General features: G+C 63.3%; 50 protein-coding genes and 2 pseudogenes. 15 read left to right on the top strand and 37 right to left on the bottom strand.

Translation table 11 applies throughout. From position 1 onward, the window contains the following. The 6 genes from AB4Z38_RS20590 to AB4Z38_RS20565 all read right to left on the bottom strand — a co-directional run. Positions 1-149, bottom strand: a 149-nt coding sequence (locus AB4Z38_RS20590; RefSeq protein ID WP_441430168.1) for a hypothetical protein, incomplete at its 3' end; no start/stop codon positions are given. Between the two features lie 47 nt (positions 150-196). Further along, complete coding sequence (locus tag AB4Z38_RS20585; protein WP_441431426.1) at positions 197-1,114, bottom strand: ABC transporter substrate-binding protein; 918 nt, start codon at positions 1,112-1,114, stop codon at positions 197-199. 109 nt (positions 1,115-1,223) lie between these two features. Further along, positions 1,224-1,943 (bottom strand): ABC transporter permease, encoded by a 720-nt coding sequence (locus tag AB4Z38_RS20580; RefSeq protein WP_441431425.1) that lies wholly within the window; start codon positions 1,941-1,943, stop codon positions 1,224-1,226. Beyond that, complete coding sequence (locus tag AB4Z38_RS20575) at positions 1,940-2,590, bottom strand: ABC transporter permease (protein ID WP_441431424.1); 651 nt, start codon at positions 2,588-2,590, stop codon at positions 1,940-1,942. The genes AB4Z38_RS20580 and AB4Z38_RS20575 overlap by 4 nt, the downstream gene beginning before the upstream one ends. Further along, a complete protein-coding gene (locus AB4Z38_RS20570; RefSeq protein ID WP_441431423.1) occupies positions 2,587-3,693 on the bottom strand; it encodes an ABC transporter ATP-binding protein in 1,107 nt (368 codons plus the stop codon). The genes AB4Z38_RS20575 and AB4Z38_RS20570 overlap by 4 nt, the downstream gene beginning before the upstream one ends. After that, entirely contained in the window at positions 3,690-4,421 is a 732-nt protein-coding gene (locus AB4Z38_RS20565; protein ID WP_441431422.1) for an IclR family transcriptional regulator, read from the bottom strand. The genes AB4Z38_RS20570 and AB4Z38_RS20565 overlap by 4 nt, the downstream gene beginning before the upstream one ends. 201 nt (positions 4,422-4,622) lie before the next feature. On the opposite strand from AB4Z38_RS20565, the gene AB4Z38_RS20560 reads away from it, so the two are divergent. Then, positions 4,623-5,822: an allantoate amidohydrolase gene (locus tag AB4Z38_RS20560; protein WP_441431421.1), complete on the top strand. Its 1,200-nt coding sequence runs from the start codon at positions 4,623-4,625 to the stop codon at positions 5,820-5,822. After that, a complete protein-coding gene (locus AB4Z38_RS20555; RefSeq protein ID WP_441431420.1) occupies positions 5,819-7,177 on the top strand; it encodes a formimidoylglutamate deiminase in 1,359 nt (452 codons plus the stop codon). The genes AB4Z38_RS20560 and AB4Z38_RS20555 overlap by 4 nt, the downstream gene beginning before the upstream one ends. A 226-nt stretch (positions 7,178-7,403) precedes the next feature. Here AB4Z38_RS20555 and AB4Z38_RS20550 read toward each other — a convergent pair whose 3' ends face one another. From AB4Z38_RS20550 to AB4Z38_RS20510, 9 genes are all read right to left on the bottom strand, one after another. Beyond that, positions 7,404-8,363: a carbohydrate ABC transporter permease gene (locus tag AB4Z38_RS20550; protein WP_441431419.1), complete on the bottom strand. Its 960-nt coding sequence runs from the start codon at positions 8,361-8,363 to the stop codon at positions 7,404-7,406. 11 nt (positions 8,364-8,374) lie between these two features. Then, positions 8,375-9,331 carry a carbohydrate ABC transporter permease gene (locus AB4Z38_RS20545; protein WP_441431418.1) on the bottom strand — a complete coding sequence of 319 codons (957 nt, stop codon included), beginning with the start codon at positions 9,329-9,331 and terminating at the stop codon, positions 8,375-8,377. A gap of 31 nt (positions 9,332-9,362) precedes the next feature. Continuing rightward, positions 9,363-10,325, bottom strand: coding sequence for a phosphodiesterase (locus AB4Z38_RS20540; protein ID WP_441431417.1), 963 nt, complete (start codon positions 10,323-10,325; stop codon positions 9,363-9,365). 44 nt (positions 10,326-10,369) lie between these two features. Beyond that, complete coding sequence (locus AB4Z38_RS20535) at positions 10,370-11,167, bottom strand: tyrosine-protein phosphatase (RefSeq protein ID WP_441431416.1); 798 nt, start codon at positions 11,165-11,167, stop codon at positions 10,370-10,372. Positions 11,168-11,198: 31 nt separating this feature from the next. After that, a complete protein-coding gene (locus AB4Z38_RS20530; RefSeq protein WP_441431415.1) occupies positions 11,199-12,554 on the bottom strand; it encodes an ABC transporter substrate-binding protein in 1,356 nt (451 codons plus the stop codon). Between the two features lie 66 nt (positions 12,555-12,620). Beyond that, positions 12,621-13,772, bottom strand: a complete 1,152-nt coding sequence (locus tag AB4Z38_RS20525) for an ABC transporter ATP-binding protein (protein ID WP_441431414.1) — start codon at positions 13,770-13,772, stop codon at positions 12,621-12,623. Positions 13,773-13,931: 159 nt separating this feature from the next. Continuing rightward, the gene (locus AB4Z38_RS20520) at positions 13,932-14,822 is read right to left on the bottom strand and encodes a MurR/RpiR family transcriptional regulator (protein WP_441431413.1); all 891 of its coding nucleotides are present in this window, start codon (positions 14,820-14,822) and stop codon (positions 13,932-13,934) included. 92 nt (positions 14,823-14,914) lie between these two features. Continuing rightward, positions 14,915-15,388: a sensor histidine kinase gene (locus AB4Z38_RS20515; protein WP_441431412.1), complete on the bottom strand. Its 474-nt coding sequence runs from the start codon at positions 15,386-15,388 to the stop codon at positions 14,915-14,917. A 119-nt stretch (positions 15,389-15,507) separates the two neighbouring features. Continuing rightward, the gene (locus AB4Z38_RS20510; RefSeq protein ID WP_441431411.1) at positions 15,508-16,347 is read right to left on the bottom strand and encodes an alpha/beta fold hydrolase; all 840 of its coding nucleotides are present in this window, start codon (positions 16,345-16,347) and stop codon (positions 15,508-15,510) included. A gap of 164 nt (positions 16,348-16,511) precedes the next feature. Between AB4Z38_RS20510 and AB4Z38_RS20505 the strand changes: the two genes are divergently transcribed. Both AB4Z38_RS20505 and AB4Z38_RS20500 read left to right on the top strand, forming a co-directional pair. Beyond that, positions 16,512-18,245, top strand: coding sequence for an ABC transporter ATP-binding protein (locus AB4Z38_RS20505; RefSeq protein ID WP_441431410.1), 1,734 nt, complete (start codon positions 16,512-16,514; stop codon positions 18,243-18,245). Beyond that, positions 18,242-20,212, top strand: coding sequence for an ABC transporter ATP-binding protein (locus AB4Z38_RS20500; protein WP_441431409.1), 1,971 nt, complete (start codon positions 18,242-18,244; stop codon positions 20,210-20,212). Before AB4Z38_RS20505 ends, AB4Z38_RS20500 begins: the two co-directional genes overlap by 4 nt. A 325-nt stretch (positions 20,213-20,537) precedes the next feature. Here the strand turns inward: AB4Z38_RS20500 and AB4Z38_RS20495 are convergent, their stop codons facing one another. The 5 genes and pseudogenes from AB4Z38_RS20495 to AB4Z38_RS20475 all read right to left on the bottom strand — a co-directional run. Beyond that, positions 20,538-20,750, bottom strand: a complete 213-nt coding sequence (locus AB4Z38_RS20495; RefSeq protein ID WP_184741564.1) for a hypothetical protein — start codon at positions 20,748-20,750, stop codon at positions 20,538-20,540. A gap of 148 nt (positions 20,751-20,898) precedes the next feature. Beyond that, the gene (locus tag AB4Z38_RS20490) at positions 20,899-21,783 is read right to left on the bottom strand and encodes an N-acetylglucosamine kinase (RefSeq protein ID WP_441431408.1); all 885 of its coding nucleotides are present in this window, start codon (positions 21,781-21,783) and stop codon (positions 20,899-20,901) included. Beyond that, positions 21,783-22,316: a hypothetical protein gene (locus AB4Z38_RS20485; RefSeq protein WP_441431407.1), complete on the bottom strand. Its 534-nt coding sequence runs from the start codon at positions 22,314-22,316 to the stop codon at positions 21,783-21,785. The genes AB4Z38_RS20490 and AB4Z38_RS20485 overlap by 1 nt, the downstream gene beginning before the upstream one ends. Positions 22,317-22,405: 89 nt before the next feature. Beyond that, entirely contained in the window at positions 22,406-23,185 is a 780-nt protein-coding gene (locus tag AB4Z38_RS20480; protein WP_441431406.1) for a type 1 glutamine amidotransferase domain-containing protein, read from the bottom strand. A 152-nt stretch (positions 23,186-23,337) separates the two neighbouring features. Then, positions 23,338-23,562 (bottom strand): annotated as a pseudogene (locus AB4Z38_RS20475) (RpiB/LacA/LacB family sugar-phosphate isomerase); the annotation flags it as partial. Between the two features lie 179 nt (positions 23,563-23,741). On the opposite strand from AB4Z38_RS20475, the gene AB4Z38_RS20470 reads away from it, so the two are divergent. The 3 genes from AB4Z38_RS20470 to AB4Z38_RS20460 all read left to right on the top strand — a co-directional run bounded on the left by AB4Z38_RS20470 (position 23,742) and on the right by AB4Z38_RS20460 (position 25,796). After that, positions 23,742-23,948: an antitoxin MazE family protein gene (locus AB4Z38_RS20470; protein WP_234753327.1), complete on the top strand. Its 207-nt coding sequence runs from the start codon at positions 23,742-23,744 to the stop codon at positions 23,946-23,948. Beyond that, positions 23,945-24,271, top strand: coding sequence for a type II toxin-antitoxin system PemK/MazF family toxin (locus AB4Z38_RS20465; protein ID WP_441431405.1), 327 nt, complete (start codon positions 23,945-23,947; stop codon positions 24,269-24,271). The genes AB4Z38_RS20470 and AB4Z38_RS20465 overlap by 4 nt, the downstream gene beginning before the upstream one ends. Positions 24,272-24,380: 109 nt before the next feature. Beyond that, the gene (locus AB4Z38_RS20460; protein WP_441431404.1) at positions 24,381-25,796 is read left to right on the top strand and encodes an MFS transporter; all 1,416 of its coding nucleotides are present in this window, start codon (positions 24,381-24,383) and stop codon (positions 25,794-25,796) included. Here the strand turns inward: AB4Z38_RS20460 and AB4Z38_RS20455 are convergent. From AB4Z38_RS20455 to AB4Z38_RS20440, 4 genes are all read right to left on the bottom strand, one after another. After that, positions 25,750-28,188 (bottom strand): ATP-binding cassette domain-containing protein, encoded by a 2,439-nt coding sequence (locus AB4Z38_RS20455; RefSeq protein WP_441431403.1) that lies wholly within the window; start codon positions 28,186-28,188, stop codon positions 25,750-25,752. The two genes, AB4Z38_RS20460 and AB4Z38_RS20455, sit on opposite strands and share 47 nt — an antisense overlap. A gap of 57 nt (positions 28,189-28,245) precedes the next feature. Further along, positions 28,246-28,605, bottom strand: coding sequence for a VOC family protein (locus AB4Z38_RS20450; protein WP_284984128.1), 360 nt, complete (start codon positions 28,603-28,605; stop codon positions 28,246-28,248). Positions 28,606-28,723: 118 nt separating this feature from the next. Beyond that, a complete protein-coding gene (locus AB4Z38_RS20445) occupies positions 28,724-29,197 on the bottom strand; it encodes an NUDIX domain-containing protein (protein WP_441431402.1) in 474 nt (157 codons plus the stop codon). Between the two features lie 19 nt (positions 29,198-29,216). Further along, the gene (locus tag AB4Z38_RS20440; protein ID WP_441431401.1) at positions 29,217-29,849 is read right to left on the bottom strand and encodes a TetR family transcriptional regulator; all 633 of its coding nucleotides are present in this window, start codon (positions 29,847-29,849) and stop codon (positions 29,217-29,219) included. Between the two features lie 82 nt (positions 29,850-29,931). On the opposite strand from AB4Z38_RS20440, the gene AB4Z38_RS20435 reads away from it, so the two are divergent. Beyond that, complete coding sequence (locus AB4Z38_RS20435; RefSeq protein ID WP_441431400.1) at positions 29,932-30,411, top strand: SDR family NAD(P)-dependent oxidoreductase; 480 nt, start codon at positions 29,932-29,934, stop codon at positions 30,409-30,411. Between the two features lie 13 nt (positions 30,412-30,424). Here the strand turns inward: AB4Z38_RS20435 and AB4Z38_RS20430 are convergent, their stop codons facing one another. The 3 genes from AB4Z38_RS20430 to AB4Z38_RS20420 form a co-directional block, all read right to left on the bottom strand. Next, entirely contained in the window at positions 30,425-31,114 is a 690-nt protein-coding gene (locus tag AB4Z38_RS20430; protein ID WP_441431399.1) for an ABC transporter ATP-binding protein, read from the bottom strand. A gap of 30 nt (positions 31,115-31,144) precedes the next feature. Then, positions 31,145-33,145 (bottom strand): hypothetical protein, encoded by a 2,001-nt coding sequence (locus AB4Z38_RS20425; RefSeq protein WP_441431398.1) that lies wholly within the window; start codon positions 33,143-33,145, stop codon positions 31,145-31,147. A 97-nt stretch (positions 33,146-33,242) separates the two neighbouring features. Further along, positions 33,243-33,536, bottom strand: a complete 294-nt coding sequence (locus AB4Z38_RS20420) for a lactococcin 972 family bacteriocin (RefSeq protein ID WP_441431397.1) — start codon at positions 33,534-33,536, stop codon at positions 33,243-33,245. A 216-nt stretch (positions 33,537-33,752) separates the two neighbouring features. Here AB4Z38_RS20420 and AB4Z38_RS20415 point away from each other — a divergent pair. Beyond that, positions 33,753-34,145: pseudogene (locus tag AB4Z38_RS20415) on the top strand (flagellar biosynthesis protein FlgA); the annotation flags it as partial. A 76-nt stretch (positions 34,146-34,221) separates the two neighbouring features. On the opposite strand, the gene AB4Z38_RS20410 reads toward AB4Z38_RS20415, so the two are convergent. Beyond that, positions 34,222-34,473 (bottom strand): DUF2630 family protein, encoded by a 252-nt coding sequence (locus AB4Z38_RS20410; RefSeq protein ID WP_441431427.1) that lies wholly within the window; start codon positions 34,471-34,473, stop codon positions 34,222-34,224. Between the two features lie 160 nt (positions 34,474-34,633). Between AB4Z38_RS20410 and AB4Z38_RS20405 the strand changes: the two genes are divergently transcribed. Next, positions 34,634-35,245 (top strand): J-domain-containing protein, encoded by a 612-nt coding sequence (locus AB4Z38_RS20405; RefSeq protein WP_441431396.1) that lies wholly within the window; start codon positions 34,634-34,636, stop codon positions 35,243-35,245. A gap of 95 nt (positions 35,246-35,340) precedes the next feature. Here AB4Z38_RS20405 and AB4Z38_RS20400 read toward each other — a convergent pair whose 3' ends face one another. The 5 genes from AB4Z38_RS20400 to AB4Z38_RS20380 all read right to left on the bottom strand — a co-directional run bounded on the left by AB4Z38_RS20400 (position 35,341) and on the right by AB4Z38_RS20380 (position 38,466). Then, a complete protein-coding gene (locus AB4Z38_RS20400) occupies positions 35,341-35,577 on the bottom strand; it encodes a hypothetical protein (RefSeq protein ID WP_441431395.1) in 237 nt (78 codons plus the stop codon). Beyond that, positions 35,574-36,338, bottom strand: coding sequence for a RelA/SpoT domain-containing protein (locus AB4Z38_RS20395; protein WP_441431394.1), 765 nt, complete (start codon positions 36,336-36,338; stop codon positions 35,574-35,576). The genes AB4Z38_RS20400 and AB4Z38_RS20395 overlap by 4 nt, the downstream gene beginning before the upstream one ends. Positions 36,339-36,488: 150 nt before the next feature. Then, entirely contained in the window at positions 36,489-36,881 is a 393-nt protein-coding gene (locus tag AB4Z38_RS20390; protein WP_441431393.1) for a nuclear transport factor 2 family protein, read from the bottom strand. Next, entirely contained in the window at positions 36,878-37,690 is an 813-nt protein-coding gene (locus AB4Z38_RS20385; protein WP_441431392.1) for an SDR family NAD(P)-dependent oxidoreductase, read from the bottom strand. Before AB4Z38_RS20385 ends, AB4Z38_RS20390 begins: the two co-directional genes overlap by 4 nt. Then, the gene (locus AB4Z38_RS20380) at positions 37,687-38,466 is read right to left on the bottom strand and encodes a hypothetical protein (protein WP_441431391.1); all 780 of its coding nucleotides are present in this window, start codon (positions 38,464-38,466) and stop codon (positions 37,687-37,689) included. Before AB4Z38_RS20380 ends, AB4Z38_RS20385 begins: the two co-directional genes overlap by 4 nt. 161 nt (positions 38,467-38,627) lie before the next feature. On the opposite strand from AB4Z38_RS20380, the gene AB4Z38_RS20375 reads away from it, so the two are divergent. Both AB4Z38_RS20375 and AB4Z38_RS20370 read left to right on the top strand, forming a co-directional pair. Next, positions 38,628-39,074 (top strand): MarR family winged helix-turn-helix transcriptional regulator, encoded by a 447-nt coding sequence (locus AB4Z38_RS20375; RefSeq protein ID WP_441431390.1) that lies wholly within the window; start codon positions 38,628-38,630, stop codon positions 39,072-39,074. 141 nt (positions 39,075-39,215) lie between these two features. Next, entirely contained in the window at positions 39,216-39,518 is a 303-nt protein-coding gene (locus tag AB4Z38_RS20370) for a DUF4193 domain-containing protein (RefSeq protein ID WP_059389433.1), read from the top strand. Positions 39,519-39,572: 54 nt separating this feature from the next. Here AB4Z38_RS20370 and AB4Z38_RS20365 read toward each other — a convergent pair whose 3' ends face one another. Further along, positions 39,573-41,078, bottom strand: a complete 1,506-nt coding sequence (locus AB4Z38_RS20365) for a CYTH and CHAD domain-containing protein (protein WP_441431389.1) — start codon at positions 41,076-41,078, stop codon at positions 39,573-39,575. Positions 41,079-41,269: 191 nt separating this feature from the next. Between AB4Z38_RS20365 and AB4Z38_RS20360 the strand changes: the two genes are divergently transcribed. Continuing rightward, positions 41,270-41,938, top strand: a complete 669-nt coding sequence (locus AB4Z38_RS20360) for an alpha/beta fold hydrolase (protein ID WP_441431388.1) — start codon at positions 41,270-41,272, stop codon at positions 41,936-41,938. Positions 41,939-42,437: 499 nt separating this feature from the next. Beyond that, positions 42,438-42,737: a hypothetical protein gene (locus tag AB4Z38_RS20355; protein WP_441431387.1), complete on the top strand. Its 300-nt coding sequence runs from the start codon at positions 42,438-42,440 to the stop codon at positions 42,735-42,737. 66 nt (positions 42,738-42,803) lie between these two features. Here the strand turns inward: AB4Z38_RS20355 and AB4Z38_RS20350 are convergent, their stop codons facing one another. The 3 genes from AB4Z38_RS20350 to AB4Z38_RS20340 form a co-directional block, all read right to left on the bottom strand. Then, entirely contained in the window at positions 42,804-43,145 is a 342-nt protein-coding gene (locus tag AB4Z38_RS20350; RefSeq protein WP_441431386.1) for a hypothetical protein, read from the bottom strand. Between the two features lie 173 nt (positions 43,146-43,318). Next, positions 43,319-45,031 (bottom strand): alkaline phosphatase family protein, encoded by a 1,713-nt coding sequence (locus AB4Z38_RS20345; RefSeq protein ID WP_441431385.1) that lies wholly within the window; start codon positions 45,029-45,031, stop codon positions 43,319-43,321. A 227-nt stretch (positions 45,032-45,258) separates the two neighbouring features. Continuing rightward, positions 45,259-47,433 (bottom strand): transglycosylase domain-containing protein, encoded by a 2,175-nt coding sequence (locus AB4Z38_RS20340; protein ID WP_441431384.1) that lies wholly within the window; start codon positions 47,431-47,433, stop codon positions 45,259-45,261. A gap of 205 nt (positions 47,434-47,638) precedes the next feature. Between AB4Z38_RS20340 and AB4Z38_RS20335 the strand changes: the two genes are divergently transcribed. After that, positions 47,639-47,911, top strand: a complete 273-nt coding sequence (locus AB4Z38_RS20335; protein WP_441431383.1) for a hypothetical protein — start codon at positions 47,639-47,641, stop codon at positions 47,909-47,911. Positions 47,912-48,056 lie beyond the last annotated feature (145 nt).

Here is a 48,056-nt window from a genome sequence, read left to right as displayed (position 1 = left end):
AGGTCATCCGGACGCTCGGCAACCTCCGGGTCCAGGTTATTCATCAACATGCGCAACGGCGCTTCGGTCTGCCAGCTCTTCGCGGTCAGCTCGGTACCGCGGGCGGCCCGGACAGGACGGGCTCCGGTAGTGAAATCGGCGGGTGCCATTCTTCGTACTCCTTAAGTCTTGCTGGACTAGTTGCTTCTTGCCCGAACTAGGCCAGGTTCTTGGACTTGAGCCAGTCCTTGGCGATTTGTCCCATGTCCTCGAATTTGGCGGTCCTGCCATTCATCTGGATCAGGTCATCGGTGGTCAACGCGGCGGAGACCTGGTTCAGCACGTTCTTGACGGTGTCCGTGGACTTCTTCTGGTTGATGATCGGAAAGACATTCTGGGCAGTGAACAGATTCTTGTTGTCCTCGAGGGGGACCAGATGGTTCTCGGCAATCGCCGGGTCCGTGCTGAAGAGGTCGGCTGCCTGTACCTGGCCGGAAAGGAGGGCGTTCAGCGTGAGTGGGCCGCCGGCGTCGAGCGCTGAGAATTCCTTGAAGTCAAGGTTGTAGACGGACTTCAGCCCGGCAACACCGTTGACGCGGGTCTTCCACTCCGGGGGGCCGCCGAGGACGAGATCCTTGGCAACCGGCTGGAGGTCGCTGATGGACTTCAGGTTGTACTTGTCGGCGATTTCCTTCTTTACGGTCAGGACATCGTTGTCCTGTGCCTTGGATGCCGTGAGCTGGGTGAGTCCGGACGGGATCTTGGTGCTCAGTTCCTTTGTCACGTCGTCCGGTGACGAGGCCTTCGTAGTGGGGTCCAGGTATTGGAGGAGTGATCCGCTGTATTCGGGCATGAGGTCGATGGAACCGTCCTTCAGCGCAGGGATGGTGACTTCGCGGCTGCCGATGCTGGGCTTCTCCGTGACCTGGACGCCTTTGGCCTTGAGGGCCTCGGCATAGATCTTGGCAATGAGCTGGCTCTCCGGGAAGTCCGCGGACCCGACGACGATGCTGTCGGTGGAGCCCGCGGCCTGGGAGTTGTTGTTGGAGGAGCTCATGGGATCTCCGCCGCCACAAGCGCTCAGGGCGATGGCGGTGGCTGCCGCCAGGGCGAAACCGCTCAGGTACTTTTTCATGTCAATTCTCTCTGGGGAGGGCCGGTGCAGGGCATGCGGTGGCCAAATGGGGGGTGGTTTTGCGGGCGCCGGACAAGACGCCCGGCGCCGGATGAAACGGGAGAGTTGCTTAGACCGTGACAGGGGTGTTCACGGTGTCGGCCACAGCGGCCGCCTTGACCGTGCGGCGGGTCAGTCCGGGTGAGACGACCCTGCGGGTAATGAAGGCGAGCAATTGGTCGAAGAACAGGGCCAGCAGGGCCACCAGCAGGGCGCCGGCAACCATCTGGCTGTAGTCGTTCTGGGCCTTGCCGTCGATCAGTAGCCGTCCGAGGCCGCCGAGGGATATGTACGCGGCGATGGTCGCCGTCGAGATGATCTGCAGCAGTGCGCTGCGGACGCCGGACAGCATGAGCGGGAGCGAGCAAGGGAGCTGGATATCCGTGAGGATCTTTATGGTCCGGAAGCCCATGCCCTTGGCGGCGTCGACGGCGGCGGCGTCCACCGCGCGGACGCCGGCGTAAGTGTTGGTCAGGATGGGTGGGACCGCGAGGAGCACCAGGACGATGAGGCTCGGCAGGATGTAGCCCATTTTGGACGGGAACGCGGGCGAGATGAGCAGGACCAAGAGGATCAGCAGGCCCACGCTGGGGAGGGCCCGGAGCGCGTTGGCCAAACCGGCGATCATGAAGACGCCCTTGCCTGTGACCCCGATGTAGATACCGAGGGGAATTGCGATGATGGCCGCGATGGCGAGGGCGATGAGGGAGTAGAGGAGGTGCTCCCCGATTAAGCTGGGGATGCCGTCAGCGCCGCTCCAGTGTGCGGGATTGAACAAGTAGTTGATCATGATGCCACCACCTTGGGAGTCCACGGTGTCAGCCACCGGTTGAGGAGGATGATCAGTCCGTCAAGGATCATTGCCAGGATCACGCAGAGGATGATGCCGGCGATGATCGGGGTGAAGAACCGCAACTGGAAGCCTTGGGTGAAGAGCGAGCCCAGCTGCGGGATACCTAGCAACGCTGCCACGGAAACGAGGCTCACGTTGGATACCGCTGCGACGCGGAGTCCGGCGCTGATCACGGGGACGCCTACAGGAAGCTCCACTTTCACCAGGCTCTGGTATCCCCGGTAGCCCATGGCCTTCGCGGCTTGGACGGTATCTTCCGGTACGGAATCGAGGGCATCGGCCACTACGCGTACCAGCAGCGCCACCGTGTAGATGGTCAGGGCCGCCACAATGTTGAGAGGGTCCAGGATCTTGGTGCCAAGGACCAACGGCAACAGGACGAACAGGGCGAGGGAAGGGACCGTGTACAACAGGCCAGCTACGCCCACCAGAAGGGGGTAGATCCGGCGGCTGCGGTGTGCCCACCAGCCAAGCGGCAGTGCGATCAGCAGGCCCAGGATGAGGGGAGTGACGGCGAGCAGTACGTGCCAGCCGAGGAGGAAGACGATGTTGTCGGACTGGCGGCCCAGCCATTCAAAGTTCATCGTGCCGTCTCCAAGTGCGGTTCGGCCTCGATCGCCTTGACGACGTCGGTGGCCGTCACTGTGCCGATGAGCTCGCCGTGTTCATTGACGACGACGCCGCGCCGGCTGGGGGAGGAAAGTGCGGCGTCGAGCAATTGGCGCATGGTCCCGGACGATGATGCTGAGGTGCCGCTGAGGTTGAGGTGCTCCCTCTTGAGCTCGCCGCGAATGAGATCCGCTTGCGCCCAGCCGAGCGGCTTCCGCAGCGGGTCGACCACCAGCACCCAGGCTCCTGTGGCCTTGCTTTGCGCCTCGGCGGCGGAGGCGCCGAGGGTGACCACAGCTTCTTCGGCAACAGCTACCGTGCCGGCCGCGTTGGTGAATCCGAGGGAACGGTAACCACGGTCGCGCCCCACGAAATCCGCCACGAATTCGTCAGCGGGGGAAGTCAGCAGCTCCGAGGGCGTCGCCATCTGGGCAAGCTTTCCACCGACGCGCATCACGGCAACCTGGTCGCCGAGCTTGAGGGCCTCGTCGATGTCGTGGGTGACCATGATGATGGTCTTTCCGATCTCGCGCTGCAGCCGGAGGAACTCCTCCTGGAGCTGCGCGCGGACCACGGGGTCAACCGCGCTGAAGGGTTCGTCCATGAGCATGAAGGCCGGATCCGAAGCCAGTGCACGGGCCACGCCCACGCGCTGCTGCTGTCCGCCCGAGAGCTGCCACGGGTAGCGCTTGGCGAAGCTCGCAGGGAGTCCGACGCGCTCCATGAGTTCGAGGGCTTTCATGCGGGCCTTCTGCCTGCTCTCCCCGAGAAGTACAGGCATCGTGGCCACGTTGTCGACGATGGTGCGGTGCGGGAAGAGGCCTGCGTGCTGGATGACGTAGCCGATCCGGCGGCGCAGCAAGGCTGCGTCCATGCCCGACGTCGGCTGGTCATCGAGGTAGATGGTTCCGCTGGTGGGTTCGATGAGGCGGTTGATCATCCTCAGCGAAGTGGTCTTGCCGCAGCCGGAGGGGCCAACCAGGATGGTCAGCTTGCCGGTCGGTGCCTCGAGGTTCAGGCCGTCGACGGCGACCGTTCCGTCCGGGTACGCCTTGGTGACATTTTCAAATTTGATCATTTCTTTTCCATGCTTTCCTGGGGCACTTCATGGTCTCCGGAGGGTTCCACGAGGATGCTGTCAGCCACCCTCGCCAGTTCCTCGCCAAATGTCTGGGCCTTCGCTTCGTCCAAGCGGTAGCTCGGTGCGACGATGCTGAGGGCTGCCACGGTGCGGCCGCCGATCACAATGGGTGCGGCGACGGCCGTGATGTCGTCTTCTACGCCGCTTCGCACGATGGCGAAGCCGCGGCCGTTCTGCCCGCCGGTGAGGACCTTGCCAGCGGCGGACCCTTCCAGCGGAATGCTCCTGCCGACCCAGCTGGTGTGCCGGACGGAGCGGGTACCTTCGACGATGGCAATGTAGATTCCGGTTTCCCCAGGACCAGGAATGCTCAAATAGCAGGACTCGCCCGTTTCAGCTACGAGCCGCTTCATGTGCGGCGTGCAGAGCGATACGAGGGACTCCTGTCCCAACGCGAGGGCTCCCAACTGGATCACGCTGGCACCAGGACGGAAGTTTCCGCCCGGATCCCGCTTCACGAATCCGCTGCCTTCCAAGGTGCGGAGGAGACGGAGTGCGGTGCTGGCCGACAAGTCAACAACCCGTGCTGCGTCGCTCAGGCTGATGGAGCCATCGGTGCAGACCGCGCTCAGGAGGGCCAAGGCCCTTTCGACCGTCCGTGTGGAGGAATCTGCTGCCACTGCTTGGCCTGCTTTCAAGTGGTCTGGATCACCATGTCTTGCCATCAAGTAAAAATGAACTTTCATCGAATGGCAAGAGATTTCGTGAAATTACCTGAGATTCCGGGATTTGAGACGCTCAGTGGGAACACGCTGTTTCGGCGGTGTTTCGGGACTGTTAATTGTCATGGTTCTGCGCTCAGGGTCTTGTCATTGGATGGTATGTGGTTTTTACTTGGTGGCAGTCTTCATTAATCGGAGGAACACGTGGAAACCGTCAATCAGCTCCTTGACTCAATCAAGGACGTGGGCCGCGATGCGGTGCGCGGAGGATACTCAAGGGCTGTCTACTCGACGCCCGAGCTCGACCTCAGGCAGTGGTTCATCGAGCAAGCCCAACAGCGCGGCCTCGGCGTCGAGACCGACCGCAACGGCATTATCTGGGCCTGGTGGGGAAAGCCCGAGGACGGTGCGCTTGTTACCGGGAGCCACCTTGACTCCGTCCCGGGAGGAGGGGCCTTTGACGGGCCGCTTGGCGTCGCGTCCGCGCTCGCCGCCGTCGACATCCTTATTTCCCGCGGTCTTGAGCCGGGGCGTTCCCTGGCCATCACGGTCTTCCCGGAAGAGGAAGGATCCCGCTTTGGCGTGGCCTGCCTGGGTTCGCGGCTCCTGGCCGGTGCCATCGACGTCGACAAGGCGCTGAACCTGCGCGACGTCGACGGCAACACTTTCGCCGACATCGCCCGGAGCAATGGTCTGGATCCCCGGCACGTCGGTCCCGATCCGGAAGCCATGGCGCGAATCGGCGACTTCGTCGAACTGCACGTGGAACAGGGGAAGGGGCTGGGCCAGGGCGGCCCGGCCATCGCCGTCGGAAGCTCTATCCTGGGCCACGGCCGCTGGAAGCTCAGCGTCAGCGGCCAAGGCAACCATGCCGGGACCACGCTCATGGCCGACCGTGCCGATCCGATGGTCGCGGCCGCGCAGATCGTCGTTGCCGTCCGTGACACCGCGGCGAAGCAGCCGGATGCGCGGGCCACGGTGGGGCGCTTGACCCCGGTTCCCGGCGGCACCAACGTGATTGCCTCGCGCGTGGATCTTTGGCTTGACGCCCGCCACCCCGACGACGCCGTGACGGCCCAACTGATCGAATCGATCTACCGCGCGGCCCGGGAGATCGCGGCAGGCGAGGGATGCACCGTTAGCCTCACCGAGGAGTCCTACAGTGACACCGTGCATTTCGACCCCGACCTGAGCCGACGCATCGGCGAGCTCCTGCCGGGCGCGCCGGTGTTGGCAACCGGCGCCGGGCACGACGCCGGAGTCTTGGCTGGACATGTCCCCTCGGCGATGCTTTTCGTCCGCAACCCGAGCGGAATCTCGCACTCGCCGGAAGAATACGTGGCCGACGAGGACGCCTCAGCCGGCGCCGTTGCCCTCGCCGACGTTCTGGAGGGACTCTTATGAGCGGGTTCTGGTGCGAGACCGCCTTGGTAAACGCCGACGGCGGTTCTGGCGCGGGCGGCGCGGTTGTCGCCACCGGTGTTCGGCTGGACGTGCACGAGGGCCGCATCTCCGGGATCTCTGCCGCGGTCCAGCCCGAAACCGGTGACCGGATATTGAACGGCGTCGTTTTCCCCGCCGCGGCCAACGCCCATTCGCACGCTTTTCACCGGATCCTGCGCGGGCGGACGCATGATGGACGCGGCGACTTCTGGGTCTGGCGGGAGCAAATGTATCGGAGCGCGGCGGAACTGACACCGGAGAAATACGAGAAGCTCGCTACGGCAGTCTTCACTGAAATGGTGGTGTCGGGCTTTACTAGCGTGGCCGAGTTCCACTACGTCCATCACCAGCCCGAAGGGACTCCGTACACGGAGCCGCACGCGATGGAACTGGCGTTGGCCAGGGCAGCCGTGGCGGCCGGGATCCGCCTGACCTTGCTGGACACTTTGTATCTTGCGGGAGGCATCGGGAAGCCGCTCAGCCCGGAACAGGCACGGTTTGGCGACGCCGATACCCAGGCCTGGTTGGACCGGCTCGCTTCACTGCGGGCAGAGGTAGCGCGGACCTTTCCGCCGGAAATGGTTGGCGTGGGAGCGGCCCTGCATTCCGTCCGCGGAGTGCCCGAGGAGGCACTCAAGACAGTCGCCCGGCAGTTGCCTACCGACATTCCGCTCCACATCCACCTCAGCGAACAACCGGCCGAGAACGAGGCCTGCCTGCAGGCCTACGGCGTCACCCCCGCCGGACTCCTTGCCCGGCATGGACTGCTGTCTCGGCGGCTCTCCGCCGTCCACGCGACCCACCTGACGCCGGACGACATCCGGCTCCTCGGGGACGCGGGAGCCACCGTGGTGATGTGTCCAAGCACTGAAGCTGATCTCGCCGACGGGATCGGACCAGCCCGGGTATTGTCTGACGCCGGAGCGACCATCGCGCTGGGCACCGACCAACACGCCGTGATCGATCCCTGGGTTGAAATGCGCGCCTTGGAACACGGAGAACGCCTCGGCTCCGGCCAGCGGGGCAGGTTCTCACCGCGGGAACTGCTCCGCGCGTCCACCATCGGAGCAACCGCATCGATGGCCACGCCCATTGCGTCGGCACTTGAGGTTGGCGCAATCTGTGACCTCATGGCCGTGGCTCCGGACTCGGTGCGGACCGCCGGTTCCATGCCGCAGCAGTTCGCGTTCAGCGCGACGGCGGGCGACGTCACCGCCGTCGTGATCGCTGGCGAATTGGTGGCCTCGAACGGCAGCCATGTGCGGCTGGGTTCTCCGGGGAGTCTCCTCATGGATGCGTTGAAGGAGTTCTCCTAGGGGGCTTTCCTTGGGTGATATGACGGGACTCCTTGGCTTAACTCGCTCACCCGAGACGCTCGCTCACTTATGTGGTTGTTTTCCGGATCCCTCGCTCACATCTAGTGAGCGAGGGATCCCGGAATTGGCCCTATATGTGAGCGGGCGTCGGCCGAAACGGCCCTATATGTGAGCCGGCGTCGGCCGAAACGGGCCTATAGGTGAGCGGGCGTCTCGGGGGGGCGGGCTACTTCAACCCCGAACGGACGAACGCATCCACCACGTATCGCTGCAGGAAGATGTAGATCAGGAAGATCGGCAGGCATGCGAGCGAGGACGCTGCCATGATGGCGCCCCAGTTGTTGCCTTCGGCGCCAAGGAAGCCGCGGATGCCAACCTGGATGAGCGCATCGGACTTCTGCATGATCAGTGAAGGCCACAAGTATTCGTTCCAGGCGCTGATGAACAGCATGATCCCAAGGGCCGCCAGCGCCGGGCGGAGGTTCGGAACCACCACTTCCCACAGCGTCCTCCACGACGACCGTCCGTCCATCTGGCTCGCATCCAAGAGGTCCTTGGGGAAGGCCTCGAGGTGCTGGCGCAGCATCATCACCGCGAAGGCCGAACACAACTGCGGGATGACGACGCCGGTGATGGTGTTGAGAAGGCCCATCTGGGACACCAGCAAGTAGTTGGGAATCATCGTGACCTGGAAAGGCACCAGCCAGGATCCCACAAACAACAGGTACAAGGCTTTCTTTCCGACAAAGTCCCAACGCGCAAAGCCATAAGAAGCCAGGATTGCCACGAGCAATTGGGACACCGCCAGAGTCAATGCCATGCCGAAGGTATTCGCCAGCATTCCCGCGATGGGGATGGTCTTCAGGACGTACTGGAAATTCTCCAGGCTCAGCGGCCCCGGCAACGGGTTGGTGGACAAGGCGTCCGACGACGGCCGGAAGGCCGTGACGAACATCCAGTAGATGGGGAAGATCGAGACGACCGCGAGGGCGATCAGGAGAACGTGGCTGGGTACTGTTCCCAATGACGCAAGCCGCAACCACGAGAACTGCAACGACGCAGACCGAATGCGCCCGCGCCCGGCGGCAGGCGCCGTCGTCGTCGGCCCTGAAACTTTCCTCGGCACCGAAGGCGGAACATTCGAGGAACCAGGCTGGGCCGGCGGGGCGATAGTGATGAAGGCCATGGTGGTTCTTTCTAGTTGTCGTAGAAGCTGAGTCGCTCCGAGAGTTCCACGAAGACCAGGGCGATCAGCCCGAATCCGAGGAAGAAGAGCGTGCCCGCCGCGGAGGACAGGCCGGCGTCGAAGTTCCTGAAGCCGAACTGGTACAGCAAGTAATAGATGTTCGTGGATGAATTGCCCGGGCCGCCCTGCGTCACGAGGTCGATGATGGGATAAGTCCACTGCGCGGAGAGCAGGATGGTCATGAGCGAGAGGAACACCAGGCTCGGCGAAAGCAACGGGATGATGATCCGCCACGTGATCTGCCTGCCGCTGGCGCCGTCGATCGATGCGGCGGCGGCATAGTCCGGGCTGATGCCCGCCAGTCCTGCAGACACCACGAGCACGCCGAAACCGAGCATCTGCCAGCCGACAATCACGATCACGGCGATCATCGAACTGTCGGGATCGCGGAACACGTTGCCCATCGGTGCGCCGAGGGCGGCCGCGATCGCGGGAATCGTCCCGCCTTCAGGAGCGAACAGCCACCGCCAAATCGCGCTGCTGGCCACGGGCGTGATGAGGAAAGGCACGAAGATCAGGGCCTGGTACGCGGTGCGGGCCTTGCCCTGGACCTTGCGCGAAAGCAGCGCGAACAAGAGCGGCAACGCAACGGAAATTCCCAGGAACGCCAGGATGTACAAGCCGGTGTTGATGAGCGCTTGGTGCAGTTCGGGCAGGCTCAGGACCTTCGCGTACTTCTGCACGTCAACGTATTGCTTGGGCTTCGTGGGGATCAGGTTCCAGTCGTTGAAGGACAGGTTGACGGTCTGTCCCAGCGGCCAGTACGTCCACACGAGAAGCAGGACGACGGCGGGCAGGATGTAGAGGTAGGGGCTCAGGGCGCGGCGCTTGGGACGCCGGTTAGCCGGGAGCCCCGCCGGGCCGGCAGGGGCAATGCCCGCTGCAGGCCCGGCGGTCTCGATGAACATTCTTTCGGCTTCCTTCCGGTGCTGTGGCTGGTTAGCGAACGCTTTCGGCGAGCTCGCCGTCGGCCGTTTCGGCAGTGCTGGAGGGCTCGACGTCGGACTTCTCACCGGGAGCGGTCATCGCGGCGGTGGCCTCTTCGAGGGTCATCCTCTGGAAGGCTGCCATCTGCTCAGCCGTAACCGAGTACACCGTGGAGAACTCGCCGATCGGCACAACGGAGCTGAGCATCTTGTCCTGGTAAAGGTGGATCAGGTTGAACGCCTGGGCACCGTTCTGGCCGCGCATTGACTTCGGCGCGACGTTCAAGTCCTGCGTGTAGCAGGTGGCCGAGGCAACCGTCACGGGAGCGCCGCCGAAGGTGCTGAAGGTGGAATAGTGGAGGTGGCCGGCCAGGATGCCCCGGACGTCGGTGCCTTCAATGACCTTCTCGAAGCGGCTCTGCTCACGCAGCTCGAACATGGCCATCATCTCCAGCGGGCTGGGAACCGGCGGGTGGTGCAGGGCGATGAGCGTGCCGTGCGGGGCCGGGGTGGCCAGGACATCGGACAACCAAGCGAGCTGCTCGTCCGAGATCTCGCCGTGGTGCTTGCCCGGAACCGTGGAGTCCAGGGCGATGATGCGCAGCCCGTTGACGTCGTGGACGATGTCCACTGATTCCTCACCCGCGTCCGAGTCGAGGAGGCCCGAACGGAAGGCCGTGCGCGCGTCGTGGTTGCCCATGACCCAGATGATCTTGGCGCCGAGTTCCTCGGCCACGGGCTCCACGATGTTGCGGAGGCGGACGTAGGCGTCCGGGCGGCCGGTGTCGGCGAGGTCGCCGGTGAACACCAGTGCTTCAGGCTTGACCTGGGCCTTGACGAAGTCGCGGAACAGCTGGCGGAGGTTCTCGTCGCTGTCCACACTGCCGTGCAGGAGGTCGTTGTCGGCAACGAAATGGGTGTCGCTGATGTGCAGGATGAAGTGCTCGGGGGCGGGGTGCTGGAGTTCGGGGCTCATGGTCTTGTCTCCTTGTAATTATCTGCGGTGGGTAGCGGTGGTTCTTAGCCGGTGGAGCTGATGGTCAGGACGTCCCTGAGCCGTTCGAGGTCGGAGTCGCTGAAACCGTGTGCCTGGAGGAGGCTGGTGGCGCTGCCGTACATTTCGTCGACGAGCGCCAGCGTGGCTTCAAGGACGGGGGCGGGGCTCGCGGAGATGATTTCTCGGAGCTCCTCCCCGATGCCCGCAAGGCCTGGGTGGCTCGACGCGGCGGCCATCATGACCTCGCTCCATTCGCCGCGCAGGTTTTCCTCGCTGGCTGTGTAGTCGAGGATCACCTGCTCGCGGTCCACTCCCGCGGCCAGGAGGGCCAAGGCAATCACGACGCCGGTGCGGTCCTTGCCCGCCGTGCAGTGCACCAGTACAGGGTCCGTTCCGGAGTCCGCAATGAGGCGGACGGCGTCGGCAAGGCGCTGTGCGTGGCTCTCGATCATGAGCCGGTAGATGTGCGCCAGGGTGATGATCTCTGCGGTACCCGGGACGTTGCCCTCTTCGAAAATCGGGTTGTGCCTCGTGTCGACGGCGAGTCCGTCAAGGTTGCTGGGCGACTTCGCCAGCTCTGTGCGGTCACGCAGGTCGATGACCAGACGGATGCCGAGCTCGGAGAATTGCCGGCGTCCGGCGTCGGTCAGTCCGTGCAGTGCGTCCGAGCGGTACAGCTTCCGTTCGCGGATGGTCCGCGCGGCGGCCGCATCGCTCCCCAGGGCGGCGTAGCCGGCGGTGCTCCGGAAGTTGTAGGTGCCCTCCACAGGGTAGGGGTGGTTGCGGGTTCCGAAGACGGCGTCCTCGGCAGTGGTTGTCACAGCTGGTGTCCTTTGGGATGGATGAGAGAGGTTAGGGGATCAGGTCCTGGGCGCGCTTCTGGGCGTCGGCCATGGTGGTTTTTGCGTCCTTGCCGTAGTAGACGACGTTCTCCACGGCCTTGCCAAGGATGTCGTCGATCTGCACGTAGCTGTTTCCGGGGTAGGAAACCCAGGGCTGGAGGCGGTCAAGCTGCGCGAGGTTCGGCGCCAGGAGCGGGTTCTTCTGGGCCCAGTCGTAGAGGGAACCACCGGGAGCGGTCAGCGAGGTGCGCAGTGGCAGGTAGCCGATCTTGGTGGAGATCTGCTCGTAGGCGTGGTCGCTGGTCATGAACTTGATCAACTCCCAGCCGGCGCGTTGCTTCGCGGGATCCTGCGAGAGGACGAACAGGGCCGAGCCCGAGTTGGTGGGGACGGCAGGCTTGCCTCCGAACGACGGCATCCCGGCGGCCTTGAGTTCCCAGCCGCCCTTGGTGGCGGCTGACATGAACGAGCCCTGGAGCGCTGAGGTAGTAAGGATGAAGGCGGTGTCGCCCTTCGGGAGGCCTTCGTATTGTGCGTTGCTGTCCGCGTTGCGCAGCACGCCGTCCTTCGTCAGCTGTGCGAGCTTCGTGACGGTGTCAACCGCCGCGTCCGAGCCGAATCCGATGGTCTTGCGGTCATCGGAGAGGACCTGGGCGCCGTTCGACTTGAAAACGCCCTGCATGCACCAGTTGCCCCCGATACTCGTGCAGGAGATGTCCAGCGAAGGCTTCCCGGTCTTGGCGGAAACGGCCTTTGCGGCTGCCTCCACCTTGTCCCAGGTGGAGAGGTCCGGATTGGTGATCCCGGCGTCGGCGAGCTTGGTGGCGTTGTAGAAGAGGACGGGGGTGGAGAAGACGTACGGAATGCCGTAGGTCTTGCCGTTCCAGTCGGCGAGGTGCTTGGCGTTGGGGTGGAACGGGTGGGCGCCGCCGAGGGCGTCGTCGACCGCTTTCTGGCCGACGAGGTCGCTGATGGGCTGCGCGCCAAGCTGGGTGGCGGCGAAGTCGAGGGAATCGAACGTCAACTGCGCGACGTCGGGCGCGTGTCCGGCCAGGAGCTGGGTCTGGACGCTGCTGACGGTGTTGGATCCGACGGCGCCGCCGCCTTGCGGTGCCTGTGCGGTCACGTGGATGTTCGGGTGGGCCTTTTCGAAGTCGGCCACCAGGCCTTTGACGGTATCGGTCCAGACGCCGGCTTGGGCCAGGTTGTAGCTCTCGAAGGTGATGTTGACTTGCTGGTCAGCTTTGAGTTCCGGGATGACCTGGTTGCTCACGGTGCTGGCCTGCGAGGTGCCGGAACAGCCGGCGAGGGCCAATGCGGCCGTGCCAGCGGCGATGGTCAGTGCAATTGAACGGAGAGGGCGCACAATACTTCCTTGATTGCTGGGTTGGGTGGGTACTGCAGGTCCGGGTTGGGGCCGGAGTGTGGGGTGCTAGAGCGAGGCTGCGGGCTGAGCCGAGCTGGCAGTGGAAGCGTGCTTCGCGTCTGCGTGCCATTCGAGGCGCCGGCCGCTCGCGCGGTCAAAAAGGTGGAGGTTCTTGGCATCGGCGCTGAGTACGACGGCGTTGCCCGGCTCCCAGTGCCGACCTCGCGGGGTGCGGACGGCCACGCGGTTCCCGCCGACCCGGCAGTAGATGACTTGTTCGCTGCCGAGGTTTTCGGCCAAGTCAACGATGCCTCGAAGGGCGGCCCCGGAGCTCGGCGCGGCTGCTGAAGAACCGGGTGCGTGGATGCTTAAGTGTTCAGGGCGGATGCCCAGCACAACGTCCCGCTGCGGTGTTTGCCCGTCCCACAGCACGGCTTCCAAGGAGGGTGCCATGACAGTGATGGAGCCGTTGCTGGTGGACAGTTCGGCATCGATCAGGTTGGTGGCAGGGGATCCAAGGAAGCCTGCGGCAAACACGGATGCCGGCTTGTCATAGAGCTCTTCAGGTGTGCCGAGTTGTTCGAGCTGGCCTCCGTTGAGCAGGGCGATCTTGGTTGCCATGGTCATGGCTTCCACTTGGTCGTGCGTGACGTAGATGAACGTGGCACCGAGGCGCTTGTGCAGTCCGGCCAGCTCCTGCCGGGTTGCGGTGCGGAGCTTGGCATCCAGGTTGGACAGAGGTTCGTCCATGAGGAAGGCCTTGGGCTCGCGCACCAAAGCGCGGGCTACTGCAACGCGTTGGCGCTGCCCGCCGGACAGTTCCTTGGGCTTGCGGTCCAGGAGGTGGCCGATCTCCACCATTTCGGCCACGGCCTCCACGCGTTTCTTGACATCCTGCTTGTCGGTGCGCCGCACGTGGAGCGGGAAGGCTAGGTTTTTCGCCACGCTGAGGTGCGGGTATAGGGCGTAGCTCTGGAACACCATGGCCAAGTCGCGCTTCTTGGACGGAGCGGTAGTGATGTCCGTTCCGTCCAGTTCGAGCGAGCCCGACGTCGGTTCCAAAAGGCCCGCGATCATGCGGAGCAGGGTGGTCTTGCCGCAGCCGCTGGGGCCGAGCAGGACCAGGAAGTCACCGTCTTCGACGGTGAGCGATACGTTCTTTACCGCCGACACGTTCTTGAATGAACGCGACAACTGATTGAGCACTAGTCGGCCCACGAGCACCTCCGGGGAAACGATGTTTCCTAAATCGAATTATTTAGGAAACGTCTTACCCTTGAAGGGTGGGGCTCGATTATTAACAGTCGGTGCGGAGTTGATTAACTCCCCGTGCGCGGACAGGAAACAGTTGAAACCGCCCGCGTTCCGCGCCAAAAGCTATTCCGGGTTTTCCACCATGTGGAGGACTTCTTCGAACACGGCGGAGCGGGCGCGCTCAACGTCGGGAGAATCTGCAGTTACCGCGGCGTGCAGGGCGGACAGCACCAGCATCTGGACGATATTCCCAATGGGCAGCTGGTCGTTCCACGAATGGAATTCCGCCCCGGCCACGAGCGTGTGGGTCGAGAGATCGGCGAGTTCGGATTTCGCATAGCTGGTCACCCCGATCACGGTTGCCTTGCGTTCAGCCGCGATCCGCGCCGAGCCGATCGTGAAGGAGTTCATTCCGCTGTCACTCACGGCGATGCAGACATCCCCCGCTGAGAGGAGCTTGGCGGAGATGTGCTGCGAAACAATGTCGGATGGCGCCTCGCATTGCACCCCTGCCGACAGGAAACGCAGGGCAAGCGATTGTGCGGGAGCGAGGGATGCCCCGTTGGCCACCACTAGCAGGCGCCCGCCCTGGCGAATCGCTTCCACAGCGGCGTCGAAGGCCTCGAAGTCCAAAGACCCCAATGCTCCGCGGATGTCCTGGGAGGCCCGGGAAAAGATCCCTGAAACCAGGTGTTCGGAGGATCCGGGTTCGCCGGTTGCCCCGGATTCTTCCTGCTGGATGCTGTCCCGTGCCGCGGCGCCCAGATCGCGCAGCAGGACCTGGCGTAGGTGCTGGAATCCGTCAAAGCCCATGCTCTTGCACGCCCGCACGATCGTCGCGGGAGACGTCCCCGTCTGGGTGACCAGATCCGCCACCGACATCCTGGCCACGGTCTCCGGGGAATCAAGGCACAACTGCGCCACGCGCTGTTCGCTGGGAGCCAGCGAGGGGAAAATCGACTTGATGTGTGCGCGGGAACCGCCCAGGGGCGGTTCGGATTTGTACGGGGTCATTCGCCTTTCATACCAGATTCAGTTGAATAGCGATCCAGCAGCACCGAAACCGACGACGGCGGGTGCCTGCCGCCGTCGGGCATCGACAAGTATCAGTCGAGCGGCAAGGTGACGGTTACGCAGGTTCCGTTGCCTGGACTGGAGACGACGGAGACCTCGCCGCCCACTTCGCTGACGGCGATGGACATGAGGCGGAGACCGAATCCGTGGTGTGCGCCGGCGGGAGTTGCCTGGCTGTCGAAGCCGGTGCCGTTGTCCGTGACTGTCAGCCGGATCCCGTGGTAAATGGCGGCGAGCCGGACGGTGACGTCGTGGGCGTGCGCGTACTTGAACGCATTGCTGAGGACTTCCTTGGCGGCGTGGTAGAGCAAGGAAGCGGAGCCGGACGAGATTTCGACACCATGGTGCGGCGTCTCCCAGTGGATTTCGGTCCCTTGGCGGCGGAGTGGAGCCGCCAAGCGGTCGATGCAGCCCGCGAGCCCCAGAGCATGGAAGTCAACGGGTTGCTGATCGGTGATCACGCCATTGATGGCGGTAACCTCGTCAAGGGCTGTTGTTGTCTTCATGGCCGGTCCTGCTCCCCTTGCAGATTTGGTGCTTTCGCCGGCGGGTGGGTTCCGCCTGTGCTTGCATTAAGACTGGACCCGAGGAGTTAAGGTTCCCGCGATATTCAGTTAGTTTCGTCCTAATTTTTTGTCAGGAATCCCAGCAAAGCCTGGTTGACCTCAGCACCGTGCGTCCACAGCAAGCCGTGCGGCGCGCCGTCGATCTCGACATACTCGGCGCCGGGGAGAGCTTCGGCGAACCTCCGGCCCGTGACGTCGATGGGGAGGATGTTGTCCGCGGTGCCGTGCACGATCAAGGCGGGCACGTCGATCTTGGGGATGTCGGCGCGGAAATCGGTGAGCCACGTGGGCTGCGCGGCCACCGAGGCGTAGGCGCCTGATTGGGCTGCCAGGTTCCAGCTCGCGGTGACCGCTTCTTCGCTCAGGCGGTGGGTTCCGAGGAATGTGGGGGCGTTGTAGAAGTTGTTGAAGAACTCGGTGAAGAAAGCGTAGCGATCGGCGGTGACGGCTTCGGTGAGGCCGTCGAACACGGACTGCGGGACGCCTCCGGGGTTGTCCTCGGTCTGTAGGAGGAACGGCTCCAAGGATGAAAGGAACACGGCTTTCGCCACCCGGGCCGAGCCGTAAGTGCCAAGGTAGCGGGCCACTTCGCCGGTACCCATCGAGAAGCCCACCAGTACGGCGTCGTTGAGATTCAGTGCTTCCAGCAGGGTGTTCAGGTCCGCGGCGAAGGTGTCGTAGTCGTAGCCCGCGGTCGGTTTGCTGGACTTGCCGAAGCCGCGGCGGTCGTAGGTGATGACACGGTAGCCGGCGTTGAGCAGTGCGGCGGTCTGCTTCTCCCAGGACGAACCATCCAGGGGATAGCCGTGGATGAGGACCACTGCCTGGCCGGTCCCGTGGTCCTCGTAGTAGATCTCGATCTCGGTGCTGTTTTCATTTCCGACGGTGATGTAAGCCATGACTACGGTCCTTTCGTAGCGGATCTTGCCGAGCGTTTCCAGCCTACTGTCCGGGTACGACGTCGGCACCCCTTCCGCCACGCTTCGCCCAGAGGGAAAGCCCTAGTTGCCCCCAGCAACCAGTCGTAGACTGGCCTTCGAATCACTACGTGAGTTGGAGAACGATGCTCTGGAAACTTCTCGTTCAGTACCTGCGGCCACATCGGCGGCTGCTGATCGCCGTCGTCATCTTCCAGTTGGCGCAGTCCATAGCGTCGCTGTACTTGCCCACACTGAATGCCGACATTATTGACGAAGGCGTGGCCAAGGGGGATACCGGCTACATCCTGGGCACGGGCACGCTCATGTTGCTCATCACCCTCCTGCAGATCGCGTGTTCGATCACGGCCGTGTACTTCGGCGCGAAGGCCGCCATGGGCCTGGGGCGCGACCTGCGCGGCGCTATTTTCACCAGGGTGGGCGAGTTCTCCGAGCAGGAGGTCACCCGCTTCGGTGCGCCGTCCTTGATCACGCGTTCAACCAACGACGTGCAGCAGGTCCAGCAGCTCGTCCTGATGTCCTGCACGCTCATGGTTGCGGCGCCCATGCTCAGCATCGGCGGGGTCATCATGGCGGTCCGGCAGGATGCCCAGTTGTCCTGGCTGATTGCCGTGAGCGTCCCCGTGTTGCTGGTTGCGGTCGGTCTCATTGTGAGCCGGATGGTGCCGCTGTTCCGTAAGATGCAGGTCCGGATCGACACCGTGAACCGCGTGCTCCGCGAACAGTTGGCAGGCATCCGCGTGGTGCGGGCGTTCGTCCGCGAGGACATGGAGACGGAACGCTTCGCCTCCGCCAACCAGGACGTCACGGAGATGGCGCTGCGGGCTGGGCGGCTCATGGCCCTCATGTTCCCCGTCGTGATGCTGGTGCTCAACGTCTCCAGCGTCGCCGTGATCTGGTTTGGCTCGTTCCGGATCGACGACGGTTCCATGCAGGTAGGCACGTTGATCGCCTTCCTGAGCTACCTCATGCAGATCCTCATGTCCGTCATGATGGCGACGTTCATGGCAGTCATGATCCCGCGCGCTGCTGTTTCGGCGGACCGCATCGGGGAGGTGCTGCAGACCCAATCGAGTGTGCGGCCTCCCGAGAATCCGGTGACGGAGACCGCCGGCCGCGGCGAGCTGGAATTGCTCGACGTCGGATTCGCCTACCCGGGTGCCGAGCAGCCCGTCCTGAGCGGCATCAGCTTCCGGGCACGTGCAGGGCAGACGACGGCGATCATCGGCAGCACGGGCGCGGGCAAGACCACCTTGGTGAACTTGCTGCCACGGCTCTTCGACGCGAGCAGCGGCTCGGTGCGGATCGACGACGTCGACGTCCGAGAACTGCACCCGGACCTTTTGTGGGGGCACATCGGACTGGTCCCGCAAAAGCCCTACCTGTTCTCCGGCACGGTTCGCACCAACCTTCTTTACGGCAAGCCCGACGCCACCGAGGAAGAACTCTGGAGGGCGCTTTCTATCGCTCAGGCCCAGGACTTCGTCGAGGAGATGGAGGGCGGGCTTGACGCTCCGATATCGCAGGGCGGAACCAACGTTTCCGGCGGTCAGCGTCAGCGTATCGCCATTGCCCGGGCCCTCGTGAAGCAACCCGAGCTCTACATCTTCGACGACTCCTTCTCGTCGTTGGACACCGCCACCGACGCCAGGCTCCGCCAGGCGCTCAAGCGCCACACTTCGGGCGCCACCATGGTCATCATTGCGCAGCGGGTATCCAGCATCGCGGATGCTGAGCAGATTCTAGTGCTCGACGACGGGCGGCTGGTTGGGCGCGGAACCCACGAAGAGTTGTTGGAGACTTCAGAAACGTACCGTGAGATAGTTTCCTCGCAACTGGCAGCGGAGGAAGCGGCATGAGCAGCGCACCCAGCACCGCCAACCGCCCCCAGCGTCCCCCGATGGGGCCAGGCCGCGGCGGACCTTTCGCGGGAATGAGCATCCCGGCCGAAAAGGCCATGAACTTCCTGCCCTCGGCCAAGCGTCTCTTGGGCACGTTGCGGCCCGAGCGCTTGTGGCTGACCCTGGTCCTCTTCCTCGCCGTCGCAAGCGTGACCCTGTCCGTGATCGGCCCCCGGCTCCTTGGTGAGGGCACCAACCTGATCTTCGCCGGCGTTGTCTCCAAACAACTTCCGGCCGGGGTGAGCAAGGAACAGGTCATCGAGGGACTGCGCGCTTCCGGGCAGGGCTCCAAAGCGGACATGTTGAAGGGCATGGACTTGACTCCCGGCGTCGGAATCGACTTCGGGGCCCTGTCGTCGATCCTGCTGTGGGTGCTGGTCCTGTATGTCCTGGCCTCAGCGTTCGGCTGGATTCAGGCGTACGTGCTCAACGGCGTCGTGCAGCGGACCGTGTACCGGCTCCGCGAGCAGATCGAAGCGAAAATCAACCGGCTTCCGCTGCGCTACTTCGACTCCGTGCAGCGCGGCGAACTGCTCAGCCGCGTGACCAACGACGTCGACAACATTTCGCAAAGCCTCCAACAGTCCATCAGCCAAGCGGTCACGTCCCTGCTCACGGTGGCCGGCGTCATCTTCATGATGTTCCTGCTCTCGCCGATCCTGGCGTTTATCACCCTGGTCACGGTGCCCTTGACGCTGGTCACAACCGTGCTGATTGCCAAGCGCTCGCAGAAGCTGTTCGTGGCCCAGTGGAAGAACACTGGCGAGCTGAACGGGCAGATCGAAGAAACCTACACCGGCCACGCGCTCGTGAAGGTGTTCGGACGCCAGCGCGAAGTCGAGGAGCGGTTCCGCGAGAAGAACGCAGAGTTGTTCTCGGCCAGCTTCGGTGCCCAGTTCATCAGCGGCTTGATCATGCCGGCACTGACATTCATCGGCAACCTGGTCTATGTCGGGATCGCCGTGGTGGGCGGCCTTCAAGTAGCTTCGGGCGCCATGCAGTTGGGCGATGTCCAGGCCTTCATCCAGTACTCACGGCAGTTCACGCAGCCCCTGGCCCAGCTCGGCTCGATGGCCAATCTGCTTCAGTCGGGCGTGGCCTCCGCAGAACGCGTCTTCTCGCTGCTCGATACCGAGGAGCAAAGCGCTGATCCTGAGCCCTCGGCTGTCCCCGAAGTGACGCGCGGGCGCTTGGTGTTCGAGAATATCTCCTTCTCCTACTCGGAAGACAAGCCGCTGATCCAGGACCTGAGCCTGGTGGCCGAACCCGGCCAGTCTGTGGCGATCGTCGGGCCCACCGGAGCAGGCAAGACCACCCTTGTGAACCTCATGATGCGCTTCTATGAGCTCGACGCCGGACGGATAACGCTCGACGGCGTCGATGTCGCCTCGATGTCCCGGTACGAGCTGCGCTCGCGGATGGGCATGGTCCTCCAGGACACGTGGCTCTTCGGCGGGACCATCCGGGACAACATCGCCTACGGACGGCCCGACGCTACCGAGGCCGAGATTCTGGAGGCCGCTCAGGCAACGTACGTGGACCGTTTTGTGCACTCCCTCCCGGAAGGGTACGACACAGTGCTCGACGACGAAGGCAGCAACGTTTCCGCCGGTGAGAAGCAGCTGCTCACTATCGCCCGTGCGTTCCTGGCCCGTCCGTCAGTCTTGATTCTGGACGAGGCCACGAGCTCCGTGGACACCCGGACCGAGGTTCTGGTTCAGAAAGCCATGAGTGCCCTGCGTTCTGACCGGACGAGCTTTGTGATCGCGCACCGCCTCTCCACGATCCGCGACGCCAACCTCATCCTGGTCATGGAGTCCGGGCAAATCGTGGAGCAAGGAACCCATGCGGAGCTGCTGGCAGCCGGTGGCGCCTACTCGAGGCTGTACGAGGCCCAGTTTGCGGCGCCGGTGGCTGAGGTCTGAGGGGGCCCGTCACGCCGGGCAACTTTTTGGCGCCTTGGGTCAGGGAGAAGCCTGGGAATTCGGGAGTCCGGGTGCCGGCATCGGCCAAAAACCTGCCTCTCGTGACACGTCACCGTTGACACCCGAGTTTGAACCTGGCGGGAAGGCCAGCTATTACATGACCGGTCCCGACGGCGAGAAAGCCGGAGGCAGCCGGCCAGATCGACGCGCTCCTTTCCGAGCACTCCCGCACCTGACCCATCCCTTCGGACGGGCCGTCGGATACGCGAACGACGGCGGGAGGTGACTCCCGCCGTCGTCGTCGTGTTGCGCTAGAAAGGCCCTGTTACAGGGAGTGTGCGTCGAAGGCGGTCGCTTTGGCCGCGCTGCCGTTGAGGCTGACAGTGAAGGTGTTGGGCCCGCTGCAGGTAACCGCGATGCTGGCCTTGGAGGTGTTGTGGCGCACCGAGAAGTCGTGCACGAGCGCGTCCAGCGTGTGGTGGGTGGTTGAGCGGTCCCAAATCTTGAGGGTTACAGAGTCGGCAGTTTCAAACGTCATTGTTCAGTGCTTCCATTCATGAATCCGGATATCCGGCTATCGCGCCAGTGCGAAAGCCGCCGTACAGCTTTTCCATAGTGCACAGCGAGGCGCGGACTGCTCAAGCCAGAACGGCGTTTGTCGCTAGTGAGACTCATCACAGTGGTGTCTAGTGGGATGCAAGTCGCAGTGCGCCGAAGACCGGATCCTGGGTGAGGACCTGCAAGGTGTCGAGGCCTCGGGCGGCAAGGGCTATCCGCATGGCTGTCTGCAACGGGGGCTGGTTCATGCCCAAACCTCCGCCGAGGACAATGGGTCCCTCGATGTTCAGCTGCTCAGCGCATTTTGCCGCCAACGAGGCAAGATCGGCACCTGCCTGGAGGATCATGTCCAATGAGGCTGTATGCCCCGAGGCCGCGCACTCAAAGACAATCGGTGATTTGGAAGCCCGAAACTCGCGCCCCGCGTCGCGATGGAAAAGGGCAATCAAACCCTCCGGACCGAGGAGTCCACAAGATTTCAAGAGCGCTTTCGTCAACTCGTCGGCGCGCAGCCCGTTGTTCATGCGCTCGAGGCTGTACCTCACTGCTTCACGAGCAAACCAGTAACCGCTGCCTTCGTCGCCAAGCAAGTAGCCCCAGCCGCCCGCACGCGCTTGATCCTGGCCGTTAGTACCCCAGGCCGCGGATCCGGTGCCTGCGATCACGGCGATTCCAGTGCTGCAACCTGCGGCAGCCAGCAGAAGGCGCGTGTCATGGACAACGGAGACGACGGCGTCGGGAGCCAATGGCTGGATCAGTTCCCTCAGTGCATTCGCGTCTTCGGCCGTGTCGATCCCTCCGGAACCAACCACCACCCGCGCAACGGACCCGCCTTGGAGGGTGGCGAAGACACCCTCCAGGTTGCTGCGGGCTTGGGCGCGACTCACGTTCTGGACATTGGCGCTGCCGCCGGAAGTATCGGCAACGGCGGTGCCATCCAGCCATTTGATGCCGCGCGTCTTCGAACCTCCAATGTCCAAACCTACGACTGCGCCGATGGTGCCTCGTGCCACTAGCTCGGGTCCGCGCGGTACAAGTACATCTCCCGCGATCCCGAAGGGGCATCCCAGCCTTGGGCGAACATCCAGGTTCCGCCGAATTTGAGCAGGCCGCCCCAGGCCAGTGAGCCTCCTCTGTGCATCGCTTTCTGGGTGAACGGTTGGTTCACGTCATAGAGCGCCTGTGCGGCGGAGAATTGGCCGTCTGCGTCGCCGTAGAAGAAGTCCAGCACCAGCTTGCCGCTGTCGCCCCCGGTGCCTGCGCCATCGTCGACAATGGCGCAGGCCACTTCGTGCAGTGAGCCGCCCAGCGGCCCAAGGTCCAGGTACTCGTGCGGCTCAAACGTCCAGTTCACCATGTCGGCGGACCGTCCCACATGGGTGGTTCCGCCGCAGCCCTCGGACAGATACATCAGGTAATGGCCACCGATCTTGACGGCGTCGCCCTGGGCGTTTCGGGGGATGACGGCACCCTTGGCCCAGAACCGCGAAACCTCGTAAGGGACAGCCAGGCCGAGCTTTTCCCAATGGATCAAGTCGTCGGACACTGCAACATTGATGTCGCAGCCGACGTCGCCGAGGGGATGGAGGCCGCCCCGTTGTCGGGGCGGCCTCCAGTCTCAGTGCGCTACGGGTGTTAGTGCTCGGTGCCTGCCGTAGCAGCCTTCTTGGCGTCTTTCTTGGCGTCCTTCTCTGCGCGCAAGGCTTCCGCCTCGTGCTGTTCCTCGGCCTTTTCCTGGTGGATGACCTCCGCGAGGAGTTTCTCCATCTCTTTCGCCACGCCGGCGGCGGAGGCCGGGTTCTGCCCGGTGACCAACCGCTCGGAGACCACGACCTTCTCTGCGAAGGCGTCGGCGAAGAGGTGGATCGCCCCCTGTTCCTTGAGCCGGTCTGCCAGGAAGAACGGGATGATCTTGTCCATCCCTGCGACAACTTCTTCGTCGTTGGTGAAGGCGGCCACCTCCCGGCCCCCGACGAGCCGGAATCCGTCGGCCAGGTCCACGTTCACCAAACCCGCGGGTCCGTGGCAGACCGCGCCCACCACGCCGCCGGCGTCGTAGACGCTGGCAACCAGGTTCTGCAAGCCTTCGCTGTCCGGGAAGTCCCACATGGCGCCGTGGCCTCCCACGAGGAAGACTGCGTCGTACTGGCCTGGATCAACGACGTCCACGCGGGCAGTGTTGTAGAGACCGGCGCGTGTGGTCTCGTCCTCCGTGAAAGCAACCTGGATGGGATCTTGCGAGTCCACCTCATCGCGCGGGGGCTGGCCGCCCTGGATGGATGCGAAGTCAACGAAGTGCCCGGAATCCTTGAAGACCTTCCAAGGATGTGCAGCCTCGGCCACGTTGTAGCCGGTCTTCTTTCCCGTATCGCCGAGCTCGGACACGCTGGTCAATACCATGAGGATTTTCTTCATGAAGTGCTCCTATCGTCCGTATTCCACCCTACGCCTAGCCCAAAATTCGGGCCCACCCCCGGTGCTGAGGGACCCAAGTAGCTGGCAGTTGTTGTCGTTATGAGGCCTCTAAACGACAACAACTGTCAGCTAGTTGGGACTGGGACAGGGACTCAGCAGCCTTCGAAATCCGTGAGCACCTTGACCTTGTCGGCCGACGCCGAGGCGGGGTCGAAGGCATAGCCGAGCCATTCCCGTGCAAGCCTGCTGGCCAGTTCCACCCCGACTACGCGCTGGCCCATGGTGAGTACGTGGCAATCGTTGGACAGGATGGAACGCTCCACGGAGAAGGAATCGTGGGCCGTGGTGGCGCGGATGCTGTCCACTTTGTTCGCTGCGGGACCACCGGCGATAACGGCCGGCCCGGACGGGCAGGACTTGCAACCCTTCCTTCATATCTCTAATGGGCTGACGGAGAGTGCCCGACGGCGAAAGGCGGCCTTGCGCTCGCAGCGCTTTCGTTGGGGGGCATCTCCGTGCCTGTCGCCAGAATCACGTTACATGTAACATTGATGCCATGGCAGTCAGAGATCGGGTTAGTGAGTACCGTAAGCGGATGCGCGAACACGGCTTCCGCCCAATCCAGGTGTGGGTGCCAGACGTTCGAGCCGATGGATTCGACGCCGAAGCACATCGGCAAGCTGCCGCAGCCGCAGCTGCTGACCGTCACTCCGATGACCAGGAGTTCATCGAGGCTGTGTCAGCGCCCTGGGACGAAGTGTGAACCGCGGCGAACTCTGGACCGTGGCCGGTGGCGTCTACGCTTCCAAGCCACGGCCAGCGCTGGTCATCCAGGATGACCGATTCGACGTCACCGATTCCGTCACGGTTCTTCCCCTGACAACAACCCTGATCGATGCACCCCTCCTTCGGGTCAGTGTCTCAGCCTCGGAGTTGTCCGGCTTGCGGCAGGAAAGCCACGTGATGATCGACAAGTTGACGACGCTACGCCGTTCAAACGTGCAAAGCCGGGTCGGCCGCTTGACGGCCGCCCAGCTCGTTGAGATTGAAAGGGCTTTGCTAGTGTTCCTCGGACTTGCCGGCTAGCACATCGTCGGGGCCCCGACGGCGCTCGCCGCGCTTACGATGGGGTCACTGCCGGTACCCCTCAAGACAGAGTCTCCCTTGTTTTCTGTATGGGCTGTTTCCTTAAACCATGACTCGCCCCGAAACCACTTTTCCGGCTCCGGTTCCTCCCTCGGCCATGGACGATGCTCCCCGGGCACGGCTCACACTCATCATTGCGTCGCTGGGATTCTTCCTGATCACCCTCGACATCCTGATCGTCAACGTCGCGCTCACCAGCATCGGCAAGGAACTCGGGGGCGGAACGGCCGGCCTGCAGTGGGTGATCGACGGCTACACGCTGATGTTCGCCGCGTTGTTGCTGTTCGCCGGGAACCTGTCGGATCGGATCGGCGCGAAAAGGGCGCTGGGATGGGGTATCGCACTGTTCCTCGTCGCGTCCGTCGCGTGCGCAGTCGCGCCGACGTCGGGCGTTCTGATTGCCGCCCGCTTCCTCCAAGGAGGTGCGGCCTCGATCATGCTACCGGCGTCGATGGCGCTGATTCGGCAAGCTTTTCCGGATCTCCGCCGTCGCGCACATGCCCTCGGGATCTGGGCGGTCGGCGGGGCCGTGGCCGGAGCCGTGGGACCCCTTGTGGGTGGCCTCCTCACCACACTGGATTGGCGGCTCGTGTTCGGCATCAACCTTCCCGTGTGCGTCGCGATGCTGGTGCTCCTGGCTTCCGTTGCGACGTCCCCGCGACGGCCAACTCCGTTCGACTGGGCCGGTCAGGCCGCGGCGATCGTTGCCCTGACGGCGTTGATGTACGGCCTCATCACGGGCGGGACCGAGGGCTTCGGCACGGTGCCCGTCATCGGCGGCCTGGTCCTTGCAGCAATCAGCCTCGCGGCTTTCCTTTTGATCCAGGCGCGCGGCCGGCACCCGATGATGCCGCTGGAGTTGTTTCGATCCACCGGCATGAGAATCTCGCTCTCGGTGGGATTCGCGTTCATGGTTGGCCACTTCGGCACGGTCTTTGTTGTCAGTCTTTTCCTCCAACAGCACCTCGGGCTGACTCCGCTTCAGGCAGGTTTCACATTCCTTCCTTCGGCGGCGTTCAGCATCGTCGGCAACATCGTCAGCGGTACCCTCTCGAACCGGTTCGGGACTCGGGTGCCGGTGGTCGTCGGATTGACGTCAATGGTCGTGGGACTCACCGCGATGCGTCTCACGGCGCCGCTGGGATCGCCGCTACTCGTCGGTATCTTCCTGATTTTCACGGGTTCTGGTGGATCGATCGCGATGCCGCAGGTCACCGCCGTCGTACTCGCGAGCGTCCCGAGCGAAAAGGCAGGCACGGCAAGCGCAGTCTTCAATACCTTCCGCCAAGTGGGCGGCGCGGTCGCCATCGCCGTCTTCGGTGCGCTCATCGCCGACCGCAGCAACTTCGTCCACGGAATGCAGACCAGCTTCATCATCGCGGCGTCGCTTCTCCTCCTTACCGCGCTCGCCAGCCTTTTCATCCACTCGCCGAGCGCTGCCGAGGAGAGCCAGCCGTCCCGCTAGCTCTCCCGCCCACGTAGGTCGCCAAGTGCTCACCGGTGAGGGTGGAGCGGGCTGCGACGAGATCGGCGGGCGTGCCCTCGAAAACGATCCGGCCGCCGTCGTGACCCGCGCCCGGGCCGAGGTCGACGATCCAATCGGCATGCGCCATGACCGCCTGGTGGTGCTCGATGACGATGACAGACTTCCCGGAGTCCACCAGCCGGTCCAGCAAGCCGAGCAGCTGTTCGACGTCGGCGAGGTGCAGGCCCGAGGTGGGCTCGTCGAGAATGAGCACGCCGCCCTTTTCGCCCATGTGGGTTGCCAGTTTGATCCGCTGCCGCTCGCCCCCGGAAAGGGTGGTGAGCGGTTGGCCGAGGCTGAGGTATCCGAGTCCGACGTCGGCCAGCCGCTGCAGGATCGCGTGGGCTGCCGGGATCCTGGATTCGCCCGCGGAGAAGAACTCCTCGGCCTCTTTCACCGACATCGCCAACACCTCCGCGATGTTGCGGCCGCCGAGACGGTATTCGAGCACCGATGCCTGGAACCGTTTGCCTTCGCACTCTTCGCAGGGGGTGGACACGGTGTCCATGAACCCGAGGTCCGTATAGATGACGCCCGCGCCGTTGCAGGTGGGGCATGCGCCCTCGGAGTTCGCGCTGAACAGCGCCGGCTTCACGCCGTTGGCCTTCGCGAACGCCTTACGGATCGGCTCAAGCAGTCCGGTGTAGGTCGCAGGGTTGCTCCGCCGTGAGCCCTTGATCCCCGCCTGATCGATCGACACGACGCCGTCCTTCCCGGACAGCGAGCCGTGAATCAGGGAGCTCTTGCCGGAACCCGCGACGCCGGTGACAACGACGAGGACCCCGAGAGGAATGTCGATGTCGACGTCGCGCAGGTTGTTCTCGCTCGCGCCACGGATCTCGAGTGCGCCCGCGGGTTTCCGTGCGGTCTCCTTGAGGGCGGCGCGATCCTCAAGGTGACGCCCCGTCAGGGTTCCGCTGGAACGCAGCCCTTCGAGGGTGCCCTCAAAGACCACCTCGCCACCAGCGGCGCCCGCGCCGGGACCGAGGTCGACGACGTGGTCGGCGATCGCGATCGCCTCTGGTTTGTGCTCCACGACGAGCACGGTGTTGCCCTTGTCCCGCAGTTGCAGCAGCAGTTTGTTCATGCGCTCGATGTCGTGCGGGTGCAATCCGATCGTGGGTTCGTCGAAGACGTAGGTGACGTCCGTGAGTGATGAGCCCAGGTGTCGGATCATCTTGGTGCGCTGCGCCTCGCCGCCGGAGAGCGTACCTGCCGGCCTGTCGAGGGAGAGATAGCCGAGTCCGATCTCAGCGAACGAGTCGAGGAGGTGCCGCAGCCCTTTGAGGAGGGGTGCCACCGACGGTTCGTCGAGACCGCGCACCCATCCAGCGAGGTCGCTGATCTGCATCGAGCACGCGTCGGCGATGCTGATTCCCTTGATCTTGGACGAGCGGGCCGCCTCGGTGAGCCGGGTGCCATCGCATTCGGGACAAGTGGTGAAAGTGATGGCCCGCTCCACGAAGGCACGGATGTGCGGCTGCATTCCCTCCGGGTCCTTGGAAAGCATGGACTTCTGGATCTTCGGGATCAGGCCCTCGTACGTCAGGTTGATTCCCTCGACCTTGATCTTGGTGGGCTCCTTGTGGAGCAGGTCGTGGAGTTCCTTCTTGGTGTACTTGCTGATCGGCTTGTCCATGTCGAAGAATCCGGAGCCGCCGAAGATGCGTCCGTACCAGCCGTCCATGCTGTAGCCGGGGATGGTGAGTGCGCCCTCGGCAAGCGACTTGCTGCCGTCGTACAGTGCGGTGAGGTCGAAGTCGGTGACCGAGCCCCGCCCTTCGCAGCGCGGACACATGCCGCCGGTGATGCTGAAACTCCGCCGCTCCTTCGTCGTCGTGCCACCGCGCTCGAAAGTGACCGCTCCCGCGCCGGAAACCGAGGCGACGTTGAACGAGAACGCCTGGGGCGATCCGATGTGCGGTTGGCCAAGGCGGCTGAAGAGCATGCGCAGCATGGTGTTCGCATCGGTGGCGGTACCGACGGTGGAACGGGTGTTCGCGCCCATCCGCTCCTGGTCGACGATGATCGCCGTTGTGAGTCCTTCGAGCAGGTCCACATCCGGCCGCGCCATGGTCGGCATGAACCCTTGCACGAAGGTGCTGTACGTCTCGTTGATCATGCGCTGCGACTCCGCGGCGATCGTGGCGAACACGAGGGAACTCTTGCCCGAACCGGAGACGCCCGTGAACACCGTCAGCCGGCGCTTCGGCAGTTCGATGCTGATGTCCTTGAGGTTGTTCTCCCGTGCGCCCTGCACGCGAATCAGATCGTGGGTGTCGGCAGTGTGCAGCTCAGGCGACTGCGTGTCCGTGCTCGTTGCCGTGCTCATCGTGTCTCCATCTTTTACGCGGGGTCGTCTTCGCGGTCTTCGTCGGCTTTTGCTTGGCTATTGAGGATCCTGAAGCAGCCCGAGGACGTTGCCGTCGGGGTCGGTCACGGTGGCAACAAGACGGCCGCCCCCGACGTCGCGGGCTGCTTCCTTCAGGGTAGCGCCGGCGGCAGTCACCTCGGCCAGCTTCGCCTCGATGTCCGAAACGTGCCAGTAGGCGACAGGCGAGGTCATGGCCTGCGGTCCGCCTCCCGGAACGAGCCCGATGTGCTGGCCCGCGACGTCGAAGCCGACGTAATACGGCCCGTCGGCCTGTGGCGGTATGCCGAGCAAAGCCGTGTACACGGCCTTCGCCGCGGCGAGGTCCGAAACGGGATGCAGCACGGTCTTGATTCCCTCGTTGGAAGAGTCGCTCATGATCACTCCTGAAGTCATTAGGGGACGAAGCTGGCGTGGACGGTGTTGTCCATGACCGCCATTCTAGGCGCGGCCCGAAAGTGCCGCTTCTCCATTCCTGACCGGTCTGGGAGCAGGCTCAGGCCGCGATCCCGAGGTACCGGATCAACGCGTCGAGGATCGGCACCTGCCCGCTCACCAGTTTGGCGCGGGCAACTGACTCCGTGGCCCAGACCGCGTCGTCGATCTCAGGGTAGCTCCGGACAATGCCGGATCCTCGCGGCCACTCCAGCTCGAAGGTGTTGCTCACGATTCTCTCGGGATCGAAGTCCGACTCCGCCGAGAAAACCGCCACGAGTTTGCCCGAAGGCTGCCGGAAGATGCCCAGCTGGTGATATTCCACGGCGGGTGCTGCAACCCCCATCTCCTCGGCGAACTCACGCTTGGCGGCCACCAGGGGATCTTCGTCTTCGAGGTATTCGCCTTTGGGAATGGACCAGGCGCGTGCATCCTTATGGGCCCAGAACGGGCCGCCCATGTGGGCTATCCACACTTCCAATTCCGCAGTGGAGCTCCGACGGTACAACAGAATGCCCGCGCTTCGAACTGTCATTTGCCCTCCCAGGCATAGGTTATCCGCCGGGTCGGACGGTCGGAACCCGCAGCACTCCCAGGGCCTCTACCAAATACGGGACCGGATCCGCATCCGTCCCGGTTGCCCACTGCATCCACGCCTCGAACGTCGCTCCGAGATAGGCGGCGCACAGATAGCCTGCCGCGCTTTCGCCGATGCCCAGCTCAACGAGGTAAAGCCGCGCGCGTTCCCGCTGTGGGGCCAAGGCATCGTAGCTTCTGCTCGCCAGCTCAGGGTGCTCTGCAATCAGGCGCAGGCGCCCGCGCGTGACGGCAAGGTCAGGGATCGCCGAAGCCCCGGCGATGGCAGCCGCCCGCAGTCCGGCGAGGATGCCGCCGTGGGAAGTGTCGCCGTCGGACGGCTCTGCTGTGCGGGCGTTTTCCAGCACCTGTCCCGAGGCTTCCACCACCGGTTCCATGCCGCCCCAGACGAGGTCAGCCTTGCTGGGGAAGTAGCGGTACAGGCTCTTCCGCCCGATTCCCGCCTCGCGCGCGATGTCCTCCATCGACGTCCGCTCGTAGCCGTTCTCGGCAAAAAGCCGGAGCGCGATGCCGGCCACGGCGTCCGGATCAATTGTCGCCGGGCGTCCGGTGGAGCGCGCCACGGCCGGCTTCGTATGGTCTGAGGGCATCTTTCCAGTATCCACTCTTACATAATGACACGGAGTGTCATAAGGTGGATGGAAAGCCACCAGCACGTTCAGGAGGAACAACATGGGCAACGAAACTGCATGGCAGGAAGCCGCCATCAATGGCCGTTTTGCCGGGAAGACGGTCTTCGTCACAGGGGCGGGCTCGGGCATCGGCCAGGCCACGGCCCTGCGCGTCGCGAAGGAGGGCGGCCGGGTCATCGCCGCCGACATCAGCAAGGAGCGCCTGGACGCCTTGGTGGAGGCAAACAGCGGCCTGGACCTGGTGCCCGTGGCCAGAGACATCTCCACCGAGGAGACCGCTGCCGCAGTCGTCGTTGCCGCCGGCGGGCGTGTGGACGCCCTCGCCACGATTACGAACATCGAGGCGGTGTGGGGATCCCAGCTGGCGGCCGAACGCCTCGGTCCGCTCATGCAGGCCACTGTCCCCACCCCGGCGACGGCTTCCCAGTTGGCGGCGTCCATCACCTTCCTGCTCAGCGACGACGGCACCAACGTCAACGGGGCCATCCTCGCGTCCGACGGCGGTTGGTCGGCGCTGTAGTACGGCTCTTCGTTCAGTCGCTGTAGCCCTCCACCGGCTTGGCCGGCCGCGGATTCGCCTCGACCGCAGAGCCAAGTCGGAGCGACACGTCGCATGCCTTGATGAGCGCCTCGTCATGGGTGGCTATGATGACGGCGGCGCCGCGGGCGGCCTCTTCCTGCAGGAAGCGTGTCACGAGATTGCGGTTGTCGAGGTCGAGGGACGCGGTCGGCTCGTCCGCAAAGATGACGTCGGCGGAGCGGAACATTGCCCGGGCTAGGCCGACGCGTTGTTTCTCGCCGCCGCTCAGAGTTGAAACCTTCTCCCGGGCCCGGCCTACAAGTCCCACCCGGTCCAACGCACTTTCAATGCCCGCCCTGTGGCGCTTCGAAAGTCCGAAGATGGGCATCTGCGAGAGGGCAACGTTGTACTCGACGGATTCTTCATCGATGAGGCCGTAATCCTGGAAGACAAAGGCGGCGTGCTGCTGCCAGAACCGACGACGACGCCGGTCGTCCCAGCGCGTGGCGTCCCGGCCCCCGACGTGCACCTGCCCGCCGTCGACGCGGCGCAGGAGCCCCAGAACATTGAGGAGGGTTGTCTTCCCGCACCCGCTGGGCCCAACAAACGCTAGGGTTTCCCCGGGGGTCGCGTGGACGCTTTGTCCCTTGAGAACGTCCTTGCCGTCGATGGTCACTGTGATGTTCTCTGCTTTGATATCCATTGAGTTCCCTTCCCCGATACCTTCGTTGGCCTACACTCGGCGGGCAAGTAGTTGTGCGAAGACTCCGTTGGCAGACGTGATGTGAAGGAGGCCGCTTATGACCGCGTAGAGCGGGACTGCCGCCAGGGCCCACCAGGCATCGCCACCGCTTCCCGCTCCAAGAGCCAGGAACATCGCGATGGCGACGACGACAGCCAGCGTGCCTTCCCATGCGAGCCGTCGCGCGAGCGACTTGGCCCAGGGCCACCCGGCAGTGCGCTGTACGAAGTGGCGACGGCCCTTGGTAACGGCGTAGACGAGCGCCGAGACGGCAGTGCTCATGGTCAGGGCCAGCAGGACCAGCGTGAAGGAGAGGGTTTTCATGCCTGCAGACTGGTTCTGAAGCTGGCTGTTGTACAAGCCAGCGTCGGAGATACGATCCACCGAAAGGACGACGTTTCCCAAGGGGTGGCCAGCGAGGTAATCCCGTACCCAGCGAGCATCGCTGAATGTTAGGTTTCCGCTGGTGAGGAAGGCGCCAATTGTGCCGTCATCGAAGATTTCTGCCGGATCATCAACTAGAACAATGAGTGGGTTCTCGAAGTGGGCCATTTCTCCAAGTCTGGGAGGCAACCCAGGAAAGTTCTTGTGGCCGGTGTAGCGGTACGTCTTGAACGCGTTCGCGAATCCGTCAAGAGTGCCCACCCTGGTCCAGAGCGGGTACTGACCCTCCAGATGCTCCCTGAGTGCGGCTGGCAGCTGATCTGGGGAAATCCGCTCTGCACGAGTGCCTAACGGATTCCCGGGTAAGGGCGTTGAATCAATGAGGGTTGAAATCGCCCTCAAGTAGCTAGGGTTCACCAGGACTGTGCCGTCATATCCGCCAAGGTCGGTGGACGCTCCTTCGTTCAGCGAAATGATATTCGCGGGTTTGAAGGAATAGGAGAATGTCAACTTGCCGGCGCGGGATGCTGCGACGGCCAAATCGCGCATTTCCGCTAGCCGTCGTTCGAATTCAGTCTCTGAGCCAGTGCTGATCCGGACCGAGACATTGTTCTTCAGGACTTCCCACTGGGCGTTTTTGTTTGAAAGATTCGTCGCTTCGGCGATCGATGCCCCGACGATCGGCAGCGTGACTGTTACGAGGACGAGTGTTGCGCCCTTGAGTACCTCGCTAATCCACTGGAAGTGCTTCTCCGGGGGCTGGCGGGAGGCGATTCCGGAGACAGAAGGCCACGTCATGGCGCTGGCAATCAGGGCGCAGAGCAGCATCACACCCAAAGCCGAGGCTAGGAAGAACGCGCTCGCGAGGGCGAACGGCAGTAGGTAGGACGCCTTGCCTTGGACCGCAACCACCACGAGGGCCGTGAGAAGGCCCCCGCTTGCGGGGAGAACCACGACCTGGACGAGCGAAAGAAGGTCCTCACCAACTACTTTGGCCGCCGTTGCTCCGCACAAGAGCTTGAGGGACCGGGCCCGGGCCCGGAGGGCGTACCACGAGATGACGAGCGCGATGAGCAGGACGAGGCAGGTCAGAAACGTCAACCAAGCTCCGGTAGAAAATACCGCCTGCTGGAGCACCGCGGCGGGGACCTTGGCGATGACAGCGTTCTTGACACCACGAGCATCGAACCATTTGTTGAGCTGCGCCACCGCAGTCTCTGGCCCTGAATAGACGTAGGGGCCGTTGAGGTTGGCGCTGCCAAGTTCGTGGGCGGAGCGTAGCTCTCCGTGCATCCCGGCGTCGAACCACTCGAGCACCCGCGGCGTGTCGGTCGCGTCCTTACCGAATGCATACAGTGAGCGAGCGTTGTAGAAGTCTTCAGGATCGGCCACTATTTTGGCCAGATGAAGCCCTGAGGCATCCGCAAGCGCGTCCAGCTCCGAAATGATTTGGGCTTTGGGCAACCGAGTCTGGGAGAAATCGAGGCTTGCCCTGAACTCGGCGTCGCGCGGAAACGCCTCTTCAGTGGTCTGTATGTATATGCCCGCGAGCACGGACAGGAATATAGCAATTCCAAAGGATGTGACTCGTACCAGGATTTTCAGCATTTACGGCGGTTCCTCACAGAGCGTTGAGTTTCGCCCAGTGGGTCCTGGAACGAGGCCCCACTGGGCTGAACTCAACTGGATTGGCGGGGCTGACGCGCTAGCAAACCCGGTAGTAGTACTTGTTGTTTGTCCAAGGGGTTGCGCCGAGCCAAGAATTCGACCACTGCCCAGGAGAAACATCAATGCTGCGGTTGTTCCCCCAGTCGTTCCAGACTGACGAACCATGGCAGCGGGAGCCATGGAAGTAGTCGGAGTAAATGCCGACGCCATTGAAGCCGTAATTCCAATGGCCACCCTCGACCGGATATTGCGTGGCCGCGACTGCGGTTCCGGCGACGGAGGACAGTGCTCCGGTGAGCGCGAGTCCGGCCAATGCTTTCTTCATATTCATTGAAATCCCCTCAATTCGAATAAGAGATGTCTTTCCACATCTGCTCGGCGTCCATTGGGCCGGGCACCAGCGACCGGACAGGTCTCAAACCCGAGAGAGAGAGATAACCGGCGTGTGAGCAAGGCTACGGGCTGAATCGGCCATTAGGAGGTTGAAGTTCCCGAATTGAGTGGCCCGAAGGGGGAAATTGAGTGGCCCAGAGGAAAATACGCATCCATGTCGTGCATCGCCGATATCAACATGAAGCGTGCGGAAGGGGCCTTCGCCTTCATCATGGTGACCGTTGAAGCCGACGCGTTGGCGGGCCCGGCTCTGGCTAAGCGTGCAGAAGCTGCCGGCGTCGTATATTCGATGGCCTACGGCGACCAGCCCGCGGTCATCATGGAGTTGCTGGACTGGGCGCCTACCAGCGCATTCGACGTGGTCTGCGCGGGCAAGGGTGCCAACTACCTTGATCAGCTCAACCCGTACATGCACACCTCGTTCCGCGACGGTACGAAAGCGGCAATTGAGATGACTGCCGTCGCCAACGGTGCGGGCCTGGCGCCGTCTGACTCCCGGCTCAGCTTCACGTCGGGCAGCGTCGAAGAGATCGCCACGATCATGTCTAGCGTGAACCGCGACCGCAGCTGGATCAGCCACAGCACCCAGGAAGGCGCCGTCGTCGTCCTGTGTTCTCGCAGCTTCAGCCGGTGTAGCCTTCCACCTGTTTTGGGGACCGTGGCTTGGCTTCGTTCGGGTTCTCCCCGTACTGCCTCTTGGCCCGCCGCTGTCGCAGCAGGTCCCAGCACTGATCCAGGTCCTGTTCGATGCGTTCCAGTCTTACGCGGTCAGGGGCATGTGCAGGACCCGGCGGGGCCGCTTCTGCCTTCTCCCGGAGTTCCCGCTCCTCCTCCACCAGCGATTGGATGCGGTGCAGAATGCCCTGTTCGTCCATGGTGACCCTCTTCCTGAACTAGCCGTTACCAGTCAGGTTAGTGAGCTGCGCTGGGCGTGAACAGAGGCCGCGTTCCGTGAGAGCCATCCCGGCAGTGTCCCGTTTGCGGAATACTTGGACGCAGATCCAGGATTTCCGCAAGCGAAGGCGGTGATTGACCGTGAACGGCGAAAACAGTGCGTTCAAGCGCCGGCTGGAGCGAGCCATGGAGCTGCGGAATGTCCGCGCGACCGGCATGACGGCCGAGGAAGAAGCCGAACTTGAGGCCGCCGAGGAAGAGGAGCGGCAGAAGCGCAAGAAGGTGGACGACGCCGCCCGGGTGGAATACCTGATCCGCGACGCCATGGCGCAAGGGAAGTTCGACAACCTGAAGTACGCAGGCAAGCCGATCCCCGGGCTGGGGGAGCGCTACGATCCCGATTGGTGGGTCAAAGGCCTCATCCAGCGCGAGCATCTCAGCGGTCTCGGACCGAAGGCCATTCTGCTCCGCACCGAGGATGCCGAATTGGATGCGAAGCTTGACGCCCTCTACTCGGAAAAGCAGGTGCGCGAGCTGGTGGAGGACTTCAACGCCCGGGTCATTGACGCGCGGCGCCAGCTCCAGGGCGGCCCGCCGGTGATCACGAAAACCCGCGACGTCGGCGTCGAGCTGGAACGCTGGCGCGAGCGCCGGGCGGCGGCCGCCGAGGCAAACGCGGCCAAGGAAGCCGTGAACCAGGAACTTGCTGGCAAGCGACCGTGGTGGCGCCGCATCTGGAACGGATCGGGCTAGGCCGGGGGCTCCCTGATCCAACAACTGCGGTCTGGCACCGCACAAGTAGGGGGGGGCAGCCGGTGCGCAATGGCTGGCCCTATCTTGCTATTGACCTAGATGGCTACGAGGCGTTCCTTGCCCGTGAAGTATCGGGAGTGGGTTCGCTTGATGGTTTCGATGGAGTCGCTATTTAAGGAGGCGATTTCGATCTCTTGGTCGTGGCGTTCGCGTTCAAGGCGAAGTCGCTGCTTGAGCGCCTCGCGGGGCCCGTTGGCTCCCGGGAACTCAGTCACCTGGCGGTCGAAGGTCCGCCGGTTATACACAATCAGGAATCCTGAAATGGTTCTCACCCTCTCTCTTCTCGAATGCTATCAAAAAGACCCTTCCATTCATCAAGGCTGGCTCTGACTTCGGCTTCTTCCGCATCAATGCCTTTCTGGGCCGCTTCGGCGTCAAGATCGCTTTTTTCGAGTTGCCCAAGGACGTGCCGGAATTGTTCCGATGAAGAGTCCAAGCCCTCGGCCTCCAAGCTGCGGAGTATTGCAAGGTTGGCCGCCGTCTGGGCGCCAATCCGGATGACTTCATTCCGTGACACCTCCAGCAGAGCGATCTTGGTCACTGAAATGTCCTGCATCGTCGTGATGAGCGCGTGCAGGGCGGCATCCGCCGGCAGTTCTCCGTAACGGATTTCCCGCCCAAGAACGTCGGCCGCGGACTCATACATGTTGGCCCAAAGTCCCTGTATCCGAGTGCGGACTTGGACCTCCACCCTGACTGGGAGGCGGAGCCAGACGTGAACTGCGCGGTATCCACTGTGCGGTTCTGACCGAAGATCGTGGATGCATCCGGGATCCTGATTGAACATCCCCATGATTGCCCCTGCGACAGCGTCCTGTTCATCCAGCGTCATTTCCGCTTCGAATCGGACGCCTGCGATGTCCTGCACGGCGGGCAACGGATACCGACGGTCCCTGTTCAATTTCTGAGTCAGGGTATCGAGAGTTTTTAGGCGCGAAGTCACGGTGAACGGCCGGCCCGTAAGCAAGCTGTCCCAGTCAAGGGAATCGAGCTTTTCCTGCACGAAAACAGCAACGTCGTTGTAGTACTCCATCACATCTTCGTACTGAGGAAGGTGCGAGGGAACGGATAACCCGTCGCGCAGGCAGTAGCCAAGCTTCCGCAGTTGACCGGAGGTCCATGGATGGGAAGGCGGCCTCTGCGTCCAGTCATCCTAGTCTCGAAGCTGGCACCGAGCCTTCCTTTATCTGGCAGCCGCCTCGGGCTGTGCCATGGATGACAGGTGCAGGCCTGCGAGCTGCCACCGTTCGTCCCGCCGGATCAGGATCTGCGTGACGCGGAACTTCCCGTTGGAGGGATTGCCGCGGTAGGCGGCTCTCTGGTTCTGGATCCCAATCAGGACGGCCGAATCGCCGTAGGAGCGAACGCTGTTGATGTTCCACTCGAACTGTTCGTTGACGAAGGCTGCTTCGCGATAACGCTCGAGCCACTGGACTCGCGTAAGGACGAATCCCAGTGGGCCGACGGCGGTGAAGTCTTCCGCCAGCAGCTTGTCCAGTGCCTCGGCGTCATTGTTTCGTTCGGCTCTTGCCCAGAGAAAACTGAGCTCTTCGATGTGGGAACGGGGTTCACTCATGGCTGGGTTTCCTTCCTGCTGGTGTTGAACGCGGGCGTTCCTGCCAGCCGGCCGCCGTCGACGGCGAGAACGGTTCCGGTGACGAACGATGATTGGTCCGAGCAAAGCCAGAGGGCCGCCGCAGCAACATCGGCCGTGGAGCCGATCCGGCCCAGCGGGACGGCCGCCGCAACGCGGTCCTGGGCGGCCTGGCCCGCTCCTGCAAGCCGCTCCGTGAGGATGGGGCCGGGAGCGATCGCGTTGACCCGGATCCCCTGGGAAGCGTAGTCTAGCGCGGCCACCCGCGTCAGGCCGCCGACGCCGAATTTGCTCGCCACGTAGCCGCTCATGCCGGCGACGCCTTGTTCGCCGGCGGTGGAGGACATGTTCACTATCGCTCCGCCGTGTCCGCTTTCCAGCATGAGCTCTATTTCGTATTTCAGGCAGAGGAACACTCCGCGCAGGTTGACCGAGATTGCGCTGTCGAACTCCGCGCTCGCCCACTCGGCCAGCGGCGCCGGGGTCCGGCCGCCGCCTGCGGCGTTGTTGACTGCGACGTCGAGCCGGCCGGAGCGGTCCTGGATCCGGGTCATCAGGGCTTCCACCGAGTCCTCGTCGCCCACATCCACGGACATGGCCACGGCATTCCCGCCGCCCGAAGTGATGGCGGTGACCTGCCGGGACAAGCCGGCACTGTCACGCGAAGCAAGGACGACGTCGGCACCGGCGCCAGCCAGCGCAGTTGCGATCTCCGCACCGATTCCGCGGCTCGCTCCGGTGACGAGCGCGACCTTGCCGGACAGCGGCCGGGTGGGATCCGCCGTCGTCATGGCGTTGTCCGGCTTGGGCCGTGCGTTTGGCTTGTGCCGTTTATTCGGCTTGCGCCGGGCCCGTGCGCGCCGGGCTCTTGGTTCGCGGCAGCCCGGTTGCGTGGGAGCAGGAAGCCGGCAGCAACCAGCCAGAGAAGGCCGCCGAAGCGCCCGATAGGGAGCAGGAATTGAAGCGGCTCGACCGCCATGGACAGGAAACTCAACTCGGATAGCGCGGCAATGACCAGGCCGGTCCAAGCCAGCCACCAGGGCATGAAGCGCAAGATCAGGGCCGGGACGGCCATGCCCGCAATGAGGAGGCCGATTCCGATGACGAAGCCGACCCCTCCGCTGATGAATGCGAGGAAGGCGAGTGCGTGGGTGAGCATGACATCCGTGGTGATTTCGGGCCGGCTGAGCAGCCAGGTCAGGGAACCCGAGAACATCAGGAAGATCGCTGCGCTGATGCCGCCAAAGAAGCTAATGGCCGGTCCGGGAACGCGCACGCCGAGCCGGAGCTGCCGGGCGTAGACGGTGGCGGCGTAGATGCCCAATGGCACTGCGGAGCCGAATTGGAGCATGCCGCCGACCCGCGTGGCAGCGACGTTTTGCTGGAAGAACGCGGCCACTTGCCCCGGCGGGGCAAAGGGCGAGACGAACGTTTGGCCGCCCGTCAGGATTGCGGACGTGATGAGGCTGGCGAGGAAAATGCCCAGGCTGACGATGGCAAGGACTCCGGGGTGTGGGCCGCCTGAACGGGTTGGACGGCCTTCATCCGGAATCGAACGACTACTCATGGCTGAACCTTTCTCGTCGTGCTGAACCTTTCGTAATTGCATCACTACTGAAATAGTTCACCTCTAGAATTGTTCTGTCAAGCATGTATTCTGAATCCATGGACTTAGCCACACCGGGCCGGCCGAAACGGACCGCTTTTCTCTTGTCGCAGCTAGGCGCCGTGGCATCGTCGCGCTTTGCCGACCGCACGCGGGAGATCGGCCTCACGCCGAGCGACGCCGGTGTCATCCGCCTGCTCGGACGCACCCCCGGGTTGAGCCAGCGCTCCCTCGCGGACAGGCTCGGCGCCGTCCCCAGCCGGGTGGTCTCACTCATCGACTCGCTTCAGGAACGCGGCCTCGTGGAGAGGGTACGCAGCAGCACGGACCGGCGGAACTATGAACTCCTACTTACGGACGCCGGCAAGCGCGTACTGCGGGAACTACGCGGGATTGCCGAGCAGCATGAAGCGGAACTTCTGGCCCCGCTGACAGACGAGCAGATCACGCAACTTGGCGAGCTGCTCGCGCAGCTCGCCACCGGCCACGGGCTGGACCCGGACATCCACCGCGACCTCCACCGCGACCTCCACCGCGATGTCGGACGCGAAGGCGGACGTAAGGCCTGATCGGGCGCTCGAGCGGCGTGCCGCCGTCGGGAGCTGTCATGACGATCGGGACACGATTTTCGCCACATTGTGGGGAATAGCAGCTGCATGGTGTATGTTGCACATTCGCCAGCAAATACACAAGAGAAGAGATAACCCCAGGTGGCAACCGATTACGACGAACTCCGCTCCGACGTCGCGGAATCCCAAAGCACGTCACTTCAGGCCCTGCAGTCTGCCAATGCTCCGGACGCCCGCAGCGTTGTACGGGAGCTGGACGAGGCCGATGCTTTTGAAGGCAACGAGGTACCAGGCGGCGAATTCGTGGCCGAGGAACTGATCATTGCGGTCGTTCCCCAGAAGGAAGACGAGTTCACGTGCTACTCGTGTTTCCTCGTCCGTCACCGCTCCCAGATTGCCCGTGAAAAGAACGGCCACGCCTACTGCGTAGAGTGCGAAGGCTGAGCCTCTGACTCCCAGCGCCGTCCGTCACAATCCCATCACTCACAGTTGCGTTCCTCACAGGGGATTCAAGCGCTTCTTCCTGGCGAGCTTTTCATAGCGGGCCCCGGAGTCCGCCGCTCGCTGCTCTTCGGCAGCGAGCAGGGGGCCATAAGGCGAGTTGTCCTCCACCGATCCGCCAGTGTCGTTTGCGAGTCGGAGCAGCACCGAACGGCTTACGACGCTGTCCTGGTGCTCTCCTAGGATCTTCTGGATCTTTTGGGCGCGACGGGCCAACTTCGCAGCGGGTTTACCGTGGACGTCCTGCAGGGCCTCGGCTGCATGCCGCAGCCGCTTCGCATCTTTGCGGACTTGGTGCAATGCCATGTCGTGTTGTGCGCCAGCCTGCCGGGTCGCCGCCTTCTGGGACCGGCGCACCCGCTTGATCGCTTTCGCAGCGAGCTTTGCCGTGACGGGACGGGCCTTCTTCCCGGCGCGAGGTCTTGTAGGAGGCCCGTCGCGGAATTCCTCAAGCGCGTCCAGTAGCCGGAAATAGCGTTTCGTTCCCAAGGAGCGGAGCATCCCACGGTACCCGGAGTTGAAAGCTGCCTCGAGTTCGTCATTGATCTTGGTGGCAGCTGAAGCGGGCACGACGCCATCGGGTTGGTCATTCAGCAATTCCCCGATCCGGTCGCGCAGCACCTCTGCATCCCGGGCCTTGCCCAGTACCTTGGTCAGCCATTTCAGTTCGGCCTTGAGCTGGTCCCCGGCCTCGGCGTCGAAGAGCTTGCCGTAGGCGGACAAAGTCGAGCGGAGCCTGCGGGCGGCCGAGCGCATGCGGTGAACGGCGTCCTCGGCGCCTTGCCGGACTCCGGAGTCCAGTGCCGTGATTTCAGCGATCTGCGCGGCAATGTAGGCAACCACTGCGTCTCCCGCAGAACCCTTCGGGCGGGCTCTTGGTGGTGTGGGCACTGCGGATGGCCAGGCGGTCCCGAACGCACGGGCCAGTTTTGAAGCATGAGCGGAAGGGGTTGCGCCGGCCCCTGACACAACGCGCTCCGCGCTCTCAAACAGGGCTTCATCGCCGTGGACCAGTTCGATTTCCCATTCCCGCCATTGCCGCTCCAATTGCATCGGGTGCAAGGTCTCAGCCGTCACATGGTCATCCACGAAGTCGGCTAGGGTGACGTCCTCGCTTCCGTGCAGGCGATACAAAGTGCGGCGGGTATGGATCCGGGCCACCGGCTTGAGCTCTTCGCTGCGGGTGAATACGAGGAGCCTCTCCGCCAGCTCCTCGGGAACGGTCTCGGGCTGCCCTAGCGGCGCATGGATTTCCACACGGGTGTCCCGGTCTGGCGGCAGCTTCAGATGCCAGCCTGAATCCGTACCGCCGGTGCGGCGCCGCAAGGTGATGCGGTGCTTGGCAAGGTTGAGGCCGTCCGTGTCGAAGTAGACGGCCTCAAGTTGATGATCTGCGGGGTCAGCGACCTGTTCGACGCCGGTGATGTCCACGAACGCGGGAAGGGGCGTTTCCAAGTCAGCGTCGTACTTGCGTTCTGTTTCCACGGATTCCTGGGTCGACATGTCGTTTCCCGTCCTTCTCGTCTCTGGTCAGCACCTATAGGCATCCTCCCACTAGGCCTCCTGCAGGGAAAGGCCGGACCAAGGCATCTGCAGCGGGTCCCTTGCGGGCACCGCGATCTGGGGAAGAATGTGGGCATGACTTCGACGCCGAACCGTGGTCCGTATGTTGATGACTTCACCGGTGATGCCTCGTGACCGCGTTCGTGCTCGTGCCCGGAGCAGGAGGCTCAGCCTGGTATTGGAGCCGCGTCGTCCCCCTCTTGCGGCAGGCAGGTCACGATGCTGTCGCCGTCGATCTTCCGGGGGACGACGAAAATGCGGGCCTGCCCGAGTACGCGCGTTTGGTTGAGGAGGCAATCAGTGGCCGGAACGACGTCGTGCTTGTTGCGCAATCGCTCGGCGGTTTCACGGCGCCCATGGTGGGTGCCCGGACCGTCGTCGCAGAGATCGTCCTCGTCAACGCGATGATTCCCAACCCAGGCGAGACCCCAGGTGCATGGTGGGACAACACGGGCTGGGAGGACGCGCGCAAGCGTGCCGCCGCGGCCGGTGGTTACGGCGAAGAGTTCGATGTGAATGAGTACTTCCTGCATGACGTTCCACCAGAGGTTGCGTCCGAGGGGGAACCGTACCAGCGGCCCGAAGCAAACGCAGTCTTTGCGTCGAGCTGCGACTTCGTGGAGTGGCCGGCCGTGCCCATCAGGGTACTTAGCGGTGAGGGTGACCGGTTCTTCCCGCTCGAGTTCCAGCGCAGGGTAGCGCTCGATCGCCTTGGGCTTGAGCCGGATGTCCTGCGCGGCGGACATCTCCTTGGGCTTTCGAATCCGGCTGGGGTTGCCGATTACCTCTTGCGACGATGAGTTTTTGCAACGTCAGGGGTCCGATTCCCTAGACCGGAATCGGCCCAAGCCCTAAGATCACTCTGACGGCACCAGCCCTGCGCTGATCGATGTCCGTCGCGGTCTCACCCTCAGCGTGAGCGCCGGGTCCGTTCCGCGACTCCTGGGTCTTCGAACGGACCCGGTCGACCAGCGCTGGAACCACCTATCCGGAGGAGGCCTTCCTATGAATGAAGCCAACAAGGAGCTGGTGCGGCGGTGGCCGTCCGCGTCTTGTCGGAAGGCACCAACCTCGGGCGCCTTAACGACCTTACGGCGATGCTCCAGTTGGGCGTCGTCAAACGGCCCGGGCCGCCCAAAATCGTGGCCGTGTTCCAGCGCGTGGCGGGCCGCCGAAGGGGGAAATGACCGTGTGGCCGCGCCAAGATGTGGGATTGCAGCGATAGTTAGAGAGTAATTACTCGTAGATGGTGACTGCGACCCTCCAACGGAGGATGCTTGATTGTTGGGAGGGAAAATCATGACACGAGATGTGAGTCATTTCGAGCACCTATCGGCGTGGACCGAAAACGACATGAAGCCAGCCGTCGGCAAGTTGTTGCGAGGCGATGGTATGCCTTCCGAGCTGCAGGAAGACAGCCGTCCCTCGCCCTTGGATTTCCAGATCCCTGATGAGCTGGACCGCGCCCTGGAGTCGGCTTCACAATCGCTTAGCCTCACGCCCAGCGAGATCCTGCGCGAGGCCCTGTCCGAATGGCTGGGCAGCCACGGACAGCCGGCCACGGGCCACCATCCGTTCGGGAAGCACACCGCGCTGTAACCTGCGAAGGCCACCCGAGGGCTGGGCATCCACGGCCAGCCCTCGGGTATGGAATGCAAACTGCCTTTAGCCGCCGCAGTACTTGCCGTAATTGGTGCCCGCGTTCTGGTAATCGTTCTTCATGGCATTGAGCTTCGCGGTATCCGGGTTGTCCTTCGAGGACTCGTCCAGGTAGTCCACAAGCGTCTTCAGGGTGGGCTTCAGCTCATCCGAGGACACCGCTTCGATCGGGCGGAGCTGGTTGGCTACGCGGATGGTTCCCGTTTTGTCCGTGGTGTTCGTGGGGTTCGAGATGACGGTCTTGACCCGGCTGCAGGTGTCCGCGGTGCTTAGCTGCTGCGATGCGGAGCAGGCTGAAGCGGAGAGGAGGAGCCCGGCCGCGAGCAGGGTTGTGGTGATTTTCTTCATGGTTCCCTCAGTAGTTGCTGACGTTTGATTGTAAGCAGACGGGGCGTGGAGCCCAATGCGGGCTTAGCCGGCGGAACGGTCCATTTCGTACTGCCCGGGGTCGGATGGGTACAAGGGAGGGGCCCCTCGGCCTTCCGGCTGTGGAACCCCTCCAGTGTTTGAAGCGCGCTGGATCAGCGCTGGGGAAGGGTTTTGGTCCCCTCGATCTGCACTGCCTGCAGCATGTTCGGATCCAGGCCAAGGGTCTTCAGGATGGTCGGTGCAATCTGCGTCGTCTCGACCGCGGTGGTCACGGTCCGGGCGTGTTCGTCGTTGGCGCCGGAGATCACGAGCGGCACATCGCGGTCGTCCGCGCTGGCTCCGCCGTGTTCGGCGATCTTGGCCTTGCCGCCGGTGTAAACCACGCCGGTCTGAGCGATGCCCAGGATGTCCGGGTAGCGGGCATCGCTGGTTTGGGTGCCGAAGTAGTTTGCAACTTCGCTGCCCGCGTAGACCTTGCTCAACCCCGAGGTTGTCACGGTCTTGGCAGTTCCGTTGATGTCGTTACCGGCGGCAGAGTGCGCTGCCAGGTAGTCCTTGGCGAACTGGGCTGCGGCCTGCGAGTGGTCCGAAAGCCACAGCTGCATGATGTCGTCGTCGGTGGAGAACGCCACGAGGTCTGCGGAGCCGGGGTGTGCAGACTTCCACGCCGCGTTCAGGCCGTCGATGATTGCGCTGTCAGGCACCCTCGACAGGGTCGAAGAGTCCATCGGCGACTGACCGTGCTTGGCAGAAAGGATCACCGTGGTGTCCTTTGCGTGGCCCGAAGCCGCCAGTGCGGATTCGAACTTGCCCACGGAAGCGTTGACCAAGTCCAGGGCCTTGCTCAAGAGCGGCCCGGGAACGGTGCCGCCCTGAAGGTAGCCGCCGGTGAGGCCGTCCGACGTCGGGAGCTTTTGTGCCGTCGAGACGGCCTGGAAGTTCATCCCGAAGATCCCCGGTACTGCGGCTGTCTTGGTGCCGGAGTGGTCCTTGCCGTCGATTTCGTTCAGTACGGCCTGGACCTTGTAGCCGTCGTACTGCTGGGTCGCGGCGTTGTCCTGCGTCCAGTCGCCGGTGAACGGAGCGGTGGCCTTGCTGTTGATTTCCGGGGTGAACAGGTCGTCCAGGCCCTTGCCTGAAGGGCCGTTCAGGATTTCGTAGGCCGGGTGCTTGTCCGACCACGCCGTGGTCAGGCCAGCGCTCTTGGCGACTTCGAAGATCGTGTTCACCTTCAAATACTGGTGCGGGTAGACCGGCTTGCAAGTGGCCGGGTCAACCGGGAGGGCGGCCGGGTCAAGGAGCGTGCCGGGCTGTCCCGTCATGTTCAGGATGCTTGCCGGCAGACCAGGCAAGCCTTGGCCGGCGTCGAGCGCGTTCTGGTTCTTGTCCGCGGCTTCGGTGAATGCCACTTCGGCGCCGGGCGCCGTGTTCTTGCAGTCCGTTGTGCCCGCGGGTAGCAGTGCCCGGTTGAAGGTGTCGTCGTAGTAGACGCCTGTGGTCCCGGGATTGCCGCCGGTCAGCTGGCCGACCATGCCCGGGAAGGAATCCGAAGGCACGGGAGTCTGGGCGTGCGTGTAGCTGGTGCCGTGGTTCACCAGCGCCGCAAGGGCCGAGGCCGGGTGGTTCTTCACGTACAAGTCCAGATCCTGCTGGTGGAGGCCGTCCACCGAAAGCAACAAGACATGCTTCGATGTTTCGCCCTGGCGGCCCTGGTCCTTGCTGCTGTCTGATCCCTGCTGGCCTTGGACGTTCTGGCCGCCGCGTGAAGCGTCGTCGGCCATCGCCGGCGCCACCGCGGATCCGGCCATGAGCACGGCCCCCAGGACCGCTGCCGTGGCAAGCCCGTTCTTCTTGGCTGTCTTCATCAAAATAAGACCCTTCGCTATTGCGTTCTTATCGATCGAGAATGCGTCCCCGGATGATTCTTGTTGCGGGGAGGGTCTCCGTCTTGCCGATTGGGCCTCACCGCGGAAACGTTCACGACAGGTTCAATTGCGGGTAGCCGAACTCTTCCGAAACTCACAGGAAATCCGCGTACCCCCGAGGTGGCCGGGGGTACGCGGATTTCGCTACTGGACAGGAATTCTGAAGCTCAGCGCGAAGGAGTTGGCGAAGGTGTCCCCGCCATGGACGCGGGCGGCGCCGGGAACGCCGCGGCCGGATACAGTCCGGCGACCTGCGTCATGTAGTTGGCCCACTGTGGACCGGCCAGCATGTAGCCGTCAATGGCCGTGTAGAACTTGCCGTTGATGGTGACGTTCTGTCCGGCCCGGCTCTGTCCTGCCATGGTGTCGCCGAAGAAGGACGCCGTGGCGAGCCCGGTGGTGTATCCGACCACCCACGTGGAGCCGTTGCTGTTGTTCGTTCCCGTTTTTGCCGCCGTAGGGAACAAGGCCTGGACTTTCGGTTGGATGTAGATGCCCGATCCCCGTTTCAGGACGTCCTGGAGCACGGAGTTGACACCGCGGGCAACCTCGGGCTTGATGGCCGGGTGGCATGAACTGGCTTGGGCGGGCAGCTTCCCGCCGGATGGATCCGTGATGCCCACAACGGCGATCGGCGCGCAATACGTGCCGTCGTTGGCGAACGTAGCAAAGGCGTCGGCCATCACCAGCGGCGATACTTCAGTGCCGCCGAGGAGGTTGCCCAACTGGTGCATGTTCACGGGTGCGTTGTCCACGCCACTGTGGAGACCCACCGCATCGACCACTTTCTGGATGCCGCAGAAGTCCAGTTGGGCTGCCTCGGCAAAGGTTGCGGTGTTGATGGAGTTGTAGAGCCCGTAGTTGACGGGCATCGGGCGGTAGTAGCCCTCGTCGTTGTTGCGGAGGTCGTCAGCCGTACCAAGGCCGGCGATTTTCTGGGCCGTGCTGTAGCCGCCCAGTACCTTCCCGCAGCTGTCTCTCCAGGGGAATCCGAGTGGATAGACCCTCCGCGACGCGTCCACCTCTGTGGTCATGGACTTGCCCTCGTTGAGCCACTCAGTGAAAGTGAACGGCTTCATGGCGGAACCTGGCTGGAACCCTCCGGCTCCGTTGAGGTCATTACCGTTGGCGTCCTTTGAATCGACGTTGAAGTTCAGCTGGGTATCGAATTTTCCGGGTTCAGGAAGAAATACGGTGTTCTGCGCCATCGCCAGGATCTTGCCCGTGCCGGGCTGAACCGAGACCAAGGAGGCGCCCCATTTGTCCGGGTTCGCACCTGCCGTGGCATCGACCTGCTGCTGTGCCACTGCCTGCAGGCGGCTGTCCAAGGTGGTAGTGATCGTCAGGCCGCCGCGGTACAGAAGCTGTTCCCGGTCCGTGACGCTGGCACCGTATGCAGGGTCGTTGAGGATGAGGTGGGAGATGTAGTCGCAGAAGTACACGGCAATGTTCGCGGCGGCGCAGCCCTGCTTCCCCGGCGTGATGTTGAGTTTGAGGGGGGTGGCGACGGCGGCCGCATACGCTGCCTGCTGGATCTTGCCCTGAGCGAGCATGTCGGACAGCACCAGGTTGCGGCGTTGGATGGCGTTGTCTGGATGGACGGAGGGGTCGAAGTAGCTGGGACTGTTGACCAGGCCGGCGAGCAGGGCCGCCTGCGGAAGGCTCAGGTCCTTGGCGGAAACGCTGAAGAAGTGCTGCGCCGCAGCTTCGATGCCGTACGCGTCCCGGTTGAAGAACACGATATTGAGGTAGCCCTCCAGGATCTGGTCCTTCGTGAACTTCTTCTCGAGTTCGACGGCGAGTTTCATCTCCCGCACCTTGTCACCCAGCGTTTTCTGACCGCTGAGCACCACTTGGCCGGTCTGGCCTGCCGCCAAACGGGACTCGTTGAGTACGTTGGTCACGTACTGCTGGGTCAGGGTCGATGCACCCTCGTTGGTGCCCTTGCTGAAATTGGACACTAATGCCCGGAGAATCCCTTGGGGGTCGATGCCGCCGTGCTCGTAGAAACGGCTGTCCTCGACGGCGACAATCGCCTCCTTGATGTAGGGGGACATCTGGTCCAGGCTGACCCGCACACGGTTCTCCGCATAAAAGGTGGCGATTGTCTTTCCGTCTGCGCTGAGTACCTTGGTGGACTGCGACGGCGCGTCGACCACCAGATCACCCGGGAGGTTGTCGAAGTACTGGATCGAACCGCTGACGGCCATCCCGGCCGACGCCACACCGGGGACTACCAGTCCTGCGGCCAGTACGCCGCAAATCGCACTCACCAGGAAGAATCCGAAGACCCTTCGCAGGGCCCTGGCCAAACCACTTTTCGGGTTGTTCTTCGGAGCCATTTTTCCAGCTATCAACCGTGTGTGTTTACAGACTACGCCGCTATCCAAGGCTTCAAATAGAGCCCAAAATCCGTGGCGACACGCCCGCTGCAGTTATGTTCGTCACTTCGCCCGCGCGCTGACCCTATCTGGCGTTTTTCCGGATGCATACTGAAGTTATTCGGGCGCGGTGATGGAAGGCAGGTGGCAGCCGGTGGAGACACTGATGGCTGTTGTGAGGAGCGAGTATTTTCCAGCGGGAGCAGTGCTTGTGGGCGTGGTTTTGTTCTGGACACTCGGCTTGCTCGGCGGGTTGTCCTGGTTGAGCGGAGCACAGCAGCCCTTGGCCATCCTGACATGGATGATCTTCATCTACGGCGTGGTCGTGCTGTCTCCCCTCGCTGGAATCTGGGCCGCAGTCGACCTTGCCCGCCGTTGGTTGCGGAACCGCCAGGCTCGCCGGCAGCAGCTCGGAACGGCGGACGTCGAGTCCCTCTAAGCCTCGATCCACCGGTCAGGTTTGATGGGGCGGGGTGTTTCTGATCTTGGTCCGGGTTCGGTTGATGGGCATGACTGGGTTGCCGGCCTTGCTGCCGGTGGTGTTCCGTGGTCCTGGTTGCGCCGGGTCGGCTGGGTGGTCAGAT

Source organism: Arthrobacter sp. 2RAF6 (assembly GCF_052115205.1).
In the GTDB taxonomy this organism is placed as follows: domain Bacteria; phylum Actinomycetota; class Actinomycetes; order Actinomycetales; family Micrococcaceae; genus Arthrobacter.
This window is presented reverse-complemented; position numbering and strand designations above follow the sequence as displayed.

What these genes read in the sequence shown, in the direction of transcription:
- AB4Z38_RS20585 (WP_441431426.1), bottom strand. Translation starts at nt 1,114, where the DNA reads ATGAAAAAGTACCTGAGCGGTTTCGCCCTGGCGGCAGCCACCGCCATC.
- AB4Z38_RS20580 (WP_441431425.1), bottom strand. Translation starts at nt 1,943, where the DNA reads ATGATCAACTACTTGTTCAATCCCGCACACTGGAGCGGCGCTGACGGC.
- AB4Z38_RS20575 (WP_441431424.1), bottom strand. Translation starts at nt 2,590, where the DNA reads ATGAACTTTGAATGGCTGGGCCGCCAGTCCGACAACATCGTCTTCCTC.
- AB4Z38_RS20570 (WP_441431423.1), bottom strand. Translation starts at nt 3,693, where the DNA reads ATGATCAAATTTGAAAATGTCACCAAGGCGTACCCGGACGGAACGGTC.
- AB4Z38_RS20565 (WP_441431422.1), bottom strand. Translation starts at nt 4,421, where the DNA reads ATGGCAAGACATGGTGATCCAGACCACTTGAAAGCAGGCCAAGCAGTG.
- AB4Z38_RS20555 (WP_441431420.1), top strand. Translation starts at nt 5,819, where the DNA reads ATGAGCGGGTTCTGGTGCGAGACCGCCTTGGTAAACGCCGACGGCGGT.
- AB4Z38_RS20550 (WP_441431419.1), bottom strand. Translation starts at nt 8,363, where the DNA reads ATGGCCTTCATCACTATCGCCCCGCCGGCCCAGCCTGGTTCCTCGAAT.
- AB4Z38_RS20545 (WP_441431418.1), bottom strand. Translation starts at nt 9,331, where the DNA reads ATGTTCATCGAGACCGCCGGGCCTGCAGCGGGCATTGCCCCTGCCGGC.
- AB4Z38_RS20540 (WP_441431417.1), bottom strand. Translation starts at nt 10,325, where the DNA reads ATGAGCCCCGAACTCCAGCACCCCGCCCCCGAGCACTTCATCCTGCAC.
- AB4Z38_RS20520 (WP_441431413.1), bottom strand. Translation starts at nt 14,822, where the DNA reads ATGACCCCGTACAAATCCGAACCGCCCCTGGGCGGTTCCCGCGCACAC.
- AB4Z38_RS20515 (WP_441431412.1), bottom strand. Translation starts at nt 15,388, where the DNA reads ATGAAGACAACAACAGCCCTTGACGAGGTTACCGCCATCAATGGCGTG.
- AB4Z38_RS20510 (WP_441431411.1), bottom strand. Translation starts at nt 16,347, where the DNA reads ATGGCTTACATCACCGTCGGAAATGAAAACAGCACCGAGATCGAGATC.
- AB4Z38_RS20505 (WP_441431410.1), top strand. Translation starts at nt 16,512, where the DNA reads ATGCTCTGGAAACTTCTCGTTCAGTACCTGCGGCCACATCGGCGGCTG.
- AB4Z38_RS20500 (WP_441431409.1), top strand. Translation starts at nt 18,242, where the DNA reads ATGAGCAGCGCACCCAGCACCGCCAACCGCCCCCAGCGTCCCCCGATG.
- AB4Z38_RS20495 (WP_184741564.1), bottom strand. Translation starts at nt 20,750, where the DNA reads ATGACGTTTGAAACTGCCGACTCTGTAACCCTCAAGATTTGGGACCGC.
- AB4Z38_RS20480 (WP_441431406.1), bottom strand. Translation starts at nt 23,185, where the DNA reads ATGAAGAAAATCCTCATGGTATTGACCAGCGTGTCCGAGCTCGGCGAT.
- AB4Z38_RS20470 (WP_234753327.1), top strand. Translation starts at nt 23,742, where the DNA reads ATGGCAGTCAGAGATCGGGTTAGTGAGTACCGTAAGCGGATGCGCGAA.
- AB4Z38_RS20460 (WP_441431404.1), top strand. Translation starts at nt 24,381, where the DNA reads ATGACTCGCCCCGAAACCACTTTTCCGGCTCCGGTTCCTCCCTCGGCC.
- AB4Z38_RS20455 (WP_441431403.1), bottom strand. Translation starts at nt 28,188, where the DNA reads ATGAGCACGGCAACGAGCACGGACACGCAGTCGCCTGAGCTGCACACT.
- AB4Z38_RS20450 (WP_284984128.1), bottom strand. Translation starts at nt 28,605, where the DNA reads ATGAGCGACTCTTCCAACGAGGGAATCAAGACCGTGCTGCATCCCGTT.
- AB4Z38_RS20445 (WP_441431402.1), bottom strand. Translation starts at nt 29,197, where the DNA reads ATGACAGTTCGAAGCGCGGGCATTCTGTTGTACCGTCGGAGCTCCACT.
- AB4Z38_RS20440 (WP_441431401.1), bottom strand. Translation starts at nt 29,849, where the DNA reads ATGCCCTCAGACCATACGAAGCCGGCCGTGGCGCGCTCCACCGGACGC.
- AB4Z38_RS20435 (WP_441431400.1), top strand. Translation starts at nt 29,932, where the DNA reads ATGGGCAACGAAACTGCATGGCAGGAAGCCGCCATCAATGGCCGTTTT.
- AB4Z38_RS20430 (WP_441431399.1), bottom strand. Translation starts at nt 31,114, where the DNA reads ATGGATATCAAAGCAGAGAACATCACAGTGACCATCGACGGCAAGGAC.
- AB4Z38_RS20425 (WP_441431398.1), bottom strand. Translation starts at nt 33,145, where the DNA reads ATGCTGAAAATCCTGGTACGAGTCACATCCTTTGGAATTGCTATATTC.
- AB4Z38_RS20420 (WP_441431397.1), bottom strand. Translation starts at nt 33,536, where the DNA reads ATGAATATGAAGAAAGCATTGGCCGGACTCGCGCTCACCGGAGCACTG.
- AB4Z38_RS20410 (WP_441431427.1), bottom strand. Translation starts at nt 34,473, where the DNA reads ATGGACGAACAGGGCATTCTGCACCGCATCCAATCGCTGGTGGAGGAG.
- AB4Z38_RS20395 (WP_441431394.1), bottom strand. Translation starts at nt 36,338, where the DNA reads ATGGAGTACTACAACGACGTTGCTGTTTTCGTGCAGGAAAAGCTCGAT.
- AB4Z38_RS20390 (WP_441431393.1), bottom strand. Translation starts at nt 36,881, where the DNA reads ATGAGTGAACCCCGTTCCCACATCGAAGAGCTCAGTTTTCTCTGGGCA.
- AB4Z38_RS20385 (WP_441431392.1), bottom strand. Translation starts at nt 37,690, where the DNA reads ATGACGACGGCGGATCCCACCCGGCCGCTGTCCGGCAAGGTCGCGCTC.
- AB4Z38_RS20380 (WP_441431391.1), bottom strand. Translation starts at nt 38,466, where the DNA reads ATGAGTAGTCGTTCGATTCCGGATGAAGGCCGTCCAACCCGTTCAGGC.
- AB4Z38_RS20365 (WP_441431389.1), bottom strand. Translation starts at nt 41,078, where the DNA reads ATGTCGACCCAGGAATCCGTGGAAACAGAACGCAAGTACGACGCTGAC.
- AB4Z38_RS20355 (WP_441431387.1), top strand. Translation starts at nt 42,438, where the DNA reads ATGACACGAGATGTGAGTCATTTCGAGCACCTATCGGCGTGGACCGAA.
- AB4Z38_RS20350 (WP_441431386.1), bottom strand. Translation starts at nt 43,145, where the DNA reads ATGAAGAAAATCACCACAACCCTGCTCGCGGCCGGGCTCCTCCTCTCC.
- AB4Z38_RS20345 (WP_441431385.1), bottom strand. Translation starts at nt 45,031, where the DNA reads ATGAAGACAGCCAAGAAGAACGGGCTTGCCACGGCAGCGGTCCTGGGG.
- AB4Z38_RS20340 (WP_441431384.1), bottom strand. Translation starts at nt 47,433, where the DNA reads ATGGCTCCGAAGAACAACCCGAAAAGTGGTTTGGCCAGGGCCCTGCGA.
- AB4Z38_RS20335 (WP_441431383.1), top strand. Translation starts at nt 47,639, where the DNA reads ATGGCTGTTGTGAGGAGCGAGTATTTTCCAGCGGGAGCAGTGCTTGTG.